A 56,663-nucleotide genomic window follows, 5' to 3' on the forward strand; every position below is an offset into this window, starting at 1 on the left:
AACAGGCCACGGCGGGAGATGCCTTTACCTTCGGTCATTTCTTCGCAATCACTCCTGCAACCTGGCTGACCGGCTCGGCCAGACCGTCGACGACCCGGCTGAGCTCCTTCTTCTCCGCCTCACTGACCTGGTACGGCTTGAAGCCGTCGCCCACGCGGTACTTGTCGACCGCGGCGAAGACCGCCTTGAAGTTGGTGTCGAGCGAGGTGACCAGCGCCGCGTCCCGGGCCTGCAGGGCCGGGCGGAGCGCCTGGACCGCCGCCTGCGAACCCTCCACGTTGGCCTGGAAGTCCCACAGGTCGGTGTGCGAGTAGCGGTCCTCCTCACCGGTGATCTTGCCGGTGGCAACCTCGTCCAGCAGTTCCTTCGCACCGTTGGCCAGCTGCAGCGGGTTGAGCTTGACGACCTTGGCCTTCGCCACCACCGTCTTCACGTCGACCAGCAGCTGGTCGGCGTACTTCTCCATGCCCTTGGTGGTGTTGGAGACCCAGAGCGCCTGCTCGATCCGGTGGTACCCGGTCCACTCGGTGCCCGGCTCGACGTCGTTCACCCGGGCGTCGATCTTCGGGTCCAGGTCGCCGAACGACTCCGCGACCGGCTCGATCCGCTCCCAGTACGTGCGCGACACCGGGAACAGCTCCTTGGCCTTGGCCACGTCGCCGGCCTTCACCGCGGTGACGAACTCGGTGGTCTTCTGCTCCAGCGCGACCGCCTGCGAGTTCACGTACCGCTGGTAGCTGTCGGTGGCCTGCTTCAGCAGGGTGTCCTCGTCCACCTGGGCCGGGGCGTCGCCTGCGACCGTCAGGTCGCCGCGGATGCCGTCGCCGACCATGCCGGGCTTGCAGACGGCCTGGTACTTGCCGGTCGGCAGCTCGACGATCAGGTCGCGTTTCAGGCCGGGGCCGATGTTCTCGACCTCGCCCATCACGCGGTCACCCTCGGCGTACACGTAGAACTCGGTGACCTTGCTCCCGCCGTTGGAGACCGAGAAGGTGCTGGTCCCGGACTTCACGTCGCGGCGGCTGAGGTCGCACGACGAATCGCTCGCCTTGACCGACACCGGTCCGGTGCCGTCGTCGGCGGAGGCAGCCGGCTGGTCATCCGCACAACCGGTCAGCGTGGCGAGCCCCAGTACTGCGCCGAGAGCGATGACCCCGCGGGTCGTGGACGTGAACATGTTTCTCCTGGACGGTGAGGTGGGATCAGGCCGCTTCGGCGGTCTTGGCCGGTACGGCGGGCGGCGCGCTGGTCTTGACCGGGCGGAAGTACAGCACGAGCACGGGGACGAGGTACGCCAGCCACGCGACCGCCTCGAGGACGGTCGGCGCGGGGTTGAAGTTGAAGATGCCCTTCAGCAGTACGCCGTACCAGCTGTCCGGCGGGATCACGTGCGAGATGTCGAAGGCGAGGTGCTGCAGCCCGGGCAGGATGCCCGCCTCCTGCAGGTCGTGGAAGCCGTAGGCGAAGATGCCGGCCGCGACCAGGATCAGGATCGCGCCGGTCCACTTGAAGAACACCGCCAGGTTGACCTTCACCGCACCGCGGTAGATCGCTGCTCCGAGCAGGACCGAGGTGGCCAGACCGAGCAGGACGCCGACGAACGGTACGGCGGTGGTCGCGGTGGCGGCCGACGCGTACACGATGAAGGCGGTCTCGATGCTCTCCCGGAACACGGCCAGGAAAGCCAGGATGACGACGGCGCGGGCGCCGACCTCGAGCGCCACGCCCATCCGGTCGCGCAACTCCCTGGCGATGCTGCGCGACGCCTTGCGCATCCAGAAGATCATCCAGGTGACGAAGCCGACCGCGAGGATCGACATCACGCCGCCGACGGTCTCCTGGGTGGTGAACGACTTCGCGGTCAGCGCGGTGACGAACTGCAGCAGACCCCAGGCGGCGGCAGCGACGGCCAGCGCCGCGGCCACTCCGATCCAGACCAGTTTGAGTCGATCCCGATGTCCTGACTTGACCAGGAAGGTGGCGAGGATGCTGACGACCAGCGATGCCTCGAGGCCTTCACGGAGTCCGATCAGATAGTTCGCGAGCATGGCGGGACTCTTTCACGTCATTAGGTACGGCTAACCTTCCTGAGGTTAACCTAAGAAGTCCCATTCGCCTACTGCGGTGTACGCCGCACTGTGCCCGGGCCCCTCGCCGAGCCGGGACTCGATCAGGCGCACCGATCCCGCCGTCCAAACGGGTCCCTCGTACCCGTCGAAGATCCGCACCCAACGGGTCACGTCGAGCGGCCGCCGCAGCCGGGCCAGGGTCAGATGCGGTGTGAACTTCCGGCCCTCCACCATCACGCCGGCACGGTTCGCGGCGGAACGGGTCGTCATCGCCAGGTGCGACAGCGACTCGGTGTCGTCGCGGATCCCGGCGTACAGAACGCGCGCGTCGGGCACGCCCGGAAACGCGCCCGCTCCGGTGACCTGTGCCTCGAACGGCTTCTGCCGCTTCGCGGCCCCCTCCAGCCGCTCCCCCAGTTCATCGGTCTTCCAGTCCGGCACGTCGCCCAGGAACGCCAGCGTGATGTGCCAGTGCTCGTCCGTGGCCCATCGGATGTCCTCATCCGGATGCTGCCGCCTGGGTTCGACGAACTCGCTCAGATCCTCCACTACCTCCGCAGGTGGCACCACGGCCACGAACAATCGCATCCGAAAACTCTATCTGTGGTGGAAAATGCTTTTGTGGAAGAACGGAAGTTGCCGTCGCCGTGTGTGGTGATTCTGGTTGGGGCGGGGGCGTCGGGGAAGTCGACGTGGGCGGCAGAGCGGTTCGCGGACGGGCTGATCGTGTCGAGTGATCGGCTGCGGGCGTTGGTCGGGGCCGGCGAGGACGATCTCGCGGCGAGCGCGGACGCGTTCGCGTTGCTGGAAGAAGTGGTGCGGCAGCGGATCGGGCGGCAGCTGACGACCGTGATCGACACGCTGGGACTGGACAAGGATCGGCGGCTGCGGTGGCTCGAGTTGGCTCGTGCAGCCGGAATGCCTTGTGTCGCGGTCGGTTTCGACACCCCGGCCGCCGAGTGCCGTCGGCGGAACCGCGAACGGCTGAAGCGGATCCCCGCCGACGTGCTCACCAGTCAGCTGCGCTCATGGACGGCCGTGAAGAAGGAGCTGCCGCTCGAGGGGTACGACGACGTACTGCAGCCGACCGCGCTGCGCGTCGTACCGGAGGCGTTCGTGGATGCGGGAGCTGCGGCGGCGCGGCAGTCGGAAGCTCCGGCGGGGTTGCGCTTCGGGCTGCAGTTGAGCAGCTACACGCACAAGGCCGGACGGGCCGGGACGGCCGAGTGGATCCGGGATGTCGCAGGCCGGGCCGAGGCCGCCGGGTTCGACGCGATCTATGTGATGGACCACTTCCGGCAGATCCCGCAGGTGGGGCGCGCCTGGGACGACTTCCTGGAGAGCTGGACGACGCTCGGCTATCTGGCTGCCTGTACGACGCGGATGCGGTTGGGGACCTTGGTCTCGGGGATCACCTATCGCAACGTCGCGCATCTGGGGAAGATCGCGGCGACGCTCGACGTACTGAGTGGCGGGCGAGCCGTCTGCGGCGTCGGGCTCGCGTGGTTCGAGGCCGAGCACAAGGCGTACGGGTGGACGTTCCCGCCGGTGGCCGAGCGGTATGCGCTGCTCGAGGACACTTTGCAGTTGCTGCCGGTTTTATGGGGACCAGGCAACAAACCGTTCCACGGCAAGGTGCTCGACGTACCGGACACCACGTGTTATCCGCGGCCACTGCAGGAGCATCTGCCGGTGCTCGTCGGCGGCAGCGGACGCCGGACGCTGCGATTGGCGGCGCGGTACGCCGACGCGGTCAACGTGTTCGGGGACGCCACCGCTGTCCGTCAGCATGTCGGCTACCTTCGCGAACTGACGGACCGCCCGATCGAGGTCACGCATCTGTCCACAACCCTTGTGGGTAAGGATTCCCGGACCGTTGACGACCTCGTCGAACGACTCCGGCCACGCAACCAGAACCCGGCCCGCTACGCAGCCTCGGTCAACGCCGGCACGGTCGACGACCAGATCGGCCGCTTCCGCGAACTCTCCGAGGCCGGCGCGGCGGAAGTGATGATCAGCCTCCCCGACCTCGACACCCTGGACACGATCGGTGACGTGATCTCAGCCTTTCGGCCGTAGCTCCAGATGCAGCAGGGCGTTCTCGATCAGTTCGGACATCGCCGGGTGGATCCAGTACTGGTTCCGGGCCATCGAGTAGGCGTCCAGGCCGAAGCTCATCGCCTGGATGACGGGCTGGATCACCGAGGACGCCTGCGGGCCGATGATGTGGCAGCCGATGATCTGGCCGGACTTCGGGTCGGCCAGGATCTTGGCGAACCCGCTGGTGTCCTCCATCGCCCAGCCGTACGCGATGTCGGCGTAGTTCTCGCGGCCGACGACGTACTCGATGCCGCGCTCGCGAGCCTCCTCCTCGGTCAGGCCGACGGACGCGATCTGCGGCGAGCTGAAGACAGCGTGCGGGACGAAGCGGTGGTCGGCCTCGATCCGGTCGGAGGGGTTGAGCAGGTTGTGCTTCACCACGCGCGCCTCGTGATTCGCGACGTGCTTGAGCTGGTGCGGCGTGGTCACGTCGCCGAGCGCGTAGATGCCGTCGACGGTGGTCTGCTGGTACTCGTCGACGACCACCCGGCCCTCATGGTCGACCTCGACGCCGGTGGCATCCAGGTCCAGTACGTCCGAGTTCGGCGTACGGCCGACGGCGATCAGGAGCTCATCGACCTCGATCTTGTCGGCGCCGTCCGGGTACAGCGTCCGGATCAGGATCGACCCGTCGTCGTTGCGGGCCACCCCGATCGTCTCGTGGTCGAGCCGTACGTCGTACTTTCCGCGGGCGAGCTCGGTGAAGCGCTGGGCGATGTCGGCGTCCTCGTGGCGCAGCAGCAGGTCCGACCGGGCGATCAGCGTGACGTCGACGCCGTACGACGAGAAGATGTGGGCGAACTCGGCGGCGACGAAACCGCTGCCGATGATGCCGAGCCGGCGCGGCAGCTTCTCCAGCCGCATGATCGTGTTCGACGTGTGGTAGCCGGTCTCCTCGAGGCCGGGGATGAACGGGATGATCGGCCGGCTGCCGGCCGCGAGCACGCACCGGTCGGCCGTGATCACGCTGGTCCGGCCGTCCGTGCCGTCGACCGTCAGCTCCTTGGTACTGGTGAACCGGCCGGTGCCGTCGTACACGGTGATGTTGGCGTTGTCGGCGTGGTGGTGCCGGTACTCCGAGCCGGACGCGGCGATCGGGTCGATCCGGTCGAAGATCCGGTCCCGGACCTCCGGCCAGCGCACCCCGATCAGCTCCTCGTCGACGCCGTACCGGGAACTGATCGACGGGGTGGCGGCCAGGTCGGCGGTGTGCACGAACATCTTGGTGGGGATGCAGCCCACGTTCAGGCAGGTCCCGCCGAACGTGCCACGCTCGACGATCGCCACCTTCCAGTCCGCGAACCGCCGGTTCACGATCGTGTTGCCGGAGCCGGTCCCGATAATCACCAGGTCGTAATGGGTCACACCCCATTGTGCCCCTGTGACCCCAGCTCCCGTTCGTCAGGCGACCCGGGGACCCAGCTCCTTGGTGTCGTCGAGGGGCTCGGACTTCAACCCAGTGACGACCTCGGTCTGCGGGCCGGCGTCGACCACTGCCTTCTCGCCGAGGAGCTCGGTCTGCGGCAGCACCTCCAGCCGCGGGCGGGGCAGCAGTCGCGGCCGGATCGCGAGTCCGCGTCGGCGGGAGAAGTACAGCACCGATCCGACCGTGCCCAGCACTGTCAGTCCGCCGCCGACGATCAGCGTGTAGCGGGCGCCGAACTCCTGGCCGACCCAGCCGATGAACGGCGACCCGAGCGGCGAACCGCCCATCAGGACCGTCATGTAGAGCGCCATCACCCGGCCGCGCATGCTGGGCTCGATACCGAGCTGCATGGTCGCGTTCGCCGAGGTCAGCATGGTCAGCGAAGCCAGTCCGACCAGCGGCAGCACGAGCGCGAAGGTCAGGTACGTCGGCATCAGCGCGCTGATGATCTCGAAAGCACCGAAGGCAAGTGCGGCGCCGATCACCAGGCGAGCCCGGATCCGGACCCGGCGGGCCGCCAGCAGCGCACCGGACAGCGAGCCGATCGCGAGCACCGAGCCGAGGATGCCGTACTCCCCCGCGCCCTTGTGGAACACCTGGGTCGCCATCAGCGCCGAGGTCAGCTGGAAGTTCAGGCCGAAGGTGCCCGCGAAGAACACCGCGACCAGCACCATCATCAGGTCCGGCCGGCGCCACAAGTAGCGCATGCCGTCGCGGATCATGCCCTTCTCCCGGCCTGCGGGCGTGGGTGTGTGCAACTCGTGGACCCGCATCAGCCGCAGCGACAAGATCACGGCCGCGTAGGTGAAGCCGTTGATCAGGATGACCGGACCGGTGCCGATCCAGTTGATCAGCAGACCGGCCAGCGCCGGGCCGAGCAGCCGGGCCGCGTTGAAGGACGCCGAGTTCAGCCCGACGGCGTTGGACAGCTCTTCGCGGCCGACCATCTCGACCACGAAGGACTGCCGGGTCGGGGCGTCGAAGGCAGTGCCGACACCGAACAACAGGGCCAGCAGGTACACGTGCCAGGGCTGGACGACCCCGGCGATGGTGAGGCTGCCGAGGACCAGGGCGACGGAGGCCATCGCGATCTGGGTGCACGTCAGCACCGTCCGCTTCGGCAAGCGGTCGGCGACCAGGCCGGCGTACGGGCCGAGCAGCAGGGCGGGCAGGAACTGCAGTCCGGTGACGATGCCGAGCGCCGTACCGGAATGGGTCAGCTCCAGGACCAGCCAGTCCTGGGCGACCCGCTGCATCCAGGTGCCGACGTTCGAGACGATCGCACCGGAGGCGTAGAGACGGAAGTTACGGACTTTGAACGCGCGGAAGGTCGGACTCATGTGGCCGCCAGGCGTTCGAGAACAGGGGCTGCTTTGCGCAGGATGTCGCGCTCCTCGTGGGTCAGTTGCTTGAGCTTGGTCTGCAGCCACTCGTCGCGGCGCCGCCGGTTGGCGTGGATGAGCTCGCCGGCCTTCGCCGTCAGTTCGACCATGATCTGGCGCTTGTCGGTCGGATGCGGGCGGCGGACGACCAGGCCCGCCTCCTCCATGTTGGTCACGATCCGCGTCATCGACGGCGGCTTGACCTGCTCATGGGCAGCCAGCTCACCGATTGTCATCGCCTCGTGCTTGGACAACGCGCCGAGCACGCTGAGCTGGTTGGCGCTGAGGTCGTGACCGGGCTCGCGCTGCCGCCGGATCTGCCGGGACAGGCGCAGGGTCGACGACCGCAGGGCACTCGCCAGCCCGACGTCACTCTTCACCTGCTGTGCTACGACTTCGGGCATACCGTTACCTTAACTTATTACCTTTGCTAAAGAAAACGCATTACCATCCGATGCTATTCCCGGTCACTCGGTGACGCCGCGGGCCGCTAGAGTTCGCGGGCATGGGGACGAGTGCTGAGCTGGCGCGGTTCGAGCAACGGTTCCGGCGGGCCGGGCTGCCGTTGTTCATCGAAGACTTCTCGCCGACCCACGACATCTTCACCCGGGCCACGCCGCTGCTGGTGCTGGTGTTCCTGGCCGAGGTCCTCGGGGCGACCTCGCTGCAGTGGCCGGTCTGGGTGAACGTGCTCGCGGCGCTGGGCGCCATGCTGGTGCTGATCGCCGGATTCGGCCTGCTGAACGGCTTCCGTGGCCGCCCGTTCTGGTCGCTGCCGACCCGGTTCGGCGTACCCGAGCTGGCTGTCTTCGTACTACTCCCGGCCCTGTTGCCCGTGGTCACCCAGGGCCAGCTCCGCCAGTTCTTCGGCGTTGCCATCGGCAACCTCCTGCTGGTCGGCGTGGTGTACGTCGTGATCGGCTACGGGCTGATCGGGACGATCTTCTGGAGCCTGCGCCGGCTCGCGAGCGAGCTGGCCAACTCGGTGGCCAGCCTGGTCCGGGCGCTGCCGTTGCTGCTGGTGTTCTCACTGGTGCTGTTCGTGAACACGGAGATGTGGCAGGTGTTCGCCGGGATGCCGGTCGCGTTCATCGTCGTCTCGGTGGTCGCCTTCACCGTGCTGAGCACCTTGTTCCTGCTGATCCGCCTGCCCCGGGAGGTGGACGCGATCGAGCGTGACGCCGGCTCCGGTCCGCCGCTGCGCCGGATCCAGCGGATGAACATCAGCATCAGCCTGGTCATCCGGCAATGGATGCAGGCGCTGGTGGTGAGCGCCGGCGTCGGGCTCTTCTTCGTCGCCTTCGGCATGCTCGCGATCAGCGAGCACATCTACGAGCAGTGGGGCATCACCCCCGGCTCCTGGTCGTACCGCATCGATCTGCTGGATCATCAGATGCTGATCAGCGAAGCGCTGGTGAAGGTTGCCATCGGCATCGCCAACTTCACCGGGCTGTACTACTCCATCGCGCTGCTGACCGACTCGACGTACCGGACCGAGTTCCTCGACCACGTCAGCACCGAACTGCGTGACCTGTTCGCCGCGCGGGCGGAATACCTCGAACTGCGGCGTACGACGACCACCTAGGTGAACTCGGCCAGGACATCGGTCACAGGCGGCGGCGCGGCCGAGGTCGCGATCGATCGGTTCTGCCCGCCTCGAAGGCCAGAGTGGGGAGTTCTACACGCCGAATCCGGTGCACTACGCTCGACGGTCCCGGTTCAGACGCGGTTTGACCGCGTGGGTTGGGCTGGGCCCGGGGATGTCAGCTGGACTGGTCAGTGTGCAGATCGACAGGTAGTGCACCGGCGATACACCGTACGCGCGGGCGCCTGCAGGCCCAGGCGCACTATGGGCCGCCGGACACCTCCTGTCCAAACTGGCCACCTTCAGGTCTCGGCGGCTCAGGACCCGCTGACACGCCTGTGCGGTCGGGCACTTTGGTCCTGGCCGTCGCCCACGGCCCCGATCCCACCCGCCGCACCGCGGGTCGGAAGCGGATCGAACGGGACCTGACCAACGCGCCAGAGCCGGCTCGAGCCCGCTGGAGCGGATCTGTGCCACTCACCATCCAGACAGCGCCCCTGCCGGCCACGCTCAGACCTGCGCCGGTGATGCCCCGACCGAAGGGTTGGTGAGTGCCTCAGGTCCACTAACAATCCGGGCAGACCTAGAGGGACTCCTTGAGGAAGCGGAGCTCGTGGTGCATCAGTCCTTCCAGGGTCGCCGCGTCGGTGGGCATGTGGGTGGCCCCGGACAGCGGCAGCACCTGATGCTGACGGCCGGCCGCGAGCAATGCGGCCGACAGCCGCAGGGTGTGGGCGGCAACCACGTTGTCGTCGGCCAGACCATGCACCAGCAGCAGAGGACGACGGAGATCGGCCGCGTAGGTGAGCAGTGACGAGCGGTCGTAGACCTCGGGGTTCTCATCGGGATGCCCCAGGAACCGCTCGCGCCAATGCGTGTCGTACATCCGCGAGTCGCTCGGAGGAGCGCCGGCGATCGCCGCATGGAAGACATCCGGCCGGCGGAGGACCGCAGCCGCGGCGAGCAGGCCGCCGTAGCTCCAGCCCCGCATGGCGACCTTGGTCAGATCGAGGGCACCGGTCTGCTCCGCGACGGAGCGCAACGCCGTCACCTGATCCTCGAGCGGAGCCGTCATGGTGTCGAGATGGACCGCCTTCTCCCACGTCGGACCGCGTCCCGGCGTACCCCGGCCGTCGGCGATGATCACGGCGAACCCGGCTTCGGCGTACCACTGAGCAGTGGCGAACCACCCACCGGTGACCCGCACCGCAAGCTGCGCGGCGGAACCGCCGTACGGCGACATCAGGACCGGCAGCGGCGCGTCGCCGGGCTGATGCCAGGAGGGCAGCAGGAGAGCGGTCCGCAGCTGCAGTTCGCCGGCCCGCAACCAGGTGATCCGCGGAGTGAGCACTGGCTTGGCGTTGAGCGCACTGATCGCTCGGTCCGGTCGACCGTCCCTCCGCGCGACGAACGATCGGCCGGACTCGGTGTTGGAGACCACCAGGAGCGCACCGGGGACGCGGTTTCCGGTGTGAATGCCTGCACCTTCGCTCAGCTGATGCAGCCCGGTCTCGTCGTACAGCCAGAGGTGGCGCTCGGTCGGCTCGTCGTTCGCCTCGAAGAGGACCGCCTCGCCTGAGACATCCAGGACGGCGCGGACCTGCAGGCCGTCTGGGGTGACCGCTTCTCCACCGACCAGTAGCCGCCGGGTCTCCCCCGCATCCTCGGTGTGGACGAGGCGGCCCGATTCGGTGCGTGCCGGGGTTCCGGCGATGAGCTCGACCCAGGCGGGATCACGCTGCTCGTGCACGAGATGCGTCTCGCCGGTGTCCGGATAGGCCGCTCGTACCTGCAGCGTGCGTTGGTCGCGGGACTGCACACCGATCAGCGGCCCGTGCGAGTCCCATCCGGCCGAAGTCAGATACTCGTACGCCGCCCTGTCCCACCGCAGCTCGACGCCGCCAGAGCTCTCCAGCCGGCGCTCGGTGCCCGAGTCGTTGGGGTTGTCCAGCGAGCGCTGGGTGCCCGAGCCGCCGGACACGTCGAACGCGTGCAGGGTGACGAGGGCGTTCGGCGTACCGGCGGCGGGGTAGGCGATCTCGCGGGGCTTCCGGCCAGGGTTGGCCGGGTCCGCGATCCACCAGCGCTGGACCGGGGTCTGGTCGACCCTTGCCGCCAGCAACCGGGTGCCGTCGGGAGACCACCAGTGGCCGCGGTTGCGCTGCATCGACTCCGCGGCAACGTGCTCGGGGAGGCCCCAGGCGACCTCGGGGTCCGGGTCCGCGGCCAGTTGCTGATCGTTGCCAGTAGCAAGCTCCACCACGTGCAGTGCACGGCCCGTCACGTACGCGACCCGGCGGCCGGTCGGGTCGATGCGCGGATCGACGACCGGTCCCGCGGTTGGCACAGCTACCGGCCGGCGGTCAGTGCTGTCGAGGTCGAGCTGGTAAAGGTCGCCCTTCACCGCAAAGGCGACCTGGCGGACCGCACGGTCGGTCGAGTAGGCGACAACGCCGGCAGTGCGCTCGCGACTCCGCTCCCGACGGATCAGCTCGGCCTCGGGCACCGGCCCGTCGTCGCCGAGGTTCTCCGGCGCGACCAGGAGATGCTCCTGACCGTCGTTCAGATCGAGCAACCAGAGGCAACCGGCCCGGTCCTCCGGCCCACGGGTCCGAAGGAAGAGCACACGCTCACCGTCCGGAGACAGCGTGAACGCACGAGGCAGACCAAGCGTGAATCGACCAGTACGAGCAGACTGTGCAGGAAAAGCCTCAACAGGATCCACTCCCGGACAGTACGCCGCCCCCAGCTCACCCATCGTCGGCCCCCACGCCGATCTACCCGGTCGTCTGGCGCGACGACAACCTGGGCTAGGTGAGCCAGTCGCTGAGTGGGCCGATCGCGAAGTACACGACGAACAGCGCCGACACGATCCACATCAGCGGGTGAATGTCGCGGGTCCTGCCCCGAATCACCTTCAGGATGACGTACATCACGAAGCCCGCGCCGATGCCGGCCGTGATCGAGTACGTGAACGGCATCAGGATGATGGTCAGGAACGCCGGGAACGCGATGTCGAAGTCATCGAAGTTGATCCCCTTCACCTGCGCCATCATCAGGAACCCGACCAGGATCAACGCCGGCGTCGCCGCTTCGTACGGCACCAGCGTGACCAGCGGCGCGACCACCATCGAGATCAGGAAGCAGATCCCGGTCACCACGCTCGCGAGCCCGGTCCGGGCTCCTTCACCGACACCGGACGCCGACTCGATGTACGACGTGTTGCTCGAGACCGACGCGGCGCCACCGGCCGCGGCCGCGACGCTGTCGACGACCAGGATGCGCTGCGCGTTCGGCGGGTTGCCCTCCTTGTCGAGCAGCCCGGCCTCGGCGCCGATCGCAGTCATCGTGCCCATCGTGTCGAAGAAGTCCGCCAGCATCAGCGTGAAGATCAGCAGCAGCGCGGAGATCACGCCGACCCGCTCGAACGACCCGAACAGGCTGAACTCGCCGATCGTGTCGAAGTTCGGTTTGGTGAACCAGTCGTCCGGCAGCTTCGGCACGCTCAGGCCCCAGCCGCCCGGGTTCTTGTCGCTGCGGGCACCGATCCCGGCGATCGCCTCGATCACGATCGACAACGCGGTCGCGCCCAGAATGCCGATCAGGATGGCGCCTTTCACCTTCCGCGCGTACAGCGTGACGATCAGGACCAGGCCGAACACGAAGACCAGCACCGGCCAGCCCCGAAGGTTGCCGGCGACTCCGAGCTCGACCGGCGGCCCGGCCAGTGCCGCCGGGCGACGGACGAAGCCCGCATCGATGAAGCCGATGAACGCGATGAACAGGCCGATGCCGACGCTGATCGCGACCTTCAGCTGCAGCGGCACCGCCTCGAACACCGCTTTGCGGAACCCGGTCAGCACCAGGACCAGGATGATCAGGCCCTCCCACACCACCAGGCCCATCGCGTCGGCCCAGGTCATCTTGGTCGCGACCGAGAACGCGATGAACGCGTTCAGGCCGAGGCCGGTGGCCAGCGCGAGCGGGAAGTTCGCCACCACGCCCATCAGGATCGTGACCACGCCCGCGACCAGCGCGGTGGCGACCGCGATCTTGGCGATCGAGGCCGCCGTACTGGTTCCACCACCGACGAGCTGGCCGTCGCCGTCCTGCACCGTGCCGATGATCAGCGGGTTCAGCACCACGATGTAGGCCATCGTGAAGAACGTGACCAGCCCGCCACGGATCTCCCGGCTGAGGGTGGATCCACGTTGGCTGATCTTGAAGTACGAGTCGACGACATTCGATCCGGAGCGGGCCGTCGTGGCCTGGGGCGAGCTCATGCCCGCATCGTGCCAGTTCCTGCCCACCGGTTGCGAGCACTGACGCAAAACTGTTCCGCTGCCGGTGGCTGGGGTGATGGGTACTAAGGTAGAGCCGTGTCAGACGAACGGGAGGCGTCGAAGAAGCGGACCGACCCCACGAGCCAGCTCGCCCGCGGTGAACTGGTCCACGCCGAGGTGAAGCCGCTCGACCTGTCCGGCATCCCCAGCGTCATCGTCGGGATCATCGCCTGGGCGGTCGCGTTCGTCGTCGTCCTGATCTTCCGCGACGAGCTCAAAGAAGACGGCCTCGAATGGTGGCTCTGGGTCACCGTCGCCGGCTTCGGCCTCGGTCTCATCGGCCTCTGGTACTGCCGCCGCCGCTGGGCCGCCATCCAAGCCGGCCACCGCCCAGAACACGAGGAATAGAACCCACGCCAAAGGACACCGGGAGTGCCTCGTGGTTGAGGTCCAGCAGCACGGTGGGGGATGCGGCCTTTACTTGAGTTCGTCGTCCGATTCTGGTTCGGCGGCGGCCTCGACCTCGGATTGGACGGCGTCGGCTAGTTCGAGGGTGTCGTAGCCGGTGGTGTCGAAGGCGTGTTCGGCGGACGGTTGATCCGGGAGGTCGATGACCGCGTCGGAGTGGGCGCCGCAGCCGTAGTCGTACGCGACGACGCGGCCCTCGCCCGGAGCCATCTCGTTCGCACAGATGCCGAAGGCTTGGCCGAGGCTGTCGGCCAGGCGGATCCAGTAGCCGCACGAGTGGCACTTGTACGGGACGGCCTGCGCGATCGGCGCGCTCGGACCGAAGTCACCGGCGTACCAGCGCTCGGCCGCTTCCTCACGACCGAACGGCGAGAGCACGCGCTCGCGGCCCAGGCCGAGTTCGTCGACGACTGCGCGTACGTCGTCCGGGGCGCCGGTGTCGGTGAAGCCGGCCTCGAGGCGTGGGTCGTCGGCGTGGGTCGGGAACAGGTCGCCGGGGCGGAGGTCGCCCGGCTGGACGCGCTCGGACCACGGGACCCACTCCGGCGCGACGACTGCCGCGTCGCCGGGGAGCATGACGACCTCGTTGACCGTGACCGTCTTCGCCCGGGAGGCGCGGGTCACCGTGACCGCCCACCGCCAGCCCCGGTAGCCCGGGTGGGTGGAGGCGAAGTAGTGGGTGACGAGGCGCTCACCCTCGACCGAATGACCGAGGTACTCCCCGACCTGCGCAGTACCGGCCTCGTCGATCGCCGCCTCACGGGCAGGGTCGACCGCCGCGACACTGATCGCGTCGGCCTTGGCACGCACCGGTTCCGGAGTTCTGACGGGAGTCACAATCGCCCATTCTCGCACGGCCGAGGCGGTCTTCCGAACGCGCCGTGACTACGGTCTGTCCCCCGCAGGAGGCAGGATGGTTCCATGCACAGCCCAGACCCCGCCGACCCGAAGTCGACGCCCGGCGGAAAGCCCGCCGGCGAGCGACCGACCGGCGGGCAGCCGAGGGCCGCAAAGCCGTCCGGTGGGCAATCGACCGGCGGGCAATCGACGGCGGGGAAATCGCCCGGTGATCGGTTCAGCGACGCACGGGACAAGCTGGGAACTGCGAGCAAGAAGGTCGGCCACGCTTCGAAGGTCGGCGCGACCGGGTTCGCTTCCGCGTCGAAGAAGACAGCAGCCGTGGGTGGCAAGGTCGGCCGGGCCACCGGCCGCCGGATCCGCGGACTGACGGGCGCTCAGGGCGCCCGCGAATCGGGTCTGTCCCGGCTGATCGAGCTGGGCGCGGTCAACGCTGCCGGTGACACCGCGTTCGCGGTCTCGCTGGCCGGGACCGTGTTCTTCACCGTGCCGAGCGACCAGGCCCGCGACCGTGTCGCCTTGTTCCTGCTGCTGACGATGGCGCCGTTCGCCCTGATGGCGCCGCTGATCGGACCGATCCTGGACCGGTTCCGCCACGGCCGCCGCTGGGCGATCGGAGCGACGCTCGGTCTGCGTGGCTTCCTGGTCTGGAGCCTCGCCGCGTCGATGACCGGCTCGGGCTCGGCCTGGCTCTACCCGGCCGCACTCGGTTGCCTGGTCGCGTCCAAGGCGTACGGCGTGACCCGCGCCTCCGCCGTACCGCGGTTGCTGCCGAAGGAGATCACGCTCGTCACGGCCAACTCCCGGATCTCGCTGGCCGGTGTCGTGGGCGCGACCGTCGGCGCGGTCATTGCGGGAGCGTTCGCCGCGATCGGGCCGCAGTGGTCGCTGCGCTGGGCCGCGGTCGTGTACACGATCGGCCTGATCCTCGCGATCCGGCTGCCCAGCGAGGTCGACTCCCCCGCGGACGAGGAGATCACCGGTACGGCGGGGCGCGACGCGCGGCGCAGGGCGATCACCGCGGCGGTGGCACGCGGCATCCGATGCAACCTCGGACTCCGGTTCGTGTCCGGCTTCCTCACCATGTATCTGGCCTTCCTGCTCCGGGACAAACCGATCAGTGGGGTCGACGGCGCGATCGCGGTCGCCGCGGTGATCGCCGCGGCCGGGATCGGCAACAGCCTCGGCACCCTGAGCGGATCGTTGCTCAAGGCACGAAAACCCGAGGTGGTCGTGCTGGTGGTGCTGATCGTGGACGCGACGCTCGCGGTCGCGGTGGCGGTGCTGTACGGGTTCCCGAGCCTCATCGCACTCGGCCTGATCGCGGGTCTGTGCAGTTCGCTCGGGAAGCTGTCGCTGGACGCGATGATCCAGCGCGACGTCGCGGAATCCGTGCGTACGTCGGTCTTCGCACGCTCGGAGACGGTGTTGCAACTGGCCTGGGTGATCGGTGGCGGCTGCGGCATCGTGCTGCCGCTGATCCCGCGGCTCGGCTTCGGCTTCCTGGCAGTTGTCCTGCTCGCCGTGGTCTTCCTGGTCATCCGGATGAAGCCGTCGAAGCCACTACCCACCGGCCTGCGGGCCGAGGGCGGGCCAGGTCGCAGGCCGGGCGGCGGCGAGCCGCACCGGCGGTCCGGCGATGCGCCGCGCCGGGCGGGCGACGCGGAGTCTGAGCATCCGACCAGCACGAGCCGCACGATCATGACCACCAGCGTCGCCGAGCAGCGCGCGAACCGCGCACAGCGCTCCGGCCGGTACGACGAGCCGACGGTGGAGCTGAGGACCGAGGACCAGAAGCCACCTGGTGGCGGGCAAGGGGGTGGCGGGGAGCAGCCGGTCGGGCGCTGGTGGAGTGGGCAGAAGGACGACGAGGACGAGGACACGCTCGAGGATCAGGCCCGGTGGGCCGAGGAGCCGACCGTCGAACGCCAGCCCGAGCAGGACCCACGCTTCTTCAAACGCCGCCCGGGCGGGCGCCGCCCACCCCGCTGAACCGGACCGGCGGACCTCCAGGCCATCACAATCTCGTCGGCCCGGCCGGCCTGCCGCTCAGCCCGGGCGGAGTCGCGACCGTTGTGATGGCCTGGAGGTCCGGTGAGCGCAGACCAGCCCCGGCGCGGGTGCGCCGGGGCTGATCTATGGAGGGGTCAGGCGACTCCGGTGGGGCTTACGCGACTGGCTGGAGTTCTGTGTCGTCCTCCTCTTCGGAGACGGGGACGAGCTCCGGGGAGGCAGCGGTGCCGCGCAGGGTGGTGGTGGCGACAACCGCGGTGACCAGAAGAAGGACGCAACCGACGACGGCGACCACGTTCATGCTGTGGGTGAAGGCGTGCCGCGCGGTGGCCAGAACGGTCTCGGCGACCTGGCCGGGCAGGTGAGCCGCCGCTGCGGTCGCGGCCGGCAAACCCTCGCGGACCGGAGCCGCTGCCCCCGACGGCAGGTCCGAGCGGTAGGCCGCAGTACCGATCGAGCCGAGGACCGCGATGCCCAGCGCGCCACCGAACTCGCTGCAGGTCTCCATCACCGCAGAGGCCGAACCGGCCCGCTCCGGGGCGACGGATCCGACGATCGCCTCGGTCACCAGCGACATCACCATCACCAGACCGGCGGCCAGCAGCGCGGCTCCGGTCAGGACGACCGCCAGGGAGGAGTCGACCCGCACCTGGGTCAGGACACCGAACCCGGAAGCCGCCAGGACGAAGGCGCCGCCGATCACATAAGCCCGATCGATCCGCCGAGCCAGCGAGGCTGCCAGAGGCGCCGCACCGCCAACCACCACCGACGGAGCCAGTGACCACAGAGCCGCCTTGAACGGGCTCAGGCCATGCACCAGCTGCAAGTACTGGGTCATGAAGACCGCGTTGCCCACCAGGGCCAAAGTCCCGACAGTATTGGCCACCAGCGAGCCGCTGAACGCCATGTTGCGGAACATCCCCAGCTCGATCATCGGGTACGCCGCGGTCCGCTGCCGCTGCACGAACATCACTCCGAAGACCAGGCCGGCCACGATCGCGACCACCGGCAGCGCGGACGCCCCGTTCGCCGCCAGCTCCTTGATCCCCCAGATCACCGGCAGTACGGCGGCCAGCGACAGCAGCGATCCGATCAGGTCGAACCTGCCACCGCTCGGCGCCTTGAACTCCGGCAGCAGCATCGGCGCGAGCACCAGCAGCAGGAGCATCGCCGGGGTGTTGATCAGGAACACCGAACCCCACCAGAAGTGCTCCAGCAGGAAGCCTCCGAGCACCGGGCCGAGCGAGATCCCACCCATCATCACCGCGCTCCAGAACGCGATCGCCTTCGCCCGCTGCTGAGCGTCGTGGAACATGTTCCGGATCAGCGCCAGGGTCGACGGCATCAGGGTCGCGCCACCGATTCCGAGCACCGCGCGGGCCGCGATCAGCTGCTCCGGGCTCTGCGCGTACGCCGCGGCCACCGAGGCCAGACCGAACGCGACGGCACCGAAGATCAGCAGCCGGCGGCGGCCGATCCGGTCACCGAGCGAACCCATGGTGATCAGCAGACCGGCCAGCACGAACCCGTAGATGTCGAAGATCCACAGCTGCTCGGTCGCCGAGACCCCCAGGTCCGCGCTGATGTACGGGACCGCGAAGTACAGGACCGAGACGTCCATCGACACCAGCAACAGCGGCAGTGCGAGCACGCCGAGCGCGATCCACTCTTTGCGTCCCGCTCGTTCTGTCGGACCCATGATGCCCCTCCGGATTTATCTGTCTGCGCCGCACACTGTGTGCGCCATACACAGACCATAGCCGCATCTGTCTATGATGTAAACAGTCATTCCCGAAGGACGCCGAGGAGGGCCACATGGACGAGCAGGTGGAGCTGCCGCGAGTGCTGCAGCAGTTGTGGGGGATCGAGGGTCCGGCCCGGCCGGGGCCGAAGCCGGCGTTCCACCTGAGCGACATCGGCCAGGCGGCGATCCGGCTGGCCGACACGGGCGGCCTGGCCGCGGTCTCGATGAGCAAGGTGGCAGCCGAGCTCGGCTTCACCACGATGTCGCTCTACCGGTACGTCGATTCCAAGGACGACCTGTACGCCGTGATGCTCGAAGAAGCGTTCGGCGAGGCGCCCGAGCCGGTGGCCGGGCAGGACTGGCGCGGCCGCATCACCGGGTGGGCCGAGGCGTTTCGTGACAGCCTGCGGCAGCACCCGTGGATCCTGCAGGTGCCGGTGTCCGAGCCGCCGCTGTCACCCAACCAGCTGACCTGGATGGAGTCGGCGTTGCAGGCGTTCGACGGTACGCCGCTGACGGCGAACGAGAGGCTGTCGTCGATGCTGCTGGTGAACATCTACGTCCGCGGGACCATGCAGCTGACCTTGACGATGCTGACGCAGACCCCCGAGGAGGCCGCGACCGCGGGCCGGCTCTACAACCAGCGACTGCGCCTGCTCGCGACCGAGGATCGGTTCCCGGCGATCGCGGCCGGCGTACAGCAGCCGAACTCGGTGGACGACCTCGACCTGGACTTCGAGGACGACGGGTTCCGGGACGGCCTGGGGACCGTGCTCGACGGCATCCAGGCCCGGATCGACCGACAGTCCCCGATCGACCGGAAGGCCCCGACCGATCGGCAGGGCTGAGCTCAGATGTCCAGCTTGTCGGCGACCCCGCGCAGCACGGTCGCGACCTGACGGGCGGCCTTGTTGTCGGGGTGGCGGCCGCGGCGGTAGCCCTCGCCGAGGTTGTCCAGCAGCTTGATCAGGTCCTCGATGACGAGCTGCATCTCCTCCGGCTTCGGCCGCATCGCCTTCGCCACCGACGGCGGCGGGTCGATCAGCCGGACCTGCAGGGCCTGCTCACCTTTGCGGCCCTCGACGACACCGAACTCGACCTTCTGCCCCGGCTTGAGGTTGGTCACTCCGGCGGGCAGAGCCTCGGCCCGGACGTAGACGTCACCGCCCTCTTCCTTGCTGAGGAAGCCGAACCCCTTCTCGGAGTCATACCACTTGACCTTGCCAACGGGCACGGGAACCTCTTCAGTCGTCAATCGTCGGAACCGACCGGGCGGGCGGCCTGATCGGGAACCCAGCGTACGTGAACCGGCGCCGCGGCGCCTCCGGGAAACTATCTGATCCGGCAGACTTCCCACAGATACCGGGACCCACACCTCATCGGTACTTCTCCGGATCCTTCAGGCGCTCGTTCATCGAGCCCGAGCGGAAGCCGCGGGGGTCGAGCCGGGCGGCCGGGAAGCCCTCGGCGACGACGGCTGCGATGAGTGGCTCGTGGTCCACCCGGTCCAGCAGGTCGCCGTCGATCTCGATGCTCGCGGCGTCGCCCAGATCCCGGACCCGGACGTTCTGGACGCCGTACGGCGTGAGGCGGGAACGGACCGCCTCTTCGGCCCGGTCGACCCGGGCCAGCAGGTTCGGCGTGATGCGGATGCCGTACGCGATCCGGCTGGACAGACAGGCCGCGGCCGGCTTGTCCGAGGTCTCCAGTCCCCAGCTGCGGGAGGCCTCGCGGATCTGCGCCTTGGTCAGCCGCGCGTCCTTCAGCGGTGTGAGCGCACCCCGTTCGAAGGCGGCGCGGATGCCCGGCCGGAACCCGGCGATCGCGTCGTCGGCGTTCGTGCCGGTCGCGATCGCGGTGATGCCGAACTCGTCCGCGATCGGCTGCAGCGTCTCGACCAGTTCGGCCTTGCAGAAGTAGCACCGGTCGCCCGCGTTGGCCTGGTAGCCCTCGCGGTCCATCTCGTGCGTGTGCGGCGTCAGGTGCCGGACGCCGAGGCTGTCGGCGAAGCGGGCGGCCGGCTCCAGCTCGGCTGCCGGGAGGCTCGGCGAGATCGCGGTGGCGGCGACCACATTGGCCGGGCCGATCGCCCGAGCCGCGGCCGCCAGCAGGAACGCCGAGTCGGCGCCGCCGCTGAACGCGACGACCATCTTGTCGTAGCCGGACAGCCGCTTCATCAACGCTTCCAGCCGCTGCTCGAGCACGTAGGCATCCAGCCAGGCCGGGAACTCGGTCAGGTCGTTCAGTACGACGTCCGCGCCGTACGCACGCAACTCGTCCGCGGTGAACGGCCCGGTCGCCACGGCTACCGCGACTGCCCCGGCGGCACGGGCTCCCTCGATGTCGGCGGTGTGGTCACCCACGTAGATCGTCGCCTTGTGCTCGCGCAGCGCCGTGCCCTTGTCCGCGCCGTGCAGATCGCCGACCGGCTCGTCGATGTCGAGGCCGAGGTGCTGCATGTGCAGCAGCACCGATGGCGTGTACTTCGCCGACACCACCATGGTCCGGCCACGCAGGGCGCGGACGGCAGCCAGCGACTCGGCCGCACCGGGCAGCGGCAGGCTCCCGGTGATCGCGTGCGACGGGTAGTGCTCGCGGTACCGCGCGACCATCGCGTCGATCTGCTCCGGCGGGAACCAGTTCGCCATCTCGATGGTCAGCGGCGGTCCGAGCCGGCTCACCACCAGGTCGGAATCGATCGGTACGCCGGTCTCCGCGGCGAGCAGGTCCCAGACGGCCTGGATCCCCGGCCGCGAGTCGATCAGCGTCATGTCCAGGTCGAAGCCGACCACCAGTTCCGGCACATCGGCGGTGGTGGGCGCGGGCTGGATCTCGGCGGTTGACACGTCCCCAACCCTACGTGTTCCGGCGGCGGGACCGCGCGCGGATTCCGCATTCGCTTGACAATTCAAGATGACCTGTCCGATTACTTGACACTTGGGAGAAATATGTAAACCATCGGGCCATGGACTCGTTTGCCGACCGGACCAAGCGCCGACTGCGCGAGGAGTTGCTCGACGCCGCCTACGAGGTGATCGTCGCCGGCGGGTACGACGGACTCCGGATGGCCGACGTCGCCCGGCGGACCGGCGTCTCCCGCCAGACCGTCTACAACGAGTTCGGCGACAAGTGGGGCGTGCTGCAGGCCGTCGTCGCGCGCGAGACCGAACGGTTCCTGGTCGAGGTGAACGCTGCGCTCGCCGAGCAGTCCGACCCGATCGACGGCCTCCGGGCCGCGGTCGAGCGGGCGCTCCGGCAGGCCGCGGACAACCCGCTGCTGAAGGCGGCGCTGGGACAACCGGGATCCGACCAGGCCAGTCAGCTGCTGACCACACGGGGGCAGCAGGTGCTGGAGCTGTGTCATCAGCGGCTCGACGCACACGTACGCACACATTGGCCCCAGATCCCGGCCGACGACGCAACCGCCTGCGTAGACGTCGCATTGCGTGTCGTGATCAGTCACATCGTCAGTCCCGGTCCCGCGCCGGTCCTGGTCGCCGACCAGCTGGCCTTAGTCCTCGGTCCGTTCCTGAGCACAACTGGAGGTCGCACATGACGAATCCTTTGTACCGGCAGGGTTTCAGCTCGCTGCGGTCCGGTGGCCTCAACTGGGAGGCGCTGCCGCTGCGGTTGTTCGACAAGGGCAACCGCAAGTTCTGGAACCCACGGGACATCGACTTCAGCCAGGACGCGAAGGACTGGCAGGAGCTCAGCGACAACGACAAGCACAACGCGTTGCTGCTGTGCTCGCAGTTCATCGCGGGCGAGGAGGCGGTGACCGAGGACCTGCAGCCGTTTCTGCAGGCGATGGCGGCCGAGGGACGCTTCGGCGACGAGATGTACCTGACCCAGTTCTGCTTCGAGGAGGCCAAGCACACCGCGGTCTTCCGGCTCTGGCTGGACGCGGTCGGCGTCACCGAGGACCTGCACCATTTCATCGAGCACAACCCGGGCTACCGCGCGATCTTCTACGAGGCGCTACCGGTCGCCCTGAAGTCCTTGGCCGACGACCCTTCGCCGGCCAACCAGGTTCGGGCATCCGTCACCTACAACCACGTGGTGGAAGGGACTCTGGCCCTGACCGGCTACCACGCGTGGAACCTGCTGTGCACCTCCCGTGGAGTCCTGCCCGGCATGCAGGAACTGATCCGCCGCATCGGTGACGACGAACGACGCCACATGGCCTGGGGCACGTTCACCTGCCGGCGGCACGTCGCCGCGGACGAGTCCAACTGGAAGGTCGTCACCGACACGATGGAGGAGCTGCTCCCACACGCGCTCACCCAGATCCAATGGGCGATGGACAACTCCCCCGCGCTCCCGCCGGAGATCAACCCGACCGCCCTGATGGCGTACGCCGGCGACCGCGCGACCCGCCGCCTCGGCGCGATCGAGTCGGCGGTCGGCGCGGACGTGGCCGGGATCGACCTCGACTACTCCCCCGAGAAACTCGAAGACACCTTCGGTGAGGAGGACTCAGCCGCGCTGGCGGCGGTTCGCTAGGACCACGATCAGCGCCGCCGTGCCGAGGACTGCCGGTAGCCAGGTGACGGTCGTCGTACCGAGGTGGTCGGCGGCCTGGCCGCCGGCGAAAGCACCCAGTGCGATCGCGCCGTTGTACACCCCGACGAGTACGGCGGACGACGCTTCGGGGGCACTGGGTGCCGCGGCGTGACCCCACGCCTGTGTGCTCACGCTGGTGCCGCCGTGCGAGAAGCCCCAAACAACCAGCAATACAAGGGCTCCGGTCAGCGTCGTACCGAGAACAGGCATGAGTACGGCGACTGTCGCGATGCCGAGGGCGATCATTCCGAGGGCACGCGCCGGGCGGAGCGAGCCCGCGACGAAGTTGCCAATGACGCCGGCGACGCCGTACGCGAGGAGCAACGTGCCGATGAGGGCGGGAGTGATGCCGGCCTGCTTCTCGAGGAGCGGTCGCACGTACGTGTAGGCGGCGAAGTGGCCTGTCACGAGGAGTGCGACCAGGGCCAGGCCGACGCGGAGTTGCTTGATCTTGAGGACTTCCGCGACGTCGCTCAGCCGGACTGCCTTCTCGGCGGACAGCGGAGGCAGGAAGAGCACGAGGGCCGCGGCGAGCGTTGCCGACAGCACGCCGACGGCGGCGAACGCCCAGCGCCAGCCGAACAGTTCGCCGACAAACGCCCCGGCCGGGATCCCCAGTACAGAAGCGATTCCGATCCCGCTGAAGATGAGCGAGGTCGCCGGTCCGGCCGCGTGCGCCGGTACGACGCGTCGCGCGAGGCCGACCGTGAACAGCCAGACACCGCCGAGCGAGATGCCGAAGAGGACGCGGGCGATCATCAGCACGCCGAAGGTCGGGGCGGCGGCCGCGACGAGGCTCGCGGCGGCGAGAAGTGCCATCAGTCCGACCATCACGATGCGGCGGTCGAGCTTGCCCAGCACCAGCGGGAGGATCGGCGAGGCCAGCGCGGACACCACACCAGTGACGGTCAGGGTGAGGCCCGCCGTACCTTCGCTGACCTGGAGGCTCGACCCGATCGGCGTGAGCAGGCCGACCGGCAGCATCTCGGCGGTGACCACGGTGAACACGGTCGCTGCCATCACCACCGGGGGCGCCCAGCCGCGGGTGGCCGGTGCGACCTGGTCGGCGCAGATTGTCGTCATACATCCACTGAACGGCCGCGCACCGGTGCGGAACAACGGCGATGTGATCATGCTTGTATTAGCTGAGCTCATCGATCGGAGGAGATGCGCGTGGGCGTCGAGATCCGCGAGCTGGAGTGCTTCCTGGTGCTGGCCGAGGAGCTCCACTTCGGGCGTACGGCGGAACGCCTGTACCTGTCGCAGAGCCGGGTCAGCCAGTTGCTGCAGTCGCTGGAACGCCGGATCGGCGGGCCGCTGTTCGAGCGGACCAGCCGCCGGGTTGCCCTGACCCCGCTCGGCCAGAACTTCCTCACCTCGCTGCGGCCGGCGTACGCCGCGCTGGAACGCGTGGTGACGAACGCGCGCGAGCTCGCGACGCAGGTGAAGGGCAAACTCCAGATCGGGTTCCAGGGCGCGGCGAGCGACGAGGTCCTGGCCGCGATCTCGGTGTTCCAGTCGCAGAATCCGAACTGCCTGATCGGTACGTGCGAACTACCGCTGAACGATCCGTTCGGCGGCCTCCGGCGTGGCGGCGTCGACGCCGCAGTCGTGCTGCTGCCCGTCGCCGAGGACGATCTGGTCCTCGGCCCGGTGTTCTCCCGACAACCGCAGACCCTCACGGTGTCCACGCGGCATCCCTTGGCAGGCCGCCAACAACTCGATATCGAAGACCTGGCAGGCGCGGTCCTGATCGGTGTCTCCGGTCCTGCGCCCGGCTACTGGCGCCAAGCCCAAGCGCCGACACAGACCCCGACCGGTGCGCTGATCACCCGCGGCCCCGAGGTCGCCACCCTGCAGGAAGGCCTGGCCCTGATCGCCGCCGATCGCGGTGGCATGCTGCTCTGCCGCCCCACCGCGGAGAACAACCGCCGCGCCGACATCGTCAACATCCCGCTCACCGGCGTCCCCGACTCGGCCTTCGGCCTGGTCTGGCGCCGGGGCGAAGACACCCCGGCCCTGCAGGCCTTCGCCGTACACCTCAAGGGAGCTTGAGATGTCCACCTGGAACGACGTGGGCCAGATCGTACTCGCTCTGCCCGAGGCGGTCGAAGGCCAGGCGCATGAGGGCTCACCGGCGTACGACGTCCAGAAGCGTCAGTTCGCCCGGCTGCGATGGGACGACGACGGGCGCGAGATCCTGCAGTTCTGGACCGAGGACCGGGAGGCTCTCGTCCAGGGCAAGCCCGAGGTCAGCTGAGGCCCAGCATTTCCAGGGACTTCTCGCGCATCTCGACCTTGCGGACCTTGCCGGTGACGGTCATCGGGAAGTCGTCGACCAGCAGGACGTACCTGGGGATCTTGAAGTGGGCGAGTTTGCCGTTGGCGAACGCGCGGACCGCGGCGGCGTCGAGCGGGTCGGCGCCGGACTTGAGCTTGATCCAGGCGCAGAGCTCCTCGCCGTACTTCTCGTCCGGTACGCCGATCACCTGGACGTCGGCGATGTCGGGGTGGGTGTAGAGGAACTCCTCGATCTCCCGCGGGTATACGTTCTCGCCGCCGCGGATCACCATGTCCTTGATCCGGCCGACGATGTTCACGTACCCGTCCTCGCGCATCGTCGCCAGGTCGCCGGTATGCATCCAGCGGGCCTGGTCGATCGCCTCCGCGGTCTTCTCCGGCTCGTTCCAGTAGCCGAGCATCACGGAGTACCCACGGGTGCACAGCTCGCCCGGCTCACCTCGGCCGACGACCAGACCGGTGGCGGGGTCGAGGAGCTTCACCTCGACGTGTGGCATCACCCGGCCGACGGTCGACGTACGCCGGTCCAGGTCGTCGTCGCGACGGGTCTGCGTCGAGACCGGTGACGTCTCGGTCATGCCGTAGCAGATCGCGACCTCGGCCATGTGCATGTCGGCGACGCAGCGCTTCATCACCTCGATCGGGCACGGCGATCCCGCCATCACGCCGGTCCGCAGGCTGGTGAGGTCGTAGTCGCCGAAGTCCGGCAGCCCGAGCTCGGCGATGAACATCGTCGGTACGCCGTACAACGCGGTGCATCGCTCGTCCTGCACGGCTTTCAGCGTCGCCGCCGGGTCGAAGGCCGGGCCGGGGATCACCATGCAGGCACCGTGTGTGGTGCAGCCGAGGTTCCCCATCACCATACCGAAGCAGTGGTAGAAGGGGACGGGGATGCAGAGCCGGTCCTCGGCGGTGAACGCGATCGTCTCGGTGACGAAGAAGCCGTTGTTCAGGATGTTGTGGTGGCTGAGGGTCGCGCCCTTGGGGAAACCCGTGGTGCCGCTGGTGTACTGGATGTTGATCGGGTCGTCGAACGCCAACTCCGCTTCGCGTTCGTGCAGTTCGTCCTCGGTGACGCGGCCGGCGGCGTCCCGGAGTTCGTCCCAGTCGCCGGTGCCGATGTAGACGGTCTCCTCGAGCGACTGGCACTGCGGCCGCACGTGCTCGACCATCGCCCGGTAGTCGCTGGTCTTGAACTCGGTCGCCGAGATCAGCAGGCGTATCCCGGACTGGTTGAGCGCGTAGGACAGCTCGTGCGTCCGGTACGCCGGGTTGATGTTCACCAGGATCGCGCCGATCATCGCGGTCGCGTACTGCGTGATCGTCCACTCCGCGCAGTTCGGGGCCCAGACGCCGACCCGGTCACCCTTCGCAATGCCCCGGCTGAGCAGGCCCCGCGCGACCACGTCGACCTCCGCGCCCAATTCGGCGTACGTCCATCGTCGTCCGGTCTGGACCTCCACCAGTGCGTCCCGATCGCCGTACTCGCCGACCGTGCGTCTCAGGTTGGCGCCGATCGTCTCGCCCAGCAAGGGAACCTCGGACACTCCGGATGCGTACGACGGCAGGCTCATGACTGTCATCGTCGCCCCAGTCAGATGCCCCTGCAACTGCACGTGCGGCAGGAAACAGGGAGTGGACGGCAAGCAATGTCCTTACCAACTCTCCGTCAGCTCGGTCGCACAGCGTGGTTGGCCGGTTACATTAGAGCTGAGAGGTGTGAGGCGATGGGCCGAACCGTTGAAGGTCACGCCCGCAGCGACCGGCCACCTGGGCGTACCGCCGAGGCGGCTCAACGTACCGCTGCGGTGGAGGAACGCGTCCGGATGCTCGGCGAGATCCTGTCCGACGCCCTCGCGATCGATGTCCACGGCACCGATCTGCAGGCCCTGAAGCGGGCACCCCGGCGGGCACCGCCGACCGCGTCGCCGAGCGATCTCGAGCCCCATCCCGGGCCGGTCTGGGACGCGTTCGTGGCGCACCCGCCGGGCCGTTTCCGTTGGTGGGGGGCCGAACGCCGGTACAACCGCCGGCTGGCGTGCGCCGAGGATCGCTTCGCCGAGGCGATCGAACGGCACCGGGCGTTCGAGGAGAGTCGCCGGGAGCGGGTGGCTCGGGCGCTGCGGGACCAGGTCGAGCAACAGCGCCGGCTCGACGATGCGACCGCGGAGCAACATGCGCGGGTCGACGCGTACCAGCGGGCGGTGGAGAACCGGGACCGGGTGGCGGTCGGCCGGTACTTCCGGAAGGCGCTGGAACGGGTGGCGGAGCCGCTCGACTTTCCCCGCCGTCGACGGGTCGGGTACGTGCCCGAGTCGACGTTGCTCGCAGTCGAGTGGGATCTGCCGGACGTGAGCGTCGTACCGGCTGAGGCGTCGTACCGGTATGACCGTTCGCTCGACGCGGTGCTGGCGGTACCGCGGCCTGCTGCCGAACTGCGTCGGCTGTATCAGCAACTCGTTGCACAGTTGGCCTTGCGGGCGTTGCACCTGATCTTCGGGAGCGACCGGTACGGCGTGGTGGACACGGTGGTGTTCAACGGGATGGTCGAATCCGTGGACCTGCCGACCGGGCAGACCGTGCGGCCGTGCCTGATCACGCTGCGGGCGACGCGGGAGCAGTTCAAGGCGCTGGTGCTGGACCAACTGGATCCGGTCGCGTGTGTGCGGCATTACTTCTCGGCGGAGGTGTCGCGGCACCCCGAGGAACTGCAGCCGGTGGAGCCGGTGCTGGAGTTCGACCTGGCGGATCCGCGGACGATCGAGGCGGTCGACGTGATCAGCGAGATCGACAGCCGGCCGAACCTGCTGGAGCTGAGCCCGGAGTCGTTCGAGCACCTGGTGCAGAACCTGCTCACCCGGATGGGCCTGGAGACCAGGCTGTTCCGCCGCGGCACCGACGGCGGGATCGACTGCGTCGCCTACGATCCCCGCCCGATCACCGGCGGGAAGTTCGTCGTCCAGGCCAAGCTCTGGACCCGCACTGTCCCACCATCGGCCGTCCGCGACCTCTTCGGCACTGTCCTCGACGCCGGCGCCACGAAGGGCATCCTCATCACGACCAGCGGCTTCGGCCCCACCAGCTACCAGTTCGCCACCGGCAAACCTCTCCAACTCATCGACGGCACCGCCCTCCTATCCCTCTGCCACCACCACAACATCCCCGCCCGAATAATCCGCCGCGCCAGCTAGCTATGTTCTGAAAAGTGGGCATGTGGCTGATATAGTGGGCAACTGGAGGTGGTCGGCGTGCAGTTTCCCGAGCCGGTGTCGAGCGTCATTCCCGGAGTTCACGGCCGGGTTCTCGGCGTGCTCGCGCGGACCGATCAGCCACTGACCGGACGCGCGGTGGCGGGGCTCCTGCGAGCTCCCGGCAGCCCCAGCGGCGTACAGAAGGTGCTCGACGACCTGGTCCGAAACGGTGTCGTGTCCACCCAGCCGGCTGGTCGCGCTCGGCTCTACACACTGAACCGGGATCACGTTGCATACCAGGCGATCGATCACCTCGCGCGACTCCGGGAGCTTCTGCTCGAACGCATCAAGGCAGAAGCGGACGGGTGGCAACTGCGCGCGAAGGCAGTCTGGCTGTTCGGCTCGACAGCTCGCGGACAAGGCGGCACCGACAGCGACCTCGACCTGCTGATCGTTCGACCGGATGACATCGACGAGTCGGACCCGACCTGGGTCGAGCAGCTCGCAACACTGGCGGAACACGCAAGCCTGTGGTCCGGGAACTCGTGCGAGGTCGTCGAATACAGCGCCCAGGAGGTTCGCGAGCTCATCGCCGGCGACGAACGCCTTGTCACCGAACTCCGCCGCGACGCCGTCCCGATCGCCGGCACCTCACCCCAGCGAACCCTCACCCGAAAGGCCGGCTAAGTGTCCGCACTCGATGAAGCCCGAGCGCACCTGGCAAAGGCTCGCGAGTTCCTCGAAGCCGCCGAACTGACCAACGACCTTCAGCTCTTCAACGCCGCGGCCTCGAACGCGGTCACCTCCGGGATCAACTCCAAGGATGCGATCTGCCTTGCCTTGACCGGCAGGACCAAGAAGTCCGACAACCACGCAGAGGCTGTCGCCGAACTGAAGGGCGCTGGGCCAGCCGGCCGGGAGAGCAGTACGACGCTCTCCCGGCTGCTCAAGCTCAAGTCGAAGGCTCAGTACCAGGCGGCAGCTGTGTCTGCTGCCGATGCCGCGAAGAGCGTCGACTGGGCGGCCCGGCTACTGACCGCCGCGCAATCCGTCGCGCCCGATTAGCTCAGGGGGGACTCGTAGATCTGGATCTCGGTGCCGCCCGGGTTTTCGCCGTCGTCGGGGGCTGTGAGGAGGCGGAGTTTGGTGTTGGTGGTTTCCAGGGCTACGGGGTTGCGGGTGGCGGAGTGGCCGGTGGTCGGGGAGAAGGCGGGGAAGGGGATCTCGTGGAGGATGCGGTTGGTGCGGAGGTCCAGGAGGGCCAGGCCGCCAAGGTCGTAGGTGGTGTCCGCCGGGCCTGGGAGGGTGGTGACGCCGCCGCACAGTTGTTTACCGCGCGCCACGTAGTCGCAGTCCTGGTAGTCGAGGATGTGGCTCTCGTTGGGTACGGCGTCCAGGCGGCGGCCGGTGGTGGTCCACTCGTAGAGGGTCCGTGAACCCCAGCTGACCCCGTGGACCAGACCGGTGGTGCGGTCACGGACGACGCCGCCCACGTGGTCGTTCGCCCGGAAGCGCTCAGTCACCCGGTAGGTCCGCGGATCGACGGTGTAGATGATCGCCCGCGAGTCCGGGCGGTACTCGGCCGCCGGCACCCACAGGTTCTGCCCGTCGTAGTCGATCCCGCCCGGGTGGTACGCCGTACCTTCGCCGAGGCGGATGTCCTTCTTCAGGTTGCCCTGCCGGTCGATCACGAACAGGTGCCCGATCCCCTTGCCCGGGCTGCGGTCGTACCCGTCCACCGGCTCCGGGTACTTCACCGGCGCCTCCAGCACCTCCACGCTGGTCATGAAGATCAGGTCACCCACCAGCGCGAACCCCTGCGGGTGGTACGTCGGGAAGTTCAGCGGCACTCGCGCCACCTGGGTCCACGCCGTACTGCGCGTGGTCGCCTCGAAGGCCCGGGCGACGCCGGAGTCCTTCCCGGACGCGTCGGCGGTGGTCAGTCCGGTGAGCAGGACACCGGCGAGAGCTGTAGAGATGAGGATCCGGCTGCGCATCAATGTCTCCTTGGGCGTGAAGTCGATGGTGCAGTGTGCCGCGGCCGGGTGACGGCGCGGCCGACACCAGATGATCAGACCCCGATGACCGAGGGAAGTGTCAGACTGCGCTCATGGACACTGGGGTGAGTGTGGTCGGGTCGGGCCAGGTGGGTGCGGCGCCGGATGTACTGCGGGTGTCGTTCAGCGTCGAACATGTCGCGCCGGACGTGGCCGCCGCGGTCTCGCAGGTGACTCAGCGGACGGATGCGGTCACCGCAGCGCTGCGCGACCAGGGGGTCGACGCCGACGACATCTCCACCACCACGGTCAGCGTCTACCAGGAGTACCGCGAGCCCGGCACGTCACCGGCGTACCGCGGCTCGCACACCCTGACCGTGACGACGAAGGAGCTGACCGGGTTCGGGCGGCTGCTCGACGCCGCAGTGGGTGCCGCTGGCAACAGCCTCGGGCTGCAGTCGCTGCAGTTCGACATCGAGGACAAGACCGAGCTGCTGACCCGCGCCCGCGAGCTCGCCTTCCGCCAGGCCCGGGACAAGGCGCAGGAACTCGCCGCCCTGGCCGGCTACTCCCTCGGCTCCGTCACCTCGATCTCCGAGACCAACCGCCACTTCCCGATGGCGGAGTCCATGGCTCTGGGCGGCGCGGCAGCGAAGTTCGACGCGTCTCTCAACATCACGCCCGGCGAACACACCGTCCAGGTCGCCCTGGAAGTCCACTTCTCCTGGGCCTGAACTCACGCGGTGAGCACGGTCCTCGAGCTGTAACTTCTGTCTCACAGCGTGTTCGCTCTGTCTCAAAGCGAGATCAGGGGTATGCGCTGTTGGTGCTGTCATGGAAACTTCTTCCATGTACGCACCGGCACCGCTGCGGCGGCAGTTGAACCGGTCCGGGCTTCTCCTGCTCGGACCGGCGTTCGTTGCGGCGGTCGCCTATGTCGATCCCGGGAACTTCGCGACCAACATCGCGGCCGGGGCGACGTACGGCTATCTGCTGTGCTGGGTCGTGGTCGGGGCGAACCTGATGGCTGTCCTGGTGCAGTATCTGGCGGCGAAGGCGAGTATCGCGACCGGCCGGACGCTGCCGCAGCTGTGCCGTGACCACTTCAAGCGGTCGACGTCGACAGGGTTGTGGTTCCAGGCCGAACTGGTCGCGATCGCGACCGACCTGGCCGAGGTGGTCGGCGGCGCGATCGCGCTGAATCTGCTGTTCGGGATCCCGCTGTTGCTCGGTGGTGCCATCACCGGCGCGGTGTCGTTCGGGCTGCTGGTCTATCAGTCGAAGCGTGGGCAGCGGCCGTTCGAGGCCGCGATCATCGGGCTTCTCGCCGTGGTCCTGGTCGGATTCGTCGTCTCCACCGTCCAATCCGAGCCGTCCGCGGCCGGAGTCGTGGGCGGGCTGGTGCCGCGGCTCGACGGGACCGAGTCCCTCGTCCTGGCCGCCGGCATGCTCGGCGCGACCGTGATGCCACACGCGATCTGGCTGCACGGCGCCCTGGTCACCGACCGCCACTGGAAGACGATCCGGTCAGCCGCCGGCAAGTCCCGGGTACTGCGAGCCACCCGGATCGACGTGGCCGTCGCGATGGCTCTGGCCGGCGCGGTCAACCTCGCCATGGTCGTCGTGGCCGCCGCAGCACTGAGCGGCACCGGCGCGGACTCGCTGGACGCCGCCCACGCCGCCATCGGCGACCGTCTGGGCCAGCTCCCCGCGCTGCTGTTCGCGCTCGCCCTGCTGGCCAGTGGATTCGCGTCCTCCTCGGTCGGCACCTATGCCGGCTCGGTCATCCTCGAAGGCTTCTGGCACCGCCACGTCCCGCTGGCGGTCCGCCGGCTCGTCACCCTGATTCCGGCCTTGCTGATTCTTGCGATCGGCATCGACCCGAGCCGCGCCCTGGTCGTGTCCCAGGTCGTGCTCAGCTTCGGCATCCCCTGCGCCCTGTGGCCTCTGGTCCGATTGACCGCCTCCCGGCGCGTCATGGGTGACTTCACCAACCGGTGGGCGACTACCCTCCTGGCATGCCTGGTCGCCACCGCTGTCTCCGTCCTCAACGTCGTACTGATCGTGCTCACCGTCCGGGGATGACATGACGGCGGTGTATGCCGTCAGCGACATCCACGGTCATCCGGAGAAGCTGACGGCATCGCTGCAGGAGGCCGGGCTGACGGATGCCGACGGCAACTGGTCCGGCCAGGACGCGCGGCTGTGGTTCCTCGGCGACTTCTTCGACCGCGGCCCGGACGGGATCGGCGTACTGCGTTATGTCCGCGGGCTGATCGAGCAGGCGCCGGACGGAGCGATCCGGATGCTGCTCGGCAACCACGAGATCCTCGCGCTCGGGATGCACAAGTTCGGCGACGAGTTCGTGCCGCACGACGGGATCACCACCCGCAGCTTCGAGCGGTCGTGGGCGCTGAACGGCGGGCAGGACCGCGACCAGGAACTGCTCACCGAGGACGAGGTCGCCTGGCTGCTCGAGCAGCCGATGCTCGCGCTGGACGCCGGGCACCTGCTGATGCACTCGGACACCGCGGAGTACGTCGAGTGGGGCGACAGCATCGACCAGATCAACGAAGCGGCCCGGGCCGAACTGCACACCGACGACATCGTCGTGTGGTGGGAGATCTGGCGCCGGATGACGTCGCGGTACGCGTTCCGCGGCGCGAGCGGTGGCGAGGTGGCGACCATCCTGCTGCATCATCTCGGCGGCCACCGCATCGTCCACGGCCACAGCATCGTGGCCGACCAGCTCGGCATCGACCCGGCCAACCTGACCGGCCCCAACCTGTACGCCGACGGCCTCGTCCTCGGCATCGACGGCGGCGCCTTCGACGGCGGCCCCTGCCTGGTCGTCCAGCTCGAGGAACTGGCGCCCGCGCGGGAATGAGCGTCGGCGGTTCCTGGTTGTTGAAAAGTTGACGGTTGAGGTCAACTCTCTGGGAGCTGAGATGGCGGAGAAGACAGTGAAGATTCCTGGTCCGGACCACCCGATCACGGTCGGGAAGAACCCCGATCGGGTCGTGGTCAGGCTCGGTGACCAGGTGATCGCGGACACCCGGGAGGCGCTGTCGCTGCAGGAGGCGAGCTATCCCGCGGTGCAGTACATCCCGCGCGAGGACGTCGACTTCGGGCTGCTGGAGCGCACCGACCACGCGACGTACTGCCCGTACAAGGGTGACGCGTCGTACTACAGCATTCTCCCCGCCGGGGCGGACGGGGTGAACGCGGTGTGGACCTACGAGCAGCCGTACGACGCGGTCGCGGACATCCGCGAGTACGTCGCGTTCTACCCGAACAAGGTCTCGATCGAGATCGTCGCCGACTGAGTCACCGGCTGAGTCACCGGCTGAGGAAGTCCCGCAGGACCGGGGCGAGGAGCTCCGGCGGTACGACGTGGTCCTGATCGGTGAGCTCGGTCAGCCGGGCCGCGGGCAGGATGCCGACGATCCGGTGGGCCGCGTCGACCATGAACGGCGGCGACGCGGTCCCGGCGACGACCAGAGCCGGCTGCGTGATCTTCCGGAGTACGTGGACCGGCGTGCGGCCGCCGGGTGCGCCGTGGTCCATCACGGCGAAGTCGTAGGCGAGTGTCGGCGCGATCTCTGCCATGCCGGGGAAGGCCGCGGTCTCGATAGCGGCCTCCTTCGGCATGCCCGCCATCATGAGGAACAGCTCGACCGCCTCCTGCCCACGGCCCTCGCGGATCAGTTCGAGCACCCGACCGCCGTCCTCGCTCGAGTCGACGTCATCGGGCCCGTACGGCGGCTCGTGCAACACGACCTTCGTGAACGGCAGTCCGGTGCTCGCCGCGATCGCGGCCAGTCCGGCTCCCGACGAGTGCCCGTAGACAGCCGCCGTACCGCCGACCGCCGTCAGCAACGCCCCGAGGTCGTCCACCTCGCGCTGCACGGAGTACGGCGTACCGTCGCCGCTGTCGCCGCGCCCCCGCCGGTCGTAGGTCACCACGTCGAAGTCGGCGGCCAGCTCCACCGCCAACGGCTTGAGCGCGTTCCGGTCGCAGAGGGCACCGCCGACCAGAATGACCCGCGGCCCACTCCCCATCCGCTCGTAGGCGATCGCCGTACCGTCCGCCGAGCTCACTTTCTGCATGCCACGTCCTCCCTCGATCATCACTGACACTCAGAACGTCGGAGCCGGCCCCTGCGGTTCGACATAATCGCTGGCGCTCGATCCGGCCCGGTGATTCACTGCGTCGCGATGATCACCAGAGTCGACGACTACCTCCACGCGGCCCCGCTGTCCGGTGCGATCCCCGAGCAGGTCGGGCCGTTCACCCTCTTCCGCAGTACGACGGCGTGGCCGTACTACGCCCGTCCGGTACCGGGCTCGTCGGCGGTGGTCGAACCGGCGGACATCGACGTACTGCGGGCGCGGTGTGCCGAGCTCGAGATCCCGCTGAGTCTCGAGTGGGTCGTAGAGACCTGTCCGTCACTCGGTCCGGCGGCAGACGCGGCCGGACTGACTGTGGTCGAGCACCCACTGCTCGTGCTCGAACGCGACGAGTTCCGCCCGGTGTCCGCGGATGCCCGCTGCGAGATCCTGTCCGCGGACGACGCCGTACTGCGGCAGGCCTCGGCGGTGGCGTCGCTCGCGTTCCACGACCCGGGTACGGCGATCGGCGCGGGCGGACCGGAGGAACGGGACGCCAAGGCGATCGACGTACAGGACGAGCGGATCAAAGCAGTCGTCGCGCGGGTCGCCCAGGGCATCTCCGTGAGCGCCGGGGCGTTCACCGAGGTCGGCATGGTCGCCAGCGGACAGCACCAGCCGGTGGGCACGACGACGGAGATCGTCGGTGTGGGCACGCTGCCGTCGATGCGTCGCCGGGGACTGGCCGCGGCCGTCACTTCCACGCTCGCTGAGCATGCATTCGCGCACGGTGTCGACCTGATCCTGCTGTCGGCCGCGGACGACGCGGTCGCGGCGGTCTACGAACGCGTCGGCTTCCACCGCATCGGCAGGGTCGGGGCCGCGGAGTGACACGGTTCGTCGTGGGTAGGGCTGGGGCCGTACCGTTGTAGGGATGAGCACATCCGAGCGGAATCGCCCACGCACCCTCGCCGAGGCGCTGCGTACCTGGGACGACGCCGCCCTCGGTCTTCTGCTCCAGCGTCGCCCGGACCTGGCGATGCCGATCCCCGCGGACACCGGCCAACTGGCGGCCCGGGCCACGACGAACGCGTCGGCTGCGCGGGCGATCAACCGGCTCGACGAGTTCGGTGTCGATCTGCTGGAGTCCCTGTCGGCGCTGCCGGAGCCGGTGGACCTGGCCGCGCTGGCGACCGGCGTGGCGCAGCCCGTCGAGGTGGTCCAGCCCCGGGTGGACGAGCTGCTGAAGCTCGCGCTGGTGTGGGGCTCGGAGGACGACCTGCGTCCGATCCGCGCCGTCCACGAACTGCTCGGCCCGACCCCGGCCGGGCTCGGACCGGTCACCACGAGGCATTTCGGCGATCTGGACCAGCTGATCGAGGACGCCGGACCTGATGCGCGTGAGGTGCTCGCGAAACTGACTTGGGGTCCACCGACCGGGTCGGTGGAGAAGGCTGAGCGTCCGGTGACGATCGCCTCCGCCCGTACGCCGGTTGAGCGGTTGCTGGCGCGCGGGCTCGTCGTACCGAAGGATGCGAACACGGTCGTGCTGCCGCGGCAGATCGGACTGCACCTGCGGGGTGGGCGAGTGCTGGCGTCGACTCGGCCGACACCGCCGCCGCTCGACGGCAAGACGGTGTCTGCGTCGATCGCGGACCGGGCGGCTGCTGGTGCGGCGCTCGACCTTGTCCGGCAGGTGGATCGCGCTCTGGAGCAGCTGGGGACCGAACCGCCTCCGGTGCTGCGGACCGGTGGCATCGGGGTGCGTGAGCTGCGCAGTCTGGCCGGGAAGATCGGCGCGGAGGAGCAGACGACCGCTGCGGTGCTGGAGTTCGCCTATGCCGCCGGACTGGTTGCTGCGGCCGAGATCGGGACGAGTGAGTTCTGGCTGCCGACCAGCGCGTACGACGACTGGCTGGACCTGGACCTCGCGCATCGGTGGGCTCAACTGGTGTCGGCGTGGTTCAGCGGGATGCGGGCGATCGGACTGATCGGCCGGCGCGACAGTGGTGGTGCGACGGCCGCTGCGCGCGAGCGGCTGATCAACGCGCTCGCACCTGATCTGGAGCGGTTGCTGGCGCCTGAGGTCCGGGTGCTGACAGTGCAGGCGTTGTCGAAGGCTGACGCTGGTACGGCGCCTGCCCCGGAGTCAGTCGTCACCTGGGTGGCGTGGCATCGGCCACGACGTGGCGGGCAGTTCCGCGACGATCTGGTCGAGTGGACGATCACCGAGGCGGCTCTGCTCGGTCTGACCGGTCTTGGCGCCTTGGCGCAGCATGCGCGGCCGCTGCTCGACGCGGAGCCGACGGTGGACGACCTCGCCGAGGCGATCAGCCCGCTGGTGCCGGAGCCGGTGTCAGAGGTGTTGCTGCAGGCCGACCTGACCGCGGTCGCACCCGGTCCGCTGGTGCGGGTCGTGCAGGACGAGCTGTCCGCCATGGCTGACGTCGAGTCGCATGGCGGTGCGGCGGTCTACCGGTTCAGCGAGGCTTCGGTACGGCGTGCCTTCGACCTCGGGCGGACTGCCGACCAGCTGCACAAGTGGCTGGCCGAGCACTCACGTACGCCGGTGCCTCAGCCGCTGACGTACCTGATCGATGACGTTGCCCGGCGGCACGGCGTACTCCGGCTTGGTACGGCGTCGACGTACCTGCGGTGTGATGACGAGAATGTGCTGACGCAGCTGCTCAGCTCCAACCTGCCGGGTCTTCGGTTCCGGCGGTTGGCGCCGACTGTGGTGGTGTCGCCGTCACCGCCGGACATGGTGCTGAGCCGGCTGCGTGAGGCGGGGCTGGCACCGCTGGCGGAGACGTTCGACGGGGTCGTCCATGTCACCAGTGGCGGGACGCGTCGCGGTGACACGCCACGTCGCCGTTCCAGCCGGGACTTCGCCGACAGCGCGGTCGACCTCACCGACGAGCAGGTCAAGGCGGTGATCGAGAAGGTTCGCGCCGGCGACCGCATCGCCGCCGAACGCCCCGCCGACGAGGGTCTGATCGAGGCGACCGCCCCGGCCGAGACCATCGCCGTACTGACCAACGCGGCCGAGTCCCACACACGCACCTGGATCTCGTACGTCGACCACAACGGCACCGCCTCCGAACGCATCGTCGAACCCGTCCGGGTCGCCGACGGCTGGCTCACCGCCTACGAAGACACCACCGACCACCCCCGCACCTACGCCCTCCACCGCATCTCCACCGCTCGGGCCGTTGATTGACCCCTGAGGCACAATGGAAGGTCGGACACGTGAATGGGAGATGCAGTGACAGACGGTCCTCTGATTGTGCAGTCCGACAAGACCCTTTTGCTGGAGACTGCGCATCCGGACGCTAACGACTGCCGGAAGGCTATAGCGCCGTTCTCCGAGTTGGAGCGGGCGCCGGAGCATGTGCACACCTATCGGCTGACGCCGCTGGGGCTGTGGAACGCTCGGGCGGCCGGGCACGACGCCGAGCAGGTGATCGACGTACTGCTGCGGTACAGCCGCTACCCTGTCCCGCACTCGCTGCTGGTGGACATCGCGGAAACGCTGGACCGGTACGGGCGACTGCGGCTGGAGAAGCACCCGCAGCACGGACTGGTGCTGGTGACGACCGACCGGCCGGTGCTGGAGGAGGTGCTCCGCAGCGCCAAGGTCAAGCCGATGCTGGGCGAGCGCATCGACGACGACACCGTCCTCGTGCACCCGTCGGAGCGCGGTCACCTCAAGCAGACGCTGCTCAAGCTCGGCTGGCCGGCCGAGGACCTCGCCGGGTACGTCGACGGCGAGACGCACACGATCGAACTGGTCCGTGAGGGCTGGGACATGCGCCCGTACCAGCAGCAGGCCGTCGACTCGTTCTGGCACGGCGGCTCCGGCGTCGTCGTACTCCCCTGTGGCGCCGGCAAGACGATCGTCGGCGCAGCCGCGATGGCGCAGGCGTCCGCGACCACGCTGATCCTGGTCACCAACACGGTGTCCGCGCGGCAGTGGAAGGACGAGCTGATGCGCCGCACCAGCCTGACCGAGGACGAGATCGGCGAGTACTCCGGTGCCCGCAAGGAGATCCGCCCGGTCACCATCGCGACGTACCAGGTGATGACGACGCGCCGGAAGGGCGTGTACTCGCACCTGGAACTGTTCGACGCGCGCGACTGGGGCCTGATCGTGTACGACGAGGTGCACCTGCTGCCGGCGCCGATCTTCCGGATGACCGCGGACCTGCAGACGCGCCGGCGGATCGGTCTGACCGCGACGCTGGTCCGCGAGGACGGCCGCGAGGGCGATGTGTTCTCGCTGATCGGCCCGAAGCGGTACGACGCGCCGTGGAAGGACATCGAGGCGCAGGGCTGGATCGCGCCGGCCGACTGCGTCGAGGTGCGGGTGGATCTGGAGCAGACCGAGCGGTTCGTGTACGCGACCGCCGAGCCGGAGGACCGCTACCGGCTGGCTGCGTCGACGCCGGCGAAGTCCCGGCTGGTACGGCGGATCGCCGAGCACCACTCCGATGAGCCGCTGCTGGTGATCGGGCAGTACATCGACCAGCTGGACGAGCTCGGTGAGCGGTTGGAGTGCCCGGTGATCAAGGGCGAGACGACGGTCCGGGAACGGCAGCGGCTGTTCGACGCGTTCCGCAAGGGCGCGATCAAGCGCCTGGTGGTCAGCAAGGTCGCCAACTTCTCCATCGACCTGCCCGAGGCGTCCGTCGCGATCCAGGTCTCCGGCACCTTCGGCTCCCGCCAGGAAGAGGCCCAGCGCCTCGGCCGGGTCCTCCGCCCCAAGGGCGACGGCCGCACCGCCCGCTTCTACTCCATCGTCGCCCGAGACACCGTAGACGCCGAGTTCGCCGCCCACAGGCAACGCTTCCTCGCCGAACAGGGCTACGCCTACACGATCGTCGACGCGGAAAACCTCTTCGCCTGAGGACGCTGTGCAGCTCGACAGGAGGTGTCCGCTCAATTCTTCGACCGCGCGGGTCCGACGAGCGTCACCCGTTCATGCCGCCGGTGACACCTCCTGCCCATTTGCACCGCACCGCTGCGCCAACGCGGCGCGGATCGTGGCGACAACCCACGCTGGGTCTCCGATGATCTGCTCGTAGGTGAGGCGGAGCACCAACCACCCGGCTGCCACCAGCTCGTCGTACCGGTGACAGTCAGCGGTGAAATCCCGTCGGGACCCATGGAACTCGAAGCCGTCCGCTTCAAGTGCCACCCGGGCCAGGCGATGCCCTAGGTCGACCCGGGCCCGGAACCATCCGTTGGTCACCAGTACCTGCGGCTCGAAACCGTCGATGCCCTCGATGATGAGCAGCGCCCTCAGTATGGACTCCAGGATGCTGCCGGACAGACCGGTCGCCGCGACCGCCATCCGGCGAGCGTTCGGGCAGCCCGGCCCGCGCATCGCGACGGTGGCGGCGAGGAGTTCCTCCTGGCTCAGGCACTCGGTGGCGAGAGCCGCGTCCGCAACGGCGAGTGCTTCGGCGAATGGTACAACGCGGGCGCAGTCGACCACCGTCCGAAGCAATGAGGTCGTCCGATTCCGCCGCTCGTCCGCATCGAACGCCGCCCAGTGCAGAACGGCCGGTGGCCCCGGACGCGGACGCCGGTTGGGCGGAACGGTGACATGCGGCTTCTCCGGCGCCACCAGGAGCGGAAGCTGCCAGGCTGTCGCGGCACTCTGATACGAGCGCACGCCGTCATACGCGAGCGCGGCAGCCAGGTCGGCCGGCAGCCCTGGCACGGCGTAGATGCCCTGCGCGATCCGTTGCACCTCGCCACGCTCGAGCGCTGCTGTGACAGCCCGTCGAGATGTCACAGCCGACAACTCGGAGCCGGTGGCCCACCCGCCGAGGCGCGCAAGGACTTCACCGGGCGATTCCATCCCGGGATGATGCCCGAACTCGGCCAGACCGTGCCGTGACTTATCCACAACGGACAGCTCGACAGGAGGTGTCACCGTCCAGCGAACCAACGCACGCTCAGCCCACCCGCTGCAGGCCTGTCAGCAGAAGACACGTCCTGTCGAGCTGTACGTCGCCTAGTCCTCCAGGCGGGTGTGGATGCCGTTGAAGTGTTTCTTCATGGAGCGGGCGAAGGCTTCGGGGTCTCCGGTTCGCAAGGTGTTGAGGAGATCGCGGTGCCAGGCGGCCGCGTCGGCGGGGGTGTAGCGGGCGCCGGGGAGGCGGGCGTCCACCTGGGCGAAGGTGCGCCAGAAGACTGACAGCAGATCGATGACGAGGGCGTTCCCGAGCGGTTCGTACAACGCCTGGTGGAAGGCCCAGTCCTCGTCCGGGAAGTACTCGCCGGACTGAGCCTTGGCCTCCATCCGTCCCACGATCGGCTCGAGGTCGTCGTAACCGTGGGCGCTGAAGTGGGCGACCACGTCGTCGGCCATGCCGACCTCGATGGCCTGGCGGACCTCCAGCACGTTCTGTACGTCGCGCAGGTCGCCGGCCATCGACTGCGACATCCGGAACGCGAGCCCGTCCTCCAGCGACTGCAGTGACACCTCGCCGACGTACGTCCCGTAGCCGTGCCGGATCTCGATGATCCCGACCGCCTGCAGTGCCTTCATCGCCTCGCGCAACGGGTGCCGGCCGACACCGAGCTGAGCCATCAGCTCCTGCTCGTTGGGTAGCGGGTCACCCGCCTTCAGCCCGCGTTCCAGGATGTACGACTTCATCTGGTCGCGAATGAAGGACTGATTCCCCGCCGCACCGCGTGCCCGGCTGAGCCCACCCGTTGTCACTGCCGGCCTCCTCGTCTAGGACGGATCAGTGTAATCCGGCACGGTCCAGAAGGGGGCGGATCGCGGCGATCTCCTCGTCGCTCAGCGGGATCGAGGGGAAGGCGGTCAGCGGGCAGTCGATCACCCCGAGGAGGTACAGCCCCGCCTTGAACGCACCGAGCGCGGCCGAACTCGCGCCCATCCGCGAACGGTCCGCCACGGTGATGATCTCGAACAACCGGAACAGCCGGTCCTGCTCCGCCCGAGCCGTCGCCGCGTCCCCCGCCGACGCCGCGTCGAACAGCCGCACGTACCCGGACGGATCCACATTCCCCAGCCCCGGTACGACGCCGTCGACGCCGAACGCCAGCGCGGAGTCGACCGTCAGCTCGGACCCGGTCATGATCGCGAACCCGGTGAGCCCGGCGTCCCGCCGGTCCAGCACCAACTGCCGCAGGCTGGTCTCCTGGCCACTGGAATCCTTCACTCCGGCGATGATCCCGCGCTCTCCCAACGAGATCATCAACGATGCGGGCAGCTTCGTCTCGACCCGCGGCGGGATGTCGTACGCGTACATCGGGACGTCCCCGGCGATCGTCGCCAGCCGCGTGAAGTGCTGCTCGATCTCGGCCGGATGCGTGGCGGCGTAGAACGGCGCCGTCGCGACCACGGCATCGACGCCGGCCTTCAACGCCGCGGACAGATGCGCACCGGCTCGGGCGGTCGACGTGTCGATGACGCCGGCCAGCACCGGTACCTGCCCGGCTACCTCCGCCACGGTGGTCTCGAGCACCACCTGCCGCTGCTCGTCGGTCAGGAACGTTCCTTCACCAGAGGTACCGAGCACGAACACCCCGTCCACACCCCCGGTCAGCTGGTACTGGATCAACCGGGCCAGCGAGGCCGTGTCGACGTCGTACTCGGGGGTGAACGGCGTGACGAGCGGCGGTACGACGCCGGTCAATTGGGCGGAGTCGGTCAAGGGGTCTCCCAACGTCAGAGGGCGAATGTGGCGAAGCGCAGGGTCGCGAACGACGAGCTCTCACCGGCTTCGTAGAAAATGCCGACCGCGCCGTCGGGCAGCAGTACGAGATCGGAGTACCCGGCCATGCCCGGATGCACGACCACCGCAGGGCGCCACGACTGACCGGAGTCCGCACTGACGAAAACGGTCAGCTCCCGGCGGCTCGACGGGTTCACCGGCGTCGACATCAGCAGCCGGCCGCCGGGCAAGGTGAGGACGCTCCCCTGGATCCCCGGCGCCGTGACTTCCGGGATCCCGGCGTACGGCGCATCGAGCGTCGTACCGCCATCGGACGACCACGCGTGGACGCGGGCCGGGCCGGTGCCCTGGTGGTTGCGCGCGTTGAAGTACAACCGGCCGTCGGGCAGTTCGGCGACGGCCGTCTCGTTCGCGTTGATCTCCGGTCCGTCGTTGCGGTCCACGAATCCAACCGACCACGTGTGCCCACCGTCGTCGCTGACGATGCAGTGCCCGCCGTTCAGCCGGATCAGATCGTCGACAGGTTCCGCAGGCACGAAGGAGTGATTGGCCGGTACGACGAGTCGGCCGCTGGTCAGGGCGATCGCGTGGCACGGACCGGTCGCGTACCAGCCCCAGTCGGACGGCTTGACCTGGGAGGTGATCTCCTCGGTCGGACTCCAGGTCGCGCCGTCGTCCCCGGACCGTTGCACGAACACGCGCCGGCCGGACTCCGGATCGGTGCCGCGGGCAAGCGACATCTCGACCGCGTCGGCGCCGTTCTGCACCGTGACCAGCACGATGTCGCCGCTGGCCGGGTCGATCACCGGCGCCGGGTTGCCGCACGTCTTGCCGGGCACCGCCGAGACGACCTGCAGGGGCAGCCAGGTCCGCCCGCCGTCGAGTGAGCGGCGCAACACGACTTCGATCTCGCCCGCGTCGCCGGATCCGTGCAGCCGTCCCTCGCAGAAGGCGAGCACCAACTCGCCCCGCGCCAGGACCGACGGGATCCGGAACGTGTGGTAGCCGCTGCCCGCGGGGTCGAAGACGACCGTAGGAGCGATTTCCAGCGCGCCGACTCTTGAAGACATAGGACGTACTATGTCATGGTGTGGCCCTCCGATGGAAGTGAGGCCTCATGCCAGTCAGCAGAAGAAGTTTCCTCGGCGGTGGTCTGGCCGCCGCCGCTGTCGCGGTCACCGGTACGCCGCTGCTGGCGGGGTGCGCGTCGGACAAGAAAGGCACCGCCGCCGCCAACCTGGCGGTGAAACTGCCGACCTACACCAGGTACGGCGAGATCAAGCCGGACCTGCCCGGCACCGATGTCGTCCTGGACGGCTTCCTGAAGTACCCGGCCAACCCGGTCAAGGCGATCAGCGAGGCGCCGGGTGACGGCAAGCCGATCACGTTCCTGACCAACATCCCGGGCGCGATCCCGCCGTCGGTGGACAAGAACGAGTTCTGGCAGAAGCTGAACGAACGGCTCGGCTCCGAACTGCAGATCAGCATGGCGTCGAACGACGAGTACAAGGACAAGTTCGCGACCCGGATCGCGGGCGGCGACCTGCCCGACATCATCAACATCCCGGTGGACACCGTGCAGATCCCCGGCTTGGTGAAGGCCAAGTGCATGGATCTGACCGAGCAGTTGTCCGGGGACGCGGTCAACAAGTACCCGTTCCTGGCCAACATCCCGACCGAGTACTGGAAGGGCTGCGTCTTCAACGGCGCCATCTACGGCGTCCCGGTGCCGCGCGGCATGTCGCGGACGTCGCTGCCGCTGTACCGCGCGGACCTCCTCGCCGCCAAGGGGATCAAGGATCCGGCGCCGAAGAACTTCCAGGAGTTCTTCGACCTGGCCAAGGAGCTGACCGCGGCCAAGCAGAACAAGTGGGCCTGGACCCGGGTACCGCTGTCGACGATCCGGCAGATGCTCGCGATCCCGAACGTCTGGAAGGAGACCGGCGGCAAGTTCACGTCGATGTACGAGCACGAGGCGCAACTCGACGCACTCGAGGCCGGCCGCAAGATGGTCGCCGCCGGCGTGATCAACCCGGACGCGTTCAACGACAAGGCCAGCGCCCGCAAGCAGTGGTTCAACGGCGGCATCGCCGCGTTCGACTACGACAGCTTCGTCGCGTGGAACCAGTACTACTCCGACAACACCGCCGGGCCCACGTTCGCGGTGAACATGCTCGACGTCCCCGGCTTCGACAGCGGCGACGGCGCACCCTGGATGGGTGCCGCGCTGAACAACGTCACGTCGTTCAGCAAGAACAGCAAGCACTCGGCCGACACGCTGCTGAAGATCGCGAACTGGATGGCCGCGCCGTTCGGCACCGAGGAGTACCTGTTCCGCAAGTACGGCGTCGCCGGCCGGCACTACACCTTGCAGGGCACCGACCCGGTGCCGACGAAGGTCGGCGTGGTCGAGACCGGCATCGGTGTGCAGTACATCAGCGACTCCGCCCTGGCGCTGTACTGGGCCGGCAAGCCCGACGTACCGCAGAACCAGCACAAGATCCAGACGAAGGTCGCCTCGAGGCTCACCTACGACGCGTCGTACGGGCTGTACTCCGACACCCAGTCGAAGAAGCAGACGCAGCTCGCGAAGACGATGACCGACCTGGAGAACCAGATCGTGCAGGGCAAGAAACCGGTGTCGGACTGGACCGCGGCCGTGCAGACCTGGAAGTCCGCGGGTGGCGACCAGATGCGCACCGAACTCGAGCAGGCCCACACCGAGGCGGCAGGGAAGTAGATGCTCCAGCGCTCCGCACCGCGATCACAACAGCTCAGTCTGGGGCGCCGGCTGCTCCGGGACCGGGTGCTGCTGCTGTTCGCACTGCCCGGGATCGCGCTGATCATCGCGTTCCACTACGTGCCGTTGCTCGGCAACGTGATCGCGTTCAAGGACTACCAGCCGTTCCTCGGCATCGGTGGCAGCGACTGGTCCGGCTGGGCGAACTTCGCGGTGATCTTCAACGGCGACCCGGCGTTCCTGCGGGCGCTGAAGAACACGCTGATCCTGACCTGCCTGCAGTCGGTCTTCGTGTTCCCGGCCCCGATCCTGCTCGCCCTGCTGCTGAACTCACTGTTCTCCGAGCGGATCAAGCGGATCGCGCAGAGCATCCTCTACCTGCCGCACTTCATGTCCTGGGTCATCGTGGTCGCGCTGTTCCAGCAGATGCTCGGGGGCAGCGGGCTGCTGAACAACTACCTGCGATCACACGACCTGGGCACGCTGAACATCATCGGGAACTCGGAGTTGTTCCACGTCCTGCTCACCTCGCAGATCATCTGGAAGGACACCGGCTGGGCGACGATCCTGTTCCTGGCCGCGCTGTCCCAGATCGACTCGCAGCTGTACGAGGCGGCCAGCGTGGACGGCGCGAGCCGGATGAAACAGATGTGGCACGTCACCCTGCCGGGGCTGCGCGGGATCATCATCCTGCTGTTCATCCTGCGGCTCGGTGACTCGCTGACGGTCGGCTTCGAGCAGATCATCCTGCAGCAGCAAGCGGTCGGCCGGGATGTCAGCGAGGTACTCGACACGTACGTCTACAACAACGGCGTACTCGGTGGTGCCTGGGGCGTGGCGGCCGCGGTCGGTCTGGTCAAGGGCCTGGTCGGCGTCGCCCTGGTGCTGGCCGCGAACAAGGTGGCCCACATCTTCGGGGAGCAGGGGGTGTACAGCCGATGACGCAAACGATCGTTACCCGAAGCAGCGCACCCCGGAAGATCGTGCAGGGGGTGCCGATGCCGTCCTGGCCGATGCGGGTGTTCAAGGGCCTGGTCCTGCTGGTGTTCTGCGCGGTGGTGATCCTCCCGTTCGTCGGGGTGATCTCGACCAGCGTCGCTCCGAACAAGCAGATCAACGAGTCCGGCGGCCTGGTGCTGTTCCCCGACTCGGTCAACTTCGGCGCCTACGAGTCGCTGTTCGCCGGCGGCGTGGTGACCCAGGCGCTGTTCATCAGCATCTTCGTCACCGTGGTCGGCACGCTGCTCAGCCTGACCGTGTCGTGTCTGCTCGCCTACGCGTTGTCCCGGCCGGGGTTCGCGGCCGGGCGGCCGATCCTGCTGGTGGTCCTGTTCAGCATGCTGTTCTCCCCCGGCATCATCCCGACGTACCTCGTGGTCAAAGGCGCCGGGCTGCTGGACAGCATCTGGGCCCTGATCGTGCCGACGATGGTGAGCGCGTTCAACGTGATCGTGCTGCGTGCGTTCTTCATGAACCTGCCGAACGAGATCACCGAGAGCGCCCGGATCGACGGTGCGGGTGAGCTCAAGACGTTCGTCCACATCGTGCTGCCGCTGTCCAAGGCCGTGCTGTCAGTGATCGGGTTGTTCTACGCCGTGGCGTACTGGAACGCGTTCTTCTCCGCGCTGCTGTACCTGAACGACAGCAAGCTGTGGCCGTTGCAACTGGTGCTGCGGACGTATGTCATCAACGACACCCAACTGGGGACCGCGGAGCTCGGCACCGAACTGCTCCCACCGCAGGCGTCGATCCAGATGGCGATCCTGGTCGTCTCGATCGTGCCGATCCTGATCATCTACCCGTTCCTGCAGCGGCACTTCGCGAAGGGCGTGCTGACCGGCGCTGTGAAGGGATAGGCCGTGTCTGGTGGTCCCGAGCGCCGCGCAGTAGGCGGGGGACCACCAGACACGGCCTCATCGCAACGGCGTGACGGATGCGTCACGAACGGTCGCCCTGAGCATGACCAGGGGTTGCCCAGGGCAAACGCCAGGGTTACGCCTGGGCCAATCCTGAGCAGACGGCAGGTACCGTCGACAGGTATGGGGACGCAGGCGCTGGAGCGGGTGGGACTGGGTGGGGAGAACGAGAACCGGCGATCGGGGACGGGCCCGGTCGTCTGGCGGGTGGTACGCGAAGCAGTCCTGTTGGCGACCTTGTTTCTCGTCTACAGCGCCGGACGCCAGATCGCGGCCAAACACACCGGTTCCGCGTTCGACCATGCACACGACGTACTCGCCATCCAGAACTGGCTGCACCTGCCGAACGAGGCCTCGATCCAGCACGCGGCGCTGAAGCTTCCGCACCTGGTCGAGGGCGCGAATCTGTACTACGCGTCCGTGCACGCACCACTGACGGCCGCCGTACTGCTCTGGCTGAGCATCTGGCGGCCGAAGGCGTACTCACACGTCCGCTGGACGATCGTCGCCCTGACCGGCCTCGCGCTGGCCGGGCACATCATCTTCCCGCTGGCACCGCCGCGGATGATGCCCGGGTTCGTCGACACCGGGCTCGCGTTCGGTCAGTCCGTGTACGGCGTGGAGCGGTCCGGCGGGATGGCGAACCAGTTCGCCGCGATGCCGAGCCTGCATGTCGGGTGGGCCGCACTGATCGCGCTCTCGATGATCCTGATCACCCGGACGAAGTGGCGCTGGCTCTGGCTCGCGCACCCGATCATCACGTTCGCGGTGGTCGTGGTGACCGCGAACCACTACTGGCTGGACGGCATCGTCGTCCTGCTCCTGCTCGCCGTCACACTGCCGCTGCTGCTCCGCCCCGGGCTGCACGACGACAAGCCGAGGGCGCGTAATTCGGTTCCCCCACGGCGGGTGCTCAAGTAACGTGGCTGGGCTTCCCCCACCCTTTGCCGGAGGTTACGCATGCCCCCCGATTCGTCCGACACCCTCCAGGCCGAGAAGGACTACCTGAAGTCCTCGCGCGCCGCGCTCGCGGTGATGCGGGAGAAGACCGGCGCGCTGGAGATCCACAGCGCGGACCGGGTCAACGAGGAGTTCCTGAAGGCCGCGATCTGGCGGCGGATGAAGGAACTGGAGGACGACCCGGAGGTGCCGCTGTTCTTCGGCCGGCTGGACTACCTGGAGCCGACGGACGAGACGTTCCACATCGGCCGCCGGCATGTGAACGACGACTTGGGCGAGCCGCTGGTGGTGGACTGGCGGGCGGACATCTCGGTGCCGTTCTACCGGGCCAGCAGGACCGAGCCGATGGGGGTCGGCATCCGGCGGCGATTCGGCTTCACGCACGGCGAGATGACCGCGTTCGAGGACGAGGACCTGACCTCCACCGCGGCCGCCGAGCAGCACAGCAACATCCTGGACGCCGAGATCGAGCGCCCGCGCTCCGGCCCGATGCGCGACATCGTGGCCACGATCCAGCCGGAGCAGGACGTGATCGTCCGGGCCGGGGTCGAGGACACCATCTGCGTCCAGGGAGCGCCCGGGACCGGGAAGACCGCGGTCGGGCTGCACCGGGCGGCGTACCTGCTCTATGCGTACCGCGATCAGCTCAGCCGGTCCGGTGTTCTCGTGGTCGGGCCGAACGCGAGCTTCCTGCGGTACATCGGCGACGTACTGCCCGCACTGGGCGAGATCGAGGCGAAGCAGACCACCGTCGAGGAGCTGGTCGGACGGGTGCGCGTGGCCGGGCCGGGTCCCGCGGCGGTCGACGTACTCAAGGGCGATGTGCGGATGGCGGAGGTGCTGCACCGGGCGGTGTGGTCGCAGGTGCAGCTGCCGAAGGAGGCGCTGGTCGTGCCGCGGGGCGCACACCGCTGGCGGGTGGCGACGTACCAGGCGGAGGAGTTGGTCAACGAGCTCCGGACGCGCGGAGTCCGGTACGGCGCCGGCCGGGCGATGCTGCCGCAGCGGCTTGCCCACGCCGTGCTGCTGCGGATGGAGGCGGCGGGCGACTCCCCGGACGACCGGGTGCAGGACGCGGTCGCGCGCAGCCGTCCGGTCAAGCAGTACGCCGAGGCACTCTGGCCCGCTGTGGACCCAGCCAAGCTGCTCTTCCGGCTCTTCACAGACCCGGCACTGCTGGCCGAGCACGCCGACGGCATCCTGACCCCGGAGGAGCAGGAGCTGCTGCTCTGGGAGAAGGCACCGCGCTCGGCCGGTGCGGCGAAGTGGTCGGTGGCGGACGCCACTCTGATCGACGAGGTGGCCGATCTGGTCGACCGTACGCCGTCACTCGGCCATGTGGTGCTGGACGAGGCGCAGGACCTGTCGGCGATGCAACTGCGGGCCGTCGGGCGTCGCTGCTCGACCGGCTCGATGACTGTCCTCGGCGACATCGCGCAGGGCACCACTCCGTGGGCCACACCGTCCTGGGATGAGGCACTGAAGCACCTGGGCAAGTCCGGCGCCCACACCGAGGAACTGACCGCCGGCTTCCGCGTCCCCGGTCAGGTGATCGAGTACGCCGCCCGCCTGCTCCCGTCGATCGCTCCGCACCTCACACCGCCGACAGCCGTACGACGTGCACGCGGTGAGCTCACCATCACGCGCGTGCAGGACAGTCTCGCCGCAGCCATGGACACAGTCGGCGAAGTGTCGGCCCGGCTCGGTTCGATCGGTCTGATCGTGCCGGACGCGCTGGTGCCGGCCACCCGCAAGGCCCTGCTGGCTTTGCAGGTCCCGTTCTCCGTGCTCGGCGACGAGGACGATGCCGACGCGCATCTGGACGTCGTACCGGCGTCACTGGCCAAGGGTCTCGAGTTCGACCACGTGGTCCTGGTCGAACCGGCCGGCATCGTTGCCGGCGAGGCCGACGAGCGCACAGGCCTGCGCCGCCTCTACGTCTGCCTCACCCGTGCGGTCACGTCGTTGGCCGTACTGCACAGCCAGGACATGCCGGCTGTCCTAGAAACCGCGGGAGCCGCCTGAGCGCCTCGACGAGCGCCGGGAGGACCCGCCACCGCTCGAGCGCGTGCGGGACGACCAGGAGCTGCGACGACGGCTACTGGAACCGCTGGACCAGCTGTCGCTGTCCGAAGAGCCCGAGGACGCCGACCAGGTGCTGACTGAGCTCCCGACGTCGGAGCTCCATCGGCCCAGTCGAGCACCGGGACGACGAGAGCGCCAGCGAGCCCGCATCCGGTCCCTCGTCCGGCGAGCGTCGTCGTCGGGGAACCACCACTGACGCTCGTCACCCTGCGACCAGTAGCCGTCGATGTACGCCGACATCTTCTCCCCGACCATCCAGTACGGCCGCAGGTTGCCACTCCACTGCTCGACCATCCGGACCTGCGGCTCCTGCCCGGCCACGGCCCGCTCCTTGCAGGCCGCACAGACCTGGACCTCGCGGACCGCTCCACGCTCCGGCTGCCACTCGACGGACGCCGTACTCGGACCGTGCCGCGGGTCGAAGAAGCAAGGCGGTGTCGGCTCCGGGATCGGCTTGCCCGCGCGCACCGCGTCCAGACACACCAGTCCGTACCGCGCCGAGCCGAGCAGCGTCGTCACGGCCTGGACATCGTCATCGCCCTCGGCGTCGTCCAGCCGGTGCCGCGCCTTCTCGACCGCGTCCAGCACATCCTTGGACAGCTTGGACTGCTGCGGATCGGATGTGGTCGGCAGGTCGGACACCTGCTGCGACAGAGCGATGATCTCCTCGTTCAGCAGCGGCTTGGTGAGCTCCAGGTGCTCTTTCTCGTCCTTCCGGCGAGCCCTGCGAGCCCCGAGTGCCGACAGACCCCACCAGAGCCCGGCCAGTCCGGCCGCTCCACCGGCGTACGGCGCAGCGTCGATGTAGAACGGCTTGTCGACCTGCTGAGCCCGCTCGATGAACTTGGCCAACATGTCCTCGTAGTCCGGCGCACAGCAGTCCACCGCTTGGTTCACGGCGTCTTCCACGTGGTACGTCGGCCCATGGTCAGCCCGCTGTACGGCGTGGAACCCGCGGCCGTCGGACTCCGACGACGCATCCACCAGGACGGCGTACACACCCTCGACACCGACGCGGTCGTACAGCTGGTCCGCGATCTCCTCGCCCTCCCAGGCCAGGTTCACGGAGAAGCCGCTCTCCGAGATGTTGATCTTGTCCGCCGGGATGACAGCGATCCGGATCGGTGCCGCGGCACTCTTGGCCACCGCGTCGAGCTGCGACACCTCGGCCGGCGACAGCTCCTTCACATCCGGGTCGACCCAGATGCCGGCGTCGCCGAGGTGACCGGCCACGGTGCTCATGTAGCCGTCAGGGTCCTCGGCCGCGTGCGCGGGCAGCGCGGGCAGGACCGAGGCCGCGACCAGCGCGAACGCTCCCAGCAGACGTTTCATCGCGCTCCTCCCGAGAGGCGGTTCCGGCAGGCGGCGCAGACCGGGACCTCGCGGGACCGGCCACCAGGTGGCTTGTACATCCAGTCCGTCACAGAGATCCCGTGACCTGGGTCGAAGAAGCAGAGTGCTCGCCAGGGCGGCGCGATCTTCCCCGCGATCCGCGCTTGTGCACACGCCAGCCGCCAGCGGCCGTAGCCGACCGTGGCACGCACCCCACGCAGCTGTTCGTCGTCGGGCTTGCCGTCGACCACGCGACCGGCAGCGGCGTACGCGTCCATCGCGGCCTGCACGTCTGCCGTGGTCGCCGTGCCGTCTCCATGGGCATCCAGACGCACGTCCGCCGCATCCAGTTCCTCCCCGAAGCGCGTGACGTCCTCCCGGGCCAGCCGCCTGCGCTCCTCCACCGTGTCCGCCTCGTCCGGCAGGACGTCGTACGACGGCCGGTACAGCGCGGGCCCTTCGTCCTTGCCCGGCCGGGACCTCCACCAGCGCAGTGCGAAGCCGCCGGCGATCAGTACGACGAGGACGATCACCGACGGCCAGAGCCAGCCGGGCGGACCACTCGGCGCCTTGGGTGCGCCGAGCTGGTCCAGCACTCCGTTGAGCGTGCCGACCGGATCGGACCGGCTGTGCGTGCCCAGTTCGTCGGTCAGGATGCTCGCGATCGGGGTGTCGACGCCGACCGCGCTCCCCCAGGTGATCAGCCCGCCGAACACGATCACGTAGATCCCGTCGGCCGACTGCTTGTCGACGACCGAGTCCAGGAACGCCTGGGCGGAGTCCTGCTTGTCCCGTCGGCCGTCGTTGAGCGCCTCCGCCGGGAGCACGGCGATCCGGATGGCCGGGCTGTGGTCCTTGACCCGCTCGGCCAGCTTCGCGGCCTCCTCGTCCGGGACCAGTGCGCGCTGCGACGAATCGACGTACACGGGTGACGTCCGCCAGCCTTCGACGACCGCTGCGGGGTCACTGGAGCCCGACACTGTAGACGTGAGCAGCAGGAGGGCGGCCAGAAAACGCATGGCCGCTATCCTGCTCTATCCCGGGTGCGAACCGTCAGTCGGTCGCGGTGACCGGGACGCAGTCCTCTTCGGGCTCCAGGTGCTCGATCTCCTCCAGCTCCGGATCGCGCCGCAGGGTGAACACCAGGCCGAGCACGATCAGCGTCAGTACGGCGGACAGTGGCGGCAGGAAGCGCAGACCGGCCATGTCGATGACCAGACCGCCGACCACCGCGGCCAGTCCGGCACCCAAGTAGATCGCTGAAGCGTTGAGCGAGATCAACAGGCCGCCACCGAGCTCCAGCAACAGGTTCTGGATCGGCGGGTTGAAGGCCCAGGTGAACAGGCCCAGGACGAACAGAGCCGCTGCGGCTCCGCCGATCGAGTTCGCGGTGAGGTCGAGTGTGGCGACGACGGCGATGATGCCGATCAGCAGCACGATCAGAGTGCGGATGCTGCCGAACCGGTCCGTGGCCCGGCCACCGATCACGTTGCCCAGTACGCCGCCGACGCCGTACAGGAGCAGCAGGATGCTGGTGGCGTTGCCGGCCAGGCCCGCGGTCTCCTTCAGGAACGGGACGATGTAGATGTAGACGCTCAGGGCGGCCAGCACGGCCAGGATCGTGATGGCCAGCACGGTCTGCACGCGCCGGTCGGTGACACCGGCGAACCGCTCGCGGAGTCCGACCTGTGGGGGTGCATCGACCCTGGGGAGTGCGGCACGCTCGACGATGGCGACCAGTACGGCGACGACGGTGATGAGGGCGAACACGCCCTTGTAGCCGAGTGTCGGGCCTAGGAAACTGCCGGTCGGCACTCCGAGGACCAGAGCGAAGGTGAGGCCGCCGAACACGATGGCGACGGCTCTGCCGCGCTCCTCCGGTGGCAGCAGACCTGTGGCGAACAGAGTGGCCGCCGGCGTGTACATGGCGGCGCCGAACGCGGCCACCACCCGGCCGACGATCAGCACGGGGTAGTTGGTGGCGACGGTGGCGATCAGGTTGCCCAGCGCGGCCAGGACGAGCGCGGCGATGAGCAGAGTACGGCGCTCCCACCGGCCGGTCAGCGTGGACAGGATCGGCGCACCGACGGCGTACGCCAGGGAGAACGCGGTGGCGAGCTGGCCTGCGGCGGTCAGGGAGACATGGAGCTCGGAACTGACGTCGGGCAGCACACCGGACACGACGTACGCGCTGGTGCCGACCGCGAACGCGCCGGCGCCGAGCAGGTAGATCCGTGCGGACATCGAGGACCTTCCGGACGAGGGTTTCTTATTTCGACCGATATCGTACTACGAAGTTCATCGAACTTCGATGGGCGTCGTATCATGGACACATGACGAGGAAGGCGCTCCCGCAGCCGGAGCGCGACGAGATCCGGGTCGAGTCGGTCCTGCAGGCCCTCGGCGAGCCGGTGCGGCTGCAGATCATCCGCGCCCTCGCGGACGCCCCCGAAGGCATCGCCTGCGGCGAGATCGAGCTCCCGGTCACCGCCTCCACCCGCGCCCACCACCTGCGCATCCTGCGCGAGGCCGGCGTCCTGTCCACCCACACCGAAGGCACCCGCCGCATCAGCACCCTCCGCCGAGAAGACCTCGAAACCCTCTACCCCGGCCTCCTCACCGGCATACTTACCGCCCGCCGCTAGACCACCGACGGATGTGGTGGGCCTGGTCTGGAAACGTGAGGTCTTGGTGGGGAGATCGAGCGTTGGCTGTGGAGGTGGGGCTGGCAGACTGTGGCAGTGGTGGAGCTTCGTGGGCGGTGGAACGAGCTGGTGCCCGGCTCGGCATCGTTGGCCGACGAGCTGGTCGGCAGGTACGTCGAGCGCACCCGCCGCGCCTATCGCGACCAGTACCTCGAGATCGTTCTGACCGCCCTCGACTCACTCATCCAGCTGTCCACCGACCCGACCTCAGTCCGCCTGGCCGCCTGGTTCCACCGCGCCGTCCACGAACCCGGCGGCACCCCGGCCGAGGACGCCGAGGCCTCCGCCCGCCTGGCCGAGGACGTGCTCCCGCAGTACGGCGTACCACCGATCCGCATCGCCGAGGTCGCCCGCCTGATCCGCCTCACCGGCGACCTCGTCGCTCCCCCGCCCGACTCGTACGCGCCACCCCGCCGCGACGCGAACGGCGACGTACTGCTCGACGCCGTCAACGCGGTCCTCGCCTCTGACCCCAGCCGGTACACCGTCCACACCGCGGAGGTACGACGGGACGCCGGCGACCGGAAGGTAGCGCTCGAACGACGGTACGACGAGGTCCGCGAACTCCTCGACGGCCACCTCTACCGGACGCAACTGGCCAGGCAACGCCTGGGCCCGGTCGCCCGCGTCAACCTCGAGACAGAGCTGGCCGGACTCGACAGCGAGCTACCCGCACCGTGGCGCGGCTGGCAACAAGCGGCGCTCACCGCCACGGCCACCTTCACCGCAGTCGGAGCCGCCGTCGCCTCCATCGCCGCATCGGGCGCGTCCTGGCAGGTCCCGGCCGCCGAGGATGAGGCCGGCTGGCCTCCCGTCGTACTGGCGGTGGTCGCGTTCTTCAGCGCACCAGTGCTGTTCCGCTGCGCCCGCAGCGTCAGTCAGCGCTCACGCCTCACCGCCGGCGCAGTCCTGGCCGCCGCCGTGACCGGACTGCTCGTCGCCTGGGCTCGAGTCCCCAGCATCAACCCAGCCGTCGGTGTCGGCCTCAGAGTGCCCCTACTCATCTCCGCACTGATCTTGCTGCTCGTGGCCGGCACGGCAGCACTTGTCGCTTCGCTCCTCCGCACTCGGACAGCCCGCTTCCTACCCCCGCGCAACCTCGGACAACAGCTCGCCTGGCTCGCCGTACCAGGGGTGATCGCACTCATCCTCCTGCTGATCATCCAGCCGCTGGCACGCAACTACGTGATGACCTCCAACGAGCGAGTGGACGGTCCGCGCGAGCCGGCCGGCCAGGCGTCGCCGTCCACCCTCGACGGTTCCGTCGCCTGGGTCAGCAAGTCGCTGCTCGGGTCCGGCGCGGAGGAGGCGATCGGCACCAGGTACGGCATCGCCATCCCACGGCAGAGCGGCGTGGTCGAGATGCTGGACGCCGCCACCGGCGTACTGCGCTGGCGCTACAGCCGGTCCGACTCCGACGAGAAGCCCAACATCACGGCGACCGGCAACGGCGACTACGTGCTCGCCGAGTTCGCCGACATCGGCTACCTCCTTCTCGATGCCGACACCGGTCGCCGCAAGGCCACCTGGCCCGGCGGCACCCGCGACCACCTGATCCAGCAGTCGGAACCGCTGCTGACTGGCGAGCACGTCGCCCGCGGCTCCGACAAGCTCCACGGTGTCGACCCGGACGGCCACCAGCGCTGGACGTTCGAGCCGGGCAACTGCACTGACATCGGCGCGGTCGCGACCATGGACACGGTCGTCGCGTTCCTCGGCCACAGCTGCGGCAACGAGAGTGACGAGATGACCGGCTTCGATCTGAAGTCCGGCAAGAAGCTGTGGTCGAAGCCGTCGACCGACATGTACCGGCGTCCGGTGGTCGTCGCCGGACTGGTCGTGGTCGCCGAGCCCGCCGGGGACTCCGACGTACCCGAGGCTCTGACTGCCATGGACCCACGCTCCGGCGAGATCAAGTGGCGCTGGCCGGTGCCACGGACCTGGGCGTGCCGGACGCTCCTCAACGCAGCCGGCAGATACCTGGTCGTGGTGGACTGCCCCGGCCCGAGCACGCTGGAGAACCGCCGGACCGTCGTCACGGCCATCGACGCCAGCACCGGGGAGACTGCCTGGCAGATGACCGCACCGGTCAGCCCGAGGGCGAAGGTCACCGTCACCGCGGACGCCCGGGTGATCTCCCTCGGCCGCGGCGTGGACGGCTGTCAGGCCAACGTGATCAGCCGGCTCGGCTTCCGCCAGGTGCGCCTCCCGACCGGCATCTCCTGCAGCCGCGACGCCCGCGCCATCGGCAACCTAGTCCTCACCTCGGGCAACGACACCGTCATCGCCCTGCGCTGACTCAGAAGCGATAGCGCAGTACGACGTTCCCGCGGCGGGACAGCGATTCGCTGTGCGCGGACAACCGGTTCGCCCACCGCAGTCCGGCCGGGAATTGCGCGACCTCCGGCTCCCGCGTCAGCAGGATCTCCTTCACCAGCTTGAGCTTCGGGTTCCAGCTCTCCGGCGTCCGCGGATCATCGAAGCCCTCCGACCGCATGATCGCTCGTACCGCCTTGGCACCGGGGTAGATCTTGGCCGCCTTGACGGCGAACGTCGAGTAGGCGTTGAAGGCGATCTCGCCGCTCGGGAAGTGGTCGATGATCCGGCCCAGGATCGCGCTCCATTCAGCCAGCGGGAAGAACGCCAGCAGTCCGTCCGCGACCACGACCGCCGGCCGGTCCGACGCAACGGCATCGAGCCAGCCGGGATCGGAGATGTCGGCGGCGAGGTTGTGCACCCGTTCCTGGGCCGGGATCAGCTGCTGCCGGGCGGTGACGACGTCCGGGAAGTCGACGTCGTACCAGTCCACTGTCGACGGCAGATCGAGCCGGGACGCCCGCGAGTCGAGCCCCGCGCCGAGGTCGAGCCCGATGGCATCCGGGTGCCGGGTGATGAAGTCCTGCGCAACCTGATCCAGCTTGAGGGCCCGGTGCGCGATGTAGATCGCGCTGCTCGAAGCGATCTTGAGCTTGCGGTAGTCGTAGTCGACCGCACGGACGATCTCGTCCGCCCGCTCGTCACCCAGCAGCGGATGGTCCCGCCGGTTGTCCAGCGCGCGGCCGCACAACGTCAGCCACAGACTGTCCTCCAGCTGGTCGAACTCCGGGAGCGTGATCGTCA

51 protein-coding genes (2 of these 51 cut by a window edge) are annotated in these 56,663 nt (G+C 68.5%); 26 read left to right on the top strand and 25 right to left on the bottom strand.

What is annotated here, in order from left to right:
- The 4 genes in view from efeB to thpR are tightly spaced (at most 45 nt apart) and all read right to left on the bottom strand, a layout consistent with a single transcriptional unit that may run on beyond the window.
- Positions 1-38 carry the 5' portion of an iron uptake transporter deferrochelatase/peroxidase subunit gene (gene efeB, locus ACIBG5_RS15105; RefSeq protein ID WP_396392136.1) on the bottom strand. Its footprint begins 1,213 nt before the window's first position, so only the first 38 of its 1,251 coding nucleotides appear in the window; its start codon is at positions 36-38; its stop codon lies off the left edge, out of view.
- A complete protein-coding gene (efeO, locus tag ACIBG5_RS15110; RefSeq protein ID WP_396392137.1) occupies positions 35-1,177 on the bottom strand; it encodes an iron uptake system protein EfeO in 1,143 nt (380 codons plus the stop codon). The genes efeB and efeO overlap by 4 nt, the downstream gene beginning before the upstream one ends.
- A gap of 25 nt (positions 1,178-1,202) precedes the next feature.
- Entirely contained in the window at positions 1,203-2,048 is an 846-nt protein-coding gene (gene efeU / locus ACIBG5_RS15115) for an iron uptake transporter permease EfeU (protein WP_396392138.1), read from the bottom strand.
- A gap of 45 nt (positions 2,049-2,093) precedes the next feature.
- On the bottom strand, positions 2,094-2,657 hold the full coding sequence (gene thpR, locus ACIBG5_RS15120; RefSeq protein ID WP_396392139.1) for an RNA 2',3'-cyclic phosphodiesterase: 564 nt from the start codon (positions 2,655-2,657) through the stop codon (positions 2,094-2,096).
- Positions 2,658-2,690: 33 nt separating this feature from the next.
- Here thpR and ACIBG5_RS15125 point away from each other — a divergent pair, with 33 nt between their 5' ends.
- Positions 2,691-4,148: an LLM class flavin-dependent oxidoreductase gene (locus tag ACIBG5_RS15125; RefSeq protein ID WP_396392140.1), complete on the top strand. Its 1,458-nt coding sequence runs from the start codon at positions 2,691-2,693 to the stop codon at positions 4,146-4,148.
- Here ACIBG5_RS15125 and ACIBG5_RS15130 read toward each other — a convergent pair.
- The 3 genes from ACIBG5_RS15130 to ACIBG5_RS15140 are packed head-to-tail and all read right to left on the bottom strand — an operon-like array spanning position 4,131 to position 7,381.
- On the bottom strand, positions 4,131-5,534 hold the full coding sequence (locus tag ACIBG5_RS15130) for a mycothione reductase (RefSeq protein ID WP_396392141.1): 1,404 nt from the start codon (positions 5,532-5,534) through the stop codon (positions 4,131-4,133). The genes ACIBG5_RS15125 and ACIBG5_RS15130 overlap by 18 nt on opposite strands.
- Before the next feature lie 36 nt (positions 5,535-5,570).
- The gene (locus ACIBG5_RS15135) at positions 5,571-6,935 is read right to left on the bottom strand and encodes an MFS transporter (protein ID WP_396392142.1); all 1,365 of its coding nucleotides are present in this window, start codon (positions 6,933-6,935) and stop codon (positions 5,571-5,573) included.
- Complete coding sequence (locus ACIBG5_RS15140; protein WP_131518819.1) at positions 6,932-7,381, bottom strand: MarR family winged helix-turn-helix transcriptional regulator; 450 nt, start codon at positions 7,379-7,381, stop codon at positions 6,932-6,934. Before ACIBG5_RS15140 ends, ACIBG5_RS15135 begins: the two co-directional genes overlap by 4 nt.
- A 101-nt stretch (positions 7,382-7,482) precedes the next feature.
- On the opposite strand from ACIBG5_RS15140, the gene ACIBG5_RS15145 reads away from it, so the two are divergent.
- On the top strand, positions 7,483-8,562 hold the full coding sequence (locus ACIBG5_RS15145; protein WP_396392143.1) for a hypothetical protein: 1,080 nt from the start codon (positions 7,483-7,485) through the stop codon (positions 8,560-8,562).
- 583 nt (positions 8,563-9,145) lie between these two features.
- Here ACIBG5_RS15145 and ACIBG5_RS15150 read toward each other — a convergent pair.
- Entirely contained in the window at positions 9,146-11,188 is a 2,043-nt protein-coding gene (locus ACIBG5_RS15150) for a prolyl oligopeptidase family serine peptidase (RefSeq protein WP_396392144.1), read from the bottom strand.
- A gap of 184 nt (positions 11,189-11,372) precedes the next feature.
- Complete coding sequence (locus tag ACIBG5_RS15155; RefSeq protein WP_396392145.1) at positions 11,373-12,845, bottom strand: NCS2 family permease; 1,473 nt, start codon at positions 12,843-12,845, stop codon at positions 11,373-11,375.
- 96 nt (positions 12,846-12,941) lie between these two features.
- On the opposite strand from ACIBG5_RS15155, the gene ACIBG5_RS15160 reads away from it, so the two are divergent.
- The gene (locus ACIBG5_RS15160; protein ID WP_396392146.1) at positions 12,942-13,253 is read left to right on the top strand and encodes a DUF2530 domain-containing protein; all 312 of its coding nucleotides are present in this window, start codon (positions 12,942-12,944) and stop codon (positions 13,251-13,253) included.
- A gap of 69 nt (positions 13,254-13,322) precedes the next feature.
- Here the strand turns inward: ACIBG5_RS15160 and ACIBG5_RS15165 are convergent, their stop codons facing one another.
- On the bottom strand, positions 13,323-14,150 hold the full coding sequence (locus tag ACIBG5_RS15165) for a DUF3027 domain-containing protein (protein ID WP_360445026.1): 828 nt from the start codon (positions 14,148-14,150) through the stop codon (positions 13,323-13,325).
- An 84-nt stretch (positions 14,151-14,234) separates the two neighbouring features.
- On the opposite strand from ACIBG5_RS15165, the gene ACIBG5_RS15170 reads away from it, so the two are divergent.
- The gene (locus ACIBG5_RS15170; RefSeq protein ID WP_396392147.1) at positions 14,235-16,163 is read left to right on the top strand and encodes an MFS transporter; all 1,929 of its coding nucleotides are present in this window, start codon (positions 14,235-14,237) and stop codon (positions 16,161-16,163) included.
- A gap of 175 nt (positions 16,164-16,338) precedes the next feature.
- Here the strand turns inward: ACIBG5_RS15170 and ACIBG5_RS15175 are convergent, their stop codons facing one another.
- Positions 16,339-17,883: an MFS transporter gene (locus tag ACIBG5_RS15175; protein ID WP_396392148.1), complete on the bottom strand. Its 1,545-nt coding sequence runs from the start codon at positions 17,881-17,883 to the stop codon at positions 16,339-16,341.
- Positions 17,884-17,999: 116 nt separating this feature from the next.
- Between ACIBG5_RS15175 and ACIBG5_RS15180 the strand changes: the two genes are divergently transcribed.
- Positions 18,000-18,776: a TetR/AcrR family transcriptional regulator gene (locus tag ACIBG5_RS15180; RefSeq protein WP_396392149.1), complete on the top strand. Its 777-nt coding sequence runs from the start codon at positions 18,000-18,002 to the stop codon at positions 18,774-18,776.
- A 2-nt stretch (positions 18,777-18,778) separates the two neighbouring features.
- Here ACIBG5_RS15180 and ACIBG5_RS15185 read toward each other — a convergent pair whose 3' ends face one another.
- Positions 18,779-19,162, bottom strand: a complete 384-nt coding sequence (locus ACIBG5_RS15185; protein ID WP_131360638.1) for a cold-shock protein — start codon at positions 19,160-19,162, stop codon at positions 18,779-18,781.
- 142 nt (positions 19,163-19,304) lie between these two features.
- Complete coding sequence (gene larE / locus ACIBG5_RS15190) at positions 19,305-20,774, bottom strand: ATP-dependent sacrificial sulfur transferase LarE (RefSeq protein ID WP_396392150.1); 1,470 nt, start codon at positions 20,772-20,774, stop codon at positions 19,305-19,307.
- A 119-nt stretch (positions 20,775-20,893) separates the two neighbouring features.
- On the opposite strand from larE, the gene ACIBG5_RS15195 reads away from it, so the two are divergent.
- Entirely contained in the window at positions 20,894-21,484 is a 591-nt protein-coding gene (locus tag ACIBG5_RS15195) for a TetR/AcrR family transcriptional regulator (RefSeq protein ID WP_396392151.1), read from the top strand.
- A complete protein-coding gene (locus ACIBG5_RS15200) occupies positions 21,481-22,431 on the top strand; it encodes a R2-like ligand-binding oxidase (RefSeq protein WP_396392152.1) in 951 nt (316 codons plus the stop codon). The genes ACIBG5_RS15195 and ACIBG5_RS15200 overlap by 4 nt, the downstream gene beginning before the upstream one ends.
- On the opposite strand, the gene ACIBG5_RS15205 is transcribed toward ACIBG5_RS15200, so the two are convergent.
- Positions 22,405-23,574: an MFS transporter gene (locus tag ACIBG5_RS15205; protein ID WP_396392153.1), complete on the bottom strand. Its 1,170-nt coding sequence runs from the start codon at positions 23,572-23,574 to the stop codon at positions 22,405-22,407. The genes ACIBG5_RS15200 and ACIBG5_RS15205 overlap by 27 nt on opposite strands.
- Positions 23,575-23,664: 90 nt before the next feature.
- Here ACIBG5_RS15205 and ACIBG5_RS15210 point away from each other — a divergent pair, with 90 nt between their 5' ends.
- Together ACIBG5_RS15210 and ACIBG5_RS15215 are read left to right on the top strand one after the other, a co-directional pair.
- On the top strand, positions 23,665-24,546 hold the full coding sequence (locus ACIBG5_RS15210) for a LysR family transcriptional regulator (protein ID WP_396392154.1): 882 nt from the start codon (positions 23,665-23,667) through the stop codon (positions 24,544-24,546).
- Position 24,547: 1 nt separating this feature from the next.
- Entirely contained in the window at positions 24,548-24,751 is a 204-nt protein-coding gene (locus ACIBG5_RS15215) for a hypothetical protein (RefSeq protein ID WP_396392155.1), read from the top strand.
- Here ACIBG5_RS15215 and ACIBG5_RS15220 read toward each other — a convergent pair.
- On the bottom strand, positions 24,744-26,366 hold the full coding sequence (locus tag ACIBG5_RS15220; protein ID WP_396392156.1) for an AMP-binding protein: 1,623 nt from the start codon (positions 26,364-26,366) through the stop codon (positions 24,744-24,746). The two genes, ACIBG5_RS15215 and ACIBG5_RS15220, sit on opposite strands and share 8 nt — an antisense overlap.
- A gap of 153 nt (positions 26,367-26,519) precedes the next feature.
- Between ACIBG5_RS15220 and ACIBG5_RS15225 the strand changes: the two genes are divergently transcribed.
- Genes ACIBG5_RS15225 through ACIBG5_RS15235 form a run of 3 tightly spaced genes read left to right on the top strand, consistent with a single transcriptional unit; the run spans position 26,520 to position 29,048 of the window.
- A complete protein-coding gene (locus ACIBG5_RS15225; protein WP_396392157.1) occupies positions 26,520-27,983 on the top strand; it encodes a restriction endonuclease in 1,464 nt (487 codons plus the stop codon).
- Between the two features lie 57 nt (positions 27,984-28,040).
- The gene (locus ACIBG5_RS15230; protein ID WP_360445000.1) at positions 28,041-28,670 is read left to right on the top strand and encodes a nucleotidyltransferase domain-containing protein; all 630 of its coding nucleotides are present in this window, start codon (positions 28,041-28,043) and stop codon (positions 28,668-28,670) included.
- Positions 28,671-29,048 (top strand): HEPN domain-containing protein, encoded by a 378-nt coding sequence (locus ACIBG5_RS15235; protein WP_396392158.1) that lies wholly within the window; start codon positions 28,671-28,673, stop codon positions 29,046-29,048.
- Here ACIBG5_RS15235 and ACIBG5_RS15240 read toward each other — a convergent pair.
- Positions 29,045-29,980, bottom strand: a complete 936-nt coding sequence (locus ACIBG5_RS15240) for a DUF6454 family protein (protein ID WP_396392159.1) — start codon at positions 29,978-29,980, stop codon at positions 29,045-29,047. The genes ACIBG5_RS15235 and ACIBG5_RS15240 overlap by 4 nt on opposite strands.
- A 113-nt stretch (positions 29,981-30,093) precedes the next feature.
- Here ACIBG5_RS15240 and ACIBG5_RS15245 point away from each other — a divergent pair, with 113 nt between their 5' ends.
- From ACIBG5_RS15245 to ACIBG5_RS15260, 4 genes are all read left to right on the top strand, one after another.
- Complete coding sequence (locus tag ACIBG5_RS15245; RefSeq protein ID WP_396392160.1) at positions 30,094-30,714, top strand: SIMPL domain-containing protein; 621 nt, start codon at positions 30,094-30,096, stop codon at positions 30,712-30,714.
- Between the two features lie 115 nt (positions 30,715-30,829).
- Positions 30,830-32,065, top strand: a complete 1,236-nt coding sequence (locus ACIBG5_RS15250) for an Nramp family divalent metal transporter (RefSeq protein ID WP_360445145.1) — start codon at positions 30,830-30,832, stop codon at positions 32,063-32,065.
- Between the two features lies 1 nt (position 32,066).
- Positions 32,067-32,867 (top strand): metallophosphoesterase, encoded by an 801-nt coding sequence (locus tag ACIBG5_RS15255; RefSeq protein ID WP_396392161.1) that lies wholly within the window; start codon positions 32,067-32,069, stop codon positions 32,865-32,867.
- A 61-nt stretch (positions 32,868-32,928) separates the two neighbouring features.
- Positions 32,929-33,306 (top strand): DUF427 domain-containing protein, encoded by a 378-nt coding sequence (locus ACIBG5_RS15260; RefSeq protein WP_393380000.1) that lies wholly within the window; start codon positions 32,929-32,931, stop codon positions 33,304-33,306.
- Positions 33,307-33,319: 13 nt separating this feature from the next.
- Here the strand turns inward: ACIBG5_RS15260 and ACIBG5_RS15265 are convergent, their stop codons facing one another.
- Positions 33,320-34,090, bottom strand: a complete 771-nt coding sequence (locus ACIBG5_RS15265) for an alpha/beta fold hydrolase (RefSeq protein ID WP_396392162.1) — start codon at positions 34,088-34,090, stop codon at positions 33,320-33,322.
- A 108-nt stretch (positions 34,091-34,198) separates the two neighbouring features.
- Here ACIBG5_RS15265 and ACIBG5_RS15270 point away from each other — a divergent pair, with 108 nt between their 5' ends.
- From ACIBG5_RS15270 to ACIBG5_RS15280, 3 genes are read left to right on the top strand one after another with little or no spacing between them, the layout of a single operon-like run.
- Positions 34,199-34,981 (top strand): GNAT family N-acetyltransferase, encoded by a 783-nt coding sequence (locus ACIBG5_RS15270; protein WP_396392163.1) that lies wholly within the window; start codon positions 34,199-34,201, stop codon positions 34,979-34,981.
- A gap of 43 nt (positions 34,982-35,024) precedes the next feature.
- Positions 35,025-37,310, top strand: coding sequence for a helicase-associated domain-containing protein (locus ACIBG5_RS15275; protein ID WP_396392164.1), 2,286 nt, complete (start codon positions 35,025-35,027; stop codon positions 37,308-37,310).
- A 33-nt stretch (positions 37,311-37,343) separates the two neighbouring features.
- Entirely contained in the window at positions 37,344-38,996 is a 1,653-nt protein-coding gene (locus ACIBG5_RS15280) for a DNA repair helicase XPB (protein WP_396392165.1), read from the top strand.
- A gap of 72 nt (positions 38,997-39,068) precedes the next feature.
- Here ACIBG5_RS15280 and ACIBG5_RS15285 read toward each other — a convergent pair whose 3' ends face one another.
- The 4 genes from ACIBG5_RS15285 to ACIBG5_RS15300 all read right to left on the bottom strand — a co-directional run bounded on the left by ACIBG5_RS15285 (position 39,069) and on the right by ACIBG5_RS15300 (position 42,875).
- Entirely contained in the window at positions 39,069-39,956 is an 888-nt protein-coding gene (locus ACIBG5_RS15285; RefSeq protein WP_396392166.1) for a DUF559 domain-containing protein, read from the bottom strand.
- A 156-nt stretch (positions 39,957-40,112) separates the two neighbouring features.
- Positions 40,113-40,823 (bottom strand): FCD domain-containing protein, encoded by a 711-nt coding sequence (locus ACIBG5_RS15290; RefSeq protein ID WP_360444978.1) that lies wholly within the window; start codon positions 40,821-40,823, stop codon positions 40,113-40,115.
- A 25-nt stretch (positions 40,824-40,848) separates the two neighbouring features.
- Positions 40,849-41,784 carry a dihydrodipicolinate synthase family protein gene (locus tag ACIBG5_RS15295; RefSeq protein WP_396392167.1) on the bottom strand — a complete coding sequence of 312 codons (936 nt, stop codon included), beginning with the start codon at positions 41,782-41,784 and terminating at the stop codon, positions 40,849-40,851.
- A 14-nt stretch (positions 41,785-41,798) separates the two neighbouring features.
- Positions 41,799-42,875, bottom strand: a complete 1,077-nt coding sequence (locus ACIBG5_RS15300) for an exo-alpha-sialidase (RefSeq protein ID WP_396392168.1) — start codon at positions 42,873-42,875, stop codon at positions 41,799-41,801.
- Between the two features lie 47 nt (positions 42,876-42,922).
- Between ACIBG5_RS15300 and ACIBG5_RS15305 the strand changes: the two genes are divergently transcribed.
- From ACIBG5_RS15305 to ACIBG5_RS15325, 5 genes are all read left to right on the top strand, one after another.
- Positions 42,923-44,545 carry an ABC transporter substrate-binding protein gene (locus ACIBG5_RS15305; protein ID WP_396392169.1) on the top strand — a complete coding sequence of 541 codons (1,623 nt, stop codon included), beginning with the start codon at positions 42,923-42,925 and terminating at the stop codon, positions 44,543-44,545.
- Positions 44,546-45,487: an ABC transporter permease gene (locus ACIBG5_RS15310; RefSeq protein ID WP_393380017.1), complete on the top strand. Its 942-nt coding sequence runs from the start codon at positions 44,546-44,548 to the stop codon at positions 45,485-45,487.
- Positions 45,484-46,401 carry a carbohydrate ABC transporter permease gene (locus tag ACIBG5_RS15315; RefSeq protein ID WP_396392170.1) on the top strand — a complete coding sequence of 306 codons (918 nt, stop codon included), beginning with the start codon at positions 45,484-45,486 and terminating at the stop codon, positions 46,399-46,401. The genes ACIBG5_RS15310 and ACIBG5_RS15315 overlap by 4 nt, the downstream gene beginning before the upstream one ends.
- Positions 46,402-46,584: 183 nt before the next feature.
- A complete protein-coding gene (locus ACIBG5_RS15320; RefSeq protein ID WP_396392171.1) occupies positions 46,585-47,382 on the top strand; it encodes a phosphatase PAP2 family protein in 798 nt (265 codons plus the stop codon).
- A gap of 39 nt (positions 47,383-47,421) precedes the next feature.
- Positions 47,422-49,446 carry a HelD family protein gene (locus ACIBG5_RS15325; protein ID WP_396392172.1) on the top strand — a complete coding sequence of 675 codons (2,025 nt, stop codon included), beginning with the start codon at positions 47,422-47,424 and terminating at the stop codon, positions 49,444-49,446.
- Here ACIBG5_RS15325 and ACIBG5_RS15330 read toward each other — a convergent pair.
- From ACIBG5_RS15330 to ACIBG5_RS15340, 3 genes are read right to left on the bottom strand one after another with little or no spacing between them, the layout of a single operon-like run.
- Positions 49,423-50,838 (bottom strand): hypothetical protein, encoded by a 1,416-nt coding sequence (locus ACIBG5_RS15330; protein WP_396392173.1) that lies wholly within the window; start codon positions 50,836-50,838, stop codon positions 49,423-49,425. The two genes, ACIBG5_RS15325 and ACIBG5_RS15330, sit on opposite strands and share 24 nt — an antisense overlap.
- A complete protein-coding gene (locus ACIBG5_RS15335) occupies positions 50,835-51,857 on the bottom strand; it encodes a hypothetical protein (RefSeq protein WP_396392174.1) in 1,023 nt (340 codons plus the stop codon). The genes ACIBG5_RS15330 and ACIBG5_RS15335 overlap by 4 nt, the downstream gene beginning before the upstream one ends.
- Positions 51,858-51,891: 34 nt before the next feature.
- Positions 51,892-53,082 (bottom strand): MFS transporter, encoded by a 1,191-nt coding sequence (locus ACIBG5_RS15340; RefSeq protein ID WP_396392175.1) that lies wholly within the window; start codon positions 53,080-53,082, stop codon positions 51,892-51,894.
- A gap of 89 nt (positions 53,083-53,171) precedes the next feature.
- On the opposite strand from ACIBG5_RS15340, the gene ACIBG5_RS15345 reads away from it, so the two are divergent.
- Together ACIBG5_RS15345 and ACIBG5_RS15350 are read left to right on the top strand one after the other, a co-directional pair.
- Positions 53,172-53,483, top strand: coding sequence for an ArsR/SmtB family transcription factor (locus ACIBG5_RS15345; RefSeq protein ID WP_393380027.1), 312 nt, complete (start codon positions 53,172-53,174; stop codon positions 53,481-53,483).
- Between the two features lie 96 nt (positions 53,484-53,579).
- Entirely contained in the window at positions 53,580-55,841 is a 2,262-nt protein-coding gene (locus ACIBG5_RS15350; protein ID WP_396392176.1) for a PQQ-binding-like beta-propeller repeat protein, read from the top strand.
- Between the two features lies 1 nt (position 55,842).
- Here the strand turns inward: ACIBG5_RS15350 and ACIBG5_RS15355 are convergent, their stop codons facing one another.
- Positions 55,843-56,663 carry the 3' portion of a class I SAM-dependent methyltransferase gene (locus ACIBG5_RS15355; protein ID WP_396392177.1) on the bottom strand. It continues 1 nt past the right edge of the window, so the window shows 821 of its 822 coding nt (coding positions 2-822); only part of the start codon is in view: it crosses the right edge, with 2 bases visible at positions 56,662-56,663; it ends in the stop codon at positions 55,843-55,845.

It is taken from the genome of Kribbella sp. NPDC050241 (genome assembly GCF_044459685.1).
Lineage (GTDB): Bacteria > Actinomycetota > Actinomycetes > Propionibacteriales > Kribbellaceae > Kribbella.

Coding starts and splice junctions, on each gene's coding strand:
- efeO (WP_396392137.1), bottom strand. CDS start 1,177: ATGTTCACGTCCACGACCCGCGGGGTCATCGCTCTCGGCGCAGTACTG.
- efeU (WP_396392138.1), bottom strand. CDS start 2,048: ATGCTCGCGAACTATCTGATCGGACTCCGTGAAGGCCTCGAGGCATCG.
- thpR (WP_396392139.1), bottom strand. CDS start 2,657: ATGCGATTGTTCGTGGCCGTGGTGCCACCTGCGGAGGTAGTGGAGGAT.
- ACIBG5_RS15135 (WP_396392142.1), bottom strand. CDS start 6,935: ATGAGTCCGACCTTCCGCGCGTTCAAAGTCCGTAACTTCCGTCTCTAC.
- ACIBG5_RS15140 (WP_131518819.1), bottom strand. CDS start 7,381: ATGCCCGAAGTCGTAGCACAGCAGGTGAAGAGTGACGTCGGGCTGGCG.
- ACIBG5_RS15145 (WP_396392143.1), top strand. CDS start 7,483: ATGGGGACGAGTGCTGAGCTGGCGCGGTTCGAGCAACGGTTCCGGCGG.
- ACIBG5_RS15155 (WP_396392145.1), bottom strand. CDS start 12,845: ATGAGCTCGCCCCAGGCCACGACGGCCCGCTCCGGATCGAATGTCGTC.
- ACIBG5_RS15170 (WP_396392147.1), top strand. CDS start 14,235: ATGCACAGCCCAGACCCCGCCGACCCGAAGTCGACGCCCGGCGGAAAG.
- ACIBG5_RS15175 (WP_396392148.1), bottom strand. CDS start 17,883: ATGGGTCCGACAGAACGAGCGGGACGCAAAGAGTGGATCGCGCTCGGC.
- ACIBG5_RS15180 (WP_396392149.1), top strand. CDS start 18,000: ATGGACGAGCAGGTGGAGCTGCCGCGAGTGCTGCAGCAGTTGTGGGGG.
- ACIBG5_RS15195 (WP_396392151.1), top strand. CDS start 20,894: ATGGACTCGTTTGCCGACCGGACCAAGCGCCGACTGCGCGAGGAGTTG.
- ACIBG5_RS15200 (WP_396392152.1), top strand. CDS start 21,481: ATGACGAATCCTTTGTACCGGCAGGGTTTCAGCTCGCTGCGGTCCGGT.
- ACIBG5_RS15205 (WP_396392153.1), bottom strand. CDS start 23,574: ATGACGACAATCTGCGCCGACCAGGTCGCACCGGCCACCCGCGGCTGG.
- ACIBG5_RS15215 (WP_396392155.1), top strand. CDS start 24,548: ATGTCCACCTGGAACGACGTGGGCCAGATCGTACTCGCTCTGCCCGAG.
- ACIBG5_RS15220 (WP_396392156.1), bottom strand. CDS start 26,366: ATGAGCCTGCCGTCGTACGCATCCGGAGTGTCCGAGGTTCCCTTGCTG.
- ACIBG5_RS15225 (WP_396392157.1), top strand. CDS start 26,520: ATGGGCCGAACCGTTGAAGGTCACGCCCGCAGCGACCGGCCACCTGGG.
- ACIBG5_RS15240 (WP_396392159.1), bottom strand. CDS start 29,980: ATGCGCAGCCGGATCCTCATCTCTACAGCTCTCGCCGGTGTCCTGCTC.
- ACIBG5_RS15245 (WP_396392160.1), top strand. CDS start 30,094: ATGGACACTGGGGTGAGTGTGGTCGGGTCGGGCCAGGTGGGTGCGGCG.
- ACIBG5_RS15250 (WP_360445145.1), top strand. CDS start 30,830: ATGTACGCACCGGCACCGCTGCGGCGGCAGTTGAACCGGTCCGGGCTT.
- ACIBG5_RS15255 (WP_396392161.1), top strand. CDS start 32,067: ATGACGGCGGTGTATGCCGTCAGCGACATCCACGGTCATCCGGAGAAG.
- ACIBG5_RS15260 (WP_393380000.1), top strand. CDS start 32,929: ATGGCGGAGAAGACAGTGAAGATTCCTGGTCCGGACCACCCGATCACG.
- ACIBG5_RS15265 (WP_396392162.1), bottom strand. CDS start 34,090: ATGCAGAAAGTGAGCTCGGCGGACGGTACGGCGATCGCCTACGAGCGG.
- ACIBG5_RS15270 (WP_396392163.1), top strand. CDS start 34,199: ATGATCACCAGAGTCGACGACTACCTCCACGCGGCCCCGCTGTCCGGT.
- ACIBG5_RS15275 (WP_396392164.1), top strand. CDS start 35,025: ATGAGCACATCCGAGCGGAATCGCCCACGCACCCTCGCCGAGGCGCTG.
- ACIBG5_RS15280 (WP_396392165.1), top strand. CDS start 37,344: ATGGGAGATGCAGTGACAGACGGTCCTCTGATTGTGCAGTCCGACAAG.
- ACIBG5_RS15285 (WP_396392166.1), bottom strand. CDS start 39,956: ATGGAATCGCCCGGTGAAGTCCTTGCGCGCCTCGGCGGGTGGGCCACC.
- ACIBG5_RS15300 (WP_396392168.1), bottom strand. CDS start 42,875: ATGTCTTCAAGAGTCGGCGCGCTGGAAATCGCTCCTACGGTCGTCTTC.
- ACIBG5_RS15305 (WP_396392169.1), top strand. CDS start 42,923: ATGCCAGTCAGCAGAAGAAGTTTCCTCGGCGGTGGTCTGGCCGCCGCC.
- ACIBG5_RS15310 (WP_393380017.1), top strand. CDS start 44,546: ATGCTCCAGCGCTCCGCACCGCGATCACAACAGCTCAGTCTGGGGCGC.
- ACIBG5_RS15315 (WP_396392170.1), top strand. CDS start 45,484: ATGACGCAAACGATCGTTACCCGAAGCAGCGCACCCCGGAAGATCGTG.
- ACIBG5_RS15320 (WP_396392171.1), top strand. CDS start 46,585: ATGGGGACGCAGGCGCTGGAGCGGGTGGGACTGGGTGGGGAGAACGAG.
- ACIBG5_RS15325 (WP_396392172.1), top strand. CDS start 47,422: ATGCCCCCCGATTCGTCCGACACCCTCCAGGCCGAGAAGGACTACCTG.
- ACIBG5_RS15330 (WP_396392173.1), bottom strand. CDS start 50,838: ATGAAACGTCTGCTGGGAGCGTTCGCGCTGGTCGCGGCCTCGGTCCTG.
- ACIBG5_RS15335 (WP_396392174.1), bottom strand. CDS start 51,857: ATGCGTTTTCTGGCCGCCCTCCTGCTGCTCACGTCTACAGTGTCGGGC.
- ACIBG5_RS15340 (WP_396392175.1), bottom strand. CDS start 53,082: ATGTCCGCACGGATCTACCTGCTCGGCGCCGGCGCGTTCGCGGTCGGC.
- ACIBG5_RS15345 (WP_393380027.1), top strand. CDS start 53,172: ATGACGAGGAAGGCGCTCCCGCAGCCGGAGCGCGACGAGATCCGGGTC.